At 57.4% G+C, this 54,480-nt stretch carries 51 protein-coding genes, 1 tRNA gene and 1 pseudogene; 20 read left to right on the forward strand and 33 right to left on the reverse strand.

Features of this window, described 5'->3' with window-relative positions; all coding sequences use genetic code 11:
• Window positions 1-143: 143 nt before the first annotated feature.
• Window positions 144-848 (forward strand): 2,3-bisphosphoglycerate-dependent phosphoglycerate mutase, encoded by a 705-nt coding sequence (locus AC0QKW_RS08355; protein WP_473150599.1) that lies wholly within the window; start codon window positions 144-146, stop codon window positions 846-848.
• 81 nt (window positions 849-929) lie between these two features.
• Here the strand turns inward: AC0QKW_RS08355 and AC0QKW_RS08360 are convergent, their stop codons facing one another.
• Window positions 930-1,250 carry a hypothetical protein gene (locus AC0QKW_RS08360; RefSeq protein WP_473150600.1) on the reverse strand — a complete coding sequence of 107 codons (321 nt, stop codon included), beginning with the start codon at window positions 1,248-1,250 and terminating at the stop codon, window positions 930-932.
• A 502-nt stretch (window positions 1,251-1,752) separates the two neighbouring features.
• On the opposite strand from AC0QKW_RS08360, the gene AC0QKW_RS08365 reads away from it, so the two are divergent.
• Complete coding sequence (locus AC0QKW_RS08365; RefSeq protein ID WP_473150601.1) at window positions 1,753-3,324, forward strand: RNA-directed DNA polymerase; 1,572 nt, start codon at window positions 1,753-1,755, stop codon at window positions 3,322-3,324.
• 203 nt (window positions 3,325-3,527) lie between these two features.
• Here AC0QKW_RS08365 and AC0QKW_RS08370 read toward each other — a convergent pair whose 3' ends face one another.
• Window positions 3,528-3,872, reverse strand: a complete 345-nt coding sequence (locus AC0QKW_RS08370; RefSeq protein ID WP_473150602.1) for a DUF5615 family PIN-like protein — start codon at window positions 3,870-3,872, stop codon at window positions 3,528-3,530.
• A gap of 2 nt (window positions 3,873-3,874) precedes the next feature.
• Complete coding sequence (locus AC0QKW_RS08375; protein ID WP_473150603.1) at window positions 3,875-4,201, reverse strand: DUF433 domain-containing protein; 327 nt, start codon at window positions 4,199-4,201, stop codon at window positions 3,875-3,877.
• Window positions 4,202-4,422: 221 nt separating this feature from the next.
• On the opposite strand from AC0QKW_RS08375, the gene AC0QKW_RS08380 reads away from it, so the two are divergent.
• From AC0QKW_RS08380 to AC0QKW_RS08400, 5 genes are all read left to right on the forward strand, one after another.
• Window positions 4,423-5,604: an aldo/keto reductase gene (locus AC0QKW_RS08380; RefSeq protein WP_473150604.1), complete on the forward strand. Its 1,182-nt coding sequence runs from the start codon at window positions 4,423-4,425 to the stop codon at window positions 5,602-5,604.
• Window positions 5,605-5,858: 254 nt separating this feature from the next.
• Window positions 5,859-6,569, forward strand: a complete 711-nt coding sequence (gene rpe, locus AC0QKW_RS08385) for a ribulose-phosphate 3-epimerase (protein ID WP_473150605.1) — start codon at window positions 5,859-5,861, stop codon at window positions 6,567-6,569.
• A 294-nt stretch (window positions 6,570-6,863) separates the two neighbouring features.
• Window positions 6,864-7,328 carry a thioredoxin-dependent thiol peroxidase gene (bcp, locus tag AC0QKW_RS08390; protein ID WP_473150606.1) on the forward strand — a complete coding sequence of 155 codons (465 nt, stop codon included), beginning with the start codon at window positions 6,864-6,866 and terminating at the stop codon, window positions 7,326-7,328.
• Window positions 7,328-7,783 carry an NUDIX domain-containing protein gene (locus AC0QKW_RS08395; protein WP_473150607.1) on the forward strand — a complete coding sequence of 152 codons (456 nt, stop codon included), beginning with the start codon at window positions 7,328-7,330 and terminating at the stop codon, window positions 7,781-7,783. The genes bcp and AC0QKW_RS08395 overlap by 1 nt, the downstream gene beginning before the upstream one ends.
• A gap of 73 nt (window positions 7,784-7,856) precedes the next feature.
• Window positions 7,857-8,744 (forward strand): alpha/beta fold hydrolase, encoded by an 888-nt coding sequence (locus AC0QKW_RS08400; protein ID WP_473150608.1) that lies wholly within the window; start codon window positions 7,857-7,859, stop codon window positions 8,742-8,744.
• Here AC0QKW_RS08400 and AC0QKW_RS08405 read toward each other — a convergent pair.
• From AC0QKW_RS08405 to AC0QKW_RS08415, 3 genes are all read right to left on the reverse strand, one after another.
• Complete coding sequence (locus AC0QKW_RS08405; protein WP_473150609.1) at window positions 8,688-9,479, reverse strand: alpha/beta fold hydrolase; 792 nt, start codon at window positions 9,477-9,479, stop codon at window positions 8,688-8,690. The two genes, AC0QKW_RS08400 and AC0QKW_RS08405, sit on opposite strands and share 57 nt — an antisense overlap.
• Before the next feature lie 36 nt (window positions 9,480-9,515).
• The gene (locus AC0QKW_RS08410) at window positions 9,516-9,896 is read right to left on the reverse strand and encodes a hypothetical protein (RefSeq protein ID WP_473150610.1); all 381 of its coding nucleotides are present in this window, start codon (window positions 9,894-9,896) and stop codon (window positions 9,516-9,518) included.
• Between the two features lie 181 nt (window positions 9,897-10,077).
• Window positions 10,078-10,416 (reverse strand): hypothetical protein, encoded by a 339-nt coding sequence (locus AC0QKW_RS08415; protein ID WP_473150611.1) that lies wholly within the window; start codon window positions 10,414-10,416, stop codon window positions 10,078-10,080.
• Between the two features lie 392 nt (window positions 10,417-10,808).
• Here AC0QKW_RS08415 and AC0QKW_RS08420 point away from each other — a divergent pair, with 392 nt between their 5' ends.
• The 4 genes from AC0QKW_RS08420 (at window position 10,809) to AC0QKW_RS08435 (ending at window position 15,004) form a co-directional block, all read left to right on the forward strand.
• Entirely contained in the window at window positions 10,809-11,804 is a 996-nt protein-coding gene (locus AC0QKW_RS08420; protein ID WP_473150612.1) for a COX15/CtaA family protein, read from the forward strand.
• Window positions 11,805-11,899: 95 nt separating this feature from the next.
• Window positions 11,900-12,880, forward strand: coding sequence for a heme o synthase (locus AC0QKW_RS08425; RefSeq protein WP_473150613.1), 981 nt, complete (start codon window positions 11,900-11,902; stop codon window positions 12,878-12,880).
• Window positions 12,881-12,937: 57 nt separating this feature from the next.
• Entirely contained in the window at window positions 12,938-13,363 is a 426-nt protein-coding gene (locus tag AC0QKW_RS08430; RefSeq protein ID WP_473150614.1) for a (2Fe-2S) ferredoxin domain-containing protein, read from the forward strand.
• A gap of 240 nt (window positions 13,364-13,603) precedes the next feature.
• Complete coding sequence (locus AC0QKW_RS08435) at window positions 13,604-15,004, forward strand: aldehyde dehydrogenase family protein (protein ID WP_473150615.1); 1,401 nt, start codon at window positions 13,604-13,606, stop codon at window positions 15,002-15,004.
• A gap of 249 nt (window positions 15,005-15,253) precedes the next feature.
• Here the strand turns inward: AC0QKW_RS08435 and AC0QKW_RS08440 are convergent, their stop codons facing one another.
• Window positions 15,254-16,249, reverse strand: coding sequence for an alpha/beta fold hydrolase (locus tag AC0QKW_RS08440; protein WP_473150616.1), 996 nt, complete (start codon window positions 16,247-16,249; stop codon window positions 15,254-15,256).
• Between the two features lie 280 nt (window positions 16,250-16,529).
• The gene (locus AC0QKW_RS08445) at window positions 16,530-17,468 is read right to left on the reverse strand and encodes a fatty acid desaturase family protein (RefSeq protein WP_473150617.1); all 939 of its coding nucleotides are present in this window, start codon (window positions 17,466-17,468) and stop codon (window positions 16,530-16,532) included.
• Between the two features lie 234 nt (window positions 17,469-17,702).
• Between AC0QKW_RS08445 and AC0QKW_RS08450 the strand changes: the two genes are divergently transcribed.
• Window positions 17,703-18,413 (forward strand): GntR family transcriptional regulator, encoded by a 711-nt coding sequence (locus AC0QKW_RS08450; protein WP_473150618.1) that lies wholly within the window; start codon window positions 17,703-17,705, stop codon window positions 18,411-18,413.
• Window positions 18,414-18,569: 156 nt separating this feature from the next.
• On the opposite strand, the gene AC0QKW_RS08455 is transcribed toward AC0QKW_RS08450, so the two are convergent.
• Window positions 18,570-19,493: a lysylphosphatidylglycerol synthase domain-containing protein gene (locus tag AC0QKW_RS08455; protein ID WP_473150651.1), complete on the reverse strand. Its 924-nt coding sequence runs from the start codon at window positions 19,491-19,493 to the stop codon at window positions 18,570-18,572.
• A 57-nt stretch (window positions 19,494-19,550) separates the two neighbouring features.
• Window positions 19,551-21,203, reverse strand: a pseudogene (locus tag AC0QKW_RS08460) (bifunctional lysylphosphatidylglycerol flippase/synthetase MprF); the annotation flags it as partial.
• A 311-nt stretch (window positions 21,204-21,514) separates the two neighbouring features.
• Between AC0QKW_RS08460 and AC0QKW_RS08465 the strand changes: the two are divergent.
• A complete protein-coding gene (locus AC0QKW_RS08465) occupies window positions 21,515-22,861 on the forward strand; it encodes a S41 family peptidase (RefSeq protein WP_473150619.1) in 1,347 nt (448 codons plus the stop codon).
• 124 nt (window positions 22,862-22,985) lie between these two features.
• Here the strand turns inward: AC0QKW_RS08465 and AC0QKW_RS08470 are convergent, their stop codons facing one another.
• The 6 genes from AC0QKW_RS08470 to AC0QKW_RS08495 all read right to left on the reverse strand — a co-directional run bounded on the left by AC0QKW_RS08470 (window position 22,986) and on the right by AC0QKW_RS08495 (window position 31,790).
• Window positions 22,986-24,122, reverse strand: a complete 1,137-nt coding sequence (locus AC0QKW_RS08470; RefSeq protein WP_473150620.1) for an ABC transporter permease — start codon at window positions 24,120-24,122, stop codon at window positions 22,986-22,988.
• A gap of 10 nt (window positions 24,123-24,132) precedes the next feature.
• Window positions 24,133-25,266, reverse strand: a complete 1,134-nt coding sequence (locus AC0QKW_RS08475; RefSeq protein ID WP_473150621.1) for an ABC transporter permease — start codon at window positions 25,264-25,266, stop codon at window positions 24,133-24,135.
• Window positions 25,263-27,317, reverse strand: coding sequence for an ATP-binding cassette domain-containing protein (locus tag AC0QKW_RS08480; RefSeq protein WP_473150622.1), 2,055 nt, complete (start codon window positions 27,315-27,317; stop codon window positions 25,263-25,265). Before AC0QKW_RS08480 ends, AC0QKW_RS08475 begins: the two co-directional genes overlap by 4 nt.
• Before the next feature lie 10 nt (window positions 27,318-27,327).
• Complete coding sequence (locus AC0QKW_RS08485) at window positions 27,328-28,545, reverse strand: HlyD family secretion protein (RefSeq protein ID WP_473150623.1); 1,218 nt, start codon at window positions 28,543-28,545, stop codon at window positions 27,328-27,330.
• A gap of 272 nt (window positions 28,546-28,817) precedes the next feature.
• A complete protein-coding gene (gene mgtA, locus AC0QKW_RS08490; protein ID WP_473150624.1) occupies window positions 28,818-31,394 on the reverse strand; it encodes a magnesium-translocating P-type ATPase in 2,577 nt (858 codons plus the stop codon).
• A gap of 27 nt (window positions 31,395-31,421) precedes the next feature.
• Window positions 31,422-31,790, reverse strand: a complete 369-nt coding sequence (locus AC0QKW_RS08495) for a cation transporting ATPase C-terminal domain-containing protein (protein ID WP_473150625.1) — start codon at window positions 31,788-31,790, stop codon at window positions 31,422-31,424.
• Window positions 31,791-32,002: 212 nt separating this feature from the next.
• Between AC0QKW_RS08495 and AC0QKW_RS08500 the strand changes: the two genes are divergently transcribed.
• Together AC0QKW_RS08500 and AC0QKW_RS08505 are read left to right on the forward strand one after the other, a co-directional pair.
• Window positions 32,003-32,266: a hypothetical protein gene (locus tag AC0QKW_RS08500; RefSeq protein WP_473150626.1), complete on the forward strand. Its 264-nt coding sequence runs from the start codon at window positions 32,003-32,005 to the stop codon at window positions 32,264-32,266.
• Window positions 32,267-32,491: 225 nt separating this feature from the next.
• On the forward strand, window positions 32,492-33,538 hold the full coding sequence (locus AC0QKW_RS08505) for an AI-2E family transporter (protein WP_473150627.1): 1,047 nt from the start codon (window positions 32,492-32,494) through the stop codon (window positions 33,536-33,538).
• Here AC0QKW_RS08505 and AC0QKW_RS08510 read toward each other — a convergent pair.
• Complete coding sequence (locus tag AC0QKW_RS08510; RefSeq protein ID WP_473150628.1) at window positions 33,531-34,088, reverse strand: tetratricopeptide repeat protein; 558 nt, start codon at window positions 34,086-34,088, stop codon at window positions 33,531-33,533. The genes AC0QKW_RS08505 and AC0QKW_RS08510 overlap by 8 nt on opposite strands.
• A gap of 191 nt (window positions 34,089-34,279) precedes the next feature.
• Here AC0QKW_RS08510 and AC0QKW_RS08515 point away from each other — a divergent pair, with 191 nt between their 5' ends.
• The 3 genes from AC0QKW_RS08515 to AC0QKW_RS08525 all read left to right on the forward strand — a co-directional run bounded on the left by AC0QKW_RS08515 (window position 34,280) and on the right by AC0QKW_RS08525 (window position 36,898).
• On the forward strand, window positions 34,280-34,651 hold the full coding sequence (locus tag AC0QKW_RS08515; RefSeq protein WP_473150629.1) for a DUF5335 family protein: 372 nt from the start codon (window positions 34,280-34,282) through the stop codon (window positions 34,649-34,651).
• Window positions 34,652-34,749: 98 nt separating this feature from the next.
• Entirely contained in the window at window positions 34,750-35,301 is a 552-nt protein-coding gene (gene lepB, locus AC0QKW_RS08520) for a signal peptidase I (RefSeq protein WP_473150630.1), read from the forward strand.
• 139 nt (window positions 35,302-35,440) lie between these two features.
• Complete coding sequence (locus AC0QKW_RS08525; RefSeq protein ID WP_473150631.1) at window positions 35,441-36,898, forward strand: SGNH/GDSL hydrolase family protein; 1,458 nt, start codon at window positions 35,441-35,443, stop codon at window positions 36,896-36,898.
• A gap of 170 nt (window positions 36,899-37,068) precedes the next feature.
• Here AC0QKW_RS08525 and AC0QKW_RS08530 read toward each other — a convergent pair whose 3' ends face one another.
• The 11 genes from AC0QKW_RS08530 to AC0QKW_RS08580 all read right to left on the reverse strand — a co-directional run bounded on the left by AC0QKW_RS08530 (window position 37,069) and on the right by AC0QKW_RS08580 (window position 50,122).
• Window positions 37,069-37,908, reverse strand: coding sequence for a DUF6671 family protein (locus tag AC0QKW_RS08530; protein WP_473150632.1), 840 nt, complete (start codon window positions 37,906-37,908; stop codon window positions 37,069-37,071).
• Window positions 37,909-38,098: 190 nt separating this feature from the next.
• Window positions 38,099-38,962, reverse strand: a complete 864-nt coding sequence (locus AC0QKW_RS08535) for a nitrate ABC transporter ATP-binding protein (protein WP_473150633.1) — start codon at window positions 38,960-38,962, stop codon at window positions 38,099-38,101.
• 162 nt (window positions 38,963-39,124) lie between these two features.
• A complete protein-coding gene (locus AC0QKW_RS08540) occupies window positions 39,125-41,131 on the reverse strand; it encodes an ABC transporter ATP-binding/substrate-binding protein (RefSeq protein ID WP_473150634.1) in 2,007 nt (668 codons plus the stop codon).
• 200 nt (window positions 41,132-41,331) lie between these two features.
• A complete protein-coding gene (ntrB, locus tag AC0QKW_RS08545) occupies window positions 41,332-42,192 on the reverse strand; it encodes a nitrate ABC transporter permease (RefSeq protein WP_473150652.1) in 861 nt (286 codons plus the stop codon).
• A 434-nt stretch (window positions 42,193-42,626) separates the two neighbouring features.
• Window positions 42,627-43,991 (reverse strand): CmpA/NrtA family ABC transporter substrate-binding protein, encoded by a 1,365-nt coding sequence (locus AC0QKW_RS08550; RefSeq protein WP_473150635.1) that lies wholly within the window; start codon window positions 43,989-43,991, stop codon window positions 42,627-42,629.
• A 425-nt stretch (window positions 43,992-44,416) separates the two neighbouring features.
• Window positions 44,417-44,677 carry a CP12 domain-containing protein gene (locus tag AC0QKW_RS08555; RefSeq protein WP_473150636.1) on the reverse strand — a complete coding sequence of 87 codons (261 nt, stop codon included), beginning with the start codon at window positions 44,675-44,677 and terminating at the stop codon, window positions 44,417-44,419.
• A gap of 263 nt (window positions 44,678-44,940) precedes the next feature.
• Window positions 44,941-45,168: a hypothetical protein gene (locus AC0QKW_RS08560; protein WP_473150637.1), complete on the reverse strand. Its 228-nt coding sequence runs from the start codon at window positions 45,166-45,168 to the stop codon at window positions 44,941-44,943.
• A gap of 34 nt (window positions 45,169-45,202) precedes the next feature.
• Complete coding sequence (locus AC0QKW_RS08565; RefSeq protein ID WP_473150638.1) at window positions 45,203-46,951, reverse strand: diflavin flavoprotein; 1,749 nt, start codon at window positions 46,949-46,951, stop codon at window positions 45,203-45,205.
• A gap of 62 nt (window positions 46,952-47,013) precedes the next feature.
• Window positions 47,014-47,538 carry a phosphate-starvation-inducible PsiE family protein gene (locus tag AC0QKW_RS08570; RefSeq protein ID WP_473150639.1) on the reverse strand — a complete coding sequence of 175 codons (525 nt, stop codon included), beginning with the start codon at window positions 47,536-47,538 and terminating at the stop codon, window positions 47,014-47,016.
• A gap of 139 nt (window positions 47,539-47,677) precedes the next feature.
• Window positions 47,678-49,411, reverse strand: coding sequence for a diflavin flavoprotein (locus tag AC0QKW_RS08575; protein ID WP_473150640.1), 1,734 nt, complete (start codon window positions 49,409-49,411; stop codon window positions 47,678-47,680).
• Window positions 49,412-49,982: 571 nt separating this feature from the next.
• Window positions 49,983-50,122 (reverse strand) — tRNA-OTHER (locus AC0QKW_RS08580).
• A 345-nt stretch (window positions 50,123-50,467) separates the two neighbouring features.
• Here AC0QKW_RS08580 and AC0QKW_RS08585 point away from each other — a divergent pair.
• Together AC0QKW_RS08585 and AC0QKW_RS08590 are read left to right on the forward strand one after the other, a co-directional pair.
• The gene (locus AC0QKW_RS08585) at window positions 50,468-51,010 is read left to right on the forward strand and encodes a hypothetical protein (protein WP_473150641.1); all 543 of its coding nucleotides are present in this window, start codon (window positions 50,468-50,470) and stop codon (window positions 51,008-51,010) included.
• 15 nt (window positions 51,011-51,025) lie between these two features.
• Window positions 51,026-51,571: a hypothetical protein gene (locus AC0QKW_RS08590; protein WP_473150642.1), complete on the forward strand. Its 546-nt coding sequence runs from the start codon at window positions 51,026-51,028 to the stop codon at window positions 51,569-51,571.
• A gap of 51 nt (window positions 51,572-51,622) precedes the next feature.
• Here AC0QKW_RS08590 and AC0QKW_RS08595 read toward each other — a convergent pair whose 3' ends face one another.
• The 5 genes from AC0QKW_RS08595 to AC0QKW_RS08615 form a co-directional block, all read right to left on the reverse strand.
• Window positions 51,623-52,207 (reverse strand): hypothetical protein, encoded by a 585-nt coding sequence (locus tag AC0QKW_RS08595; protein WP_473150643.1) that lies wholly within the window; start codon window positions 52,205-52,207, stop codon window positions 51,623-51,625.
• A gap of 99 nt (window positions 52,208-52,306) precedes the next feature.
• A complete protein-coding gene (locus tag AC0QKW_RS08600; RefSeq protein ID WP_473150644.1) occupies window positions 52,307-52,618 on the reverse strand; it encodes a helix-turn-helix domain-containing protein in 312 nt (103 codons plus the stop codon).
• Window positions 52,615-52,977, reverse strand: a complete 363-nt coding sequence (locus AC0QKW_RS08605) for a hypothetical protein (protein WP_473150645.1) — start codon at window positions 52,975-52,977, stop codon at window positions 52,615-52,617. The genes AC0QKW_RS08600 and AC0QKW_RS08605 overlap by 4 nt, the downstream gene beginning before the upstream one ends.
• Window positions 52,978-53,388: 411 nt before the next feature.
• Window positions 53,389-53,715, reverse strand: coding sequence for a CU044_2847 family protein (locus tag AC0QKW_RS08610; RefSeq protein ID WP_473150646.1), 327 nt, complete (start codon window positions 53,713-53,715; stop codon window positions 53,389-53,391).
• A 32-nt stretch (window positions 53,716-53,747) separates the two neighbouring features.
• Window positions 53,748-54,356: a toll/interleukin-1 receptor domain-containing protein gene (locus tag AC0QKW_RS08615; protein ID WP_473150647.1), complete on the reverse strand. Its 609-nt coding sequence runs from the start codon at window positions 54,354-54,356 to the stop codon at window positions 53,748-53,750.
• Window positions 54,357-54,480 lie beyond the last annotated feature (124 nt).

Below are 54,480 nucleotides of genomic sequence, written 5' to 3' on the forward strand. Positions count from 1 at the left end.
AGCAACAAGAATATTACTAAAGTATGGCAAAAAATCTGATGCTTGATGTTCCCAGACGGTGCCCCAGCTATCGGGTAAGGTGGCAGTGAGAGGCTATAACCTCCCCGCTGACGATCTACCTTCCCAGACCCCGCCGCTACCCTATGGCTAAACTCATTTTGATCCGCCACGGGCAGAGCCTGTGGAATGCAGTCAACAAGTTCACCGGCTGGGTCGATATCCCCATGAGCGAGCGGGGGCGGGCCGAGGCGACGATCGCATCGTGCAAACTGCGCGATGGTGGCTACACGGTCGATATCTGCTTTACCAGCATGCTGATTCGGGCGATTGAGACGGCGATTGTCTGTCTGACGGAGTGCGATGAGGTGAGGGGCGATCGCATTCCCTACATCTGGCACGACCCGGCAGAGCCTGACTGGCACGGCTGGGATCACCACATTGGCGAACCCGATAAAGAACTCAAGATCATTCGCTCCCCGGCCCTAGATGAGCGCTACTACGGCGACCTGCAAGGGTTGAATAAAGCTGAAATGGCGCAAAAATTTGGAGAACAACAGGTGCACCTCTGGCGGCGATCGTACAGCGTGCGGCCACCGGGGGGCGAAAGCCTGGAGGATACGGTGAAGCGGACAGTGCCGTTTTTTGACGCGGCAATTTTGCCGGAGCTAAAGGCGGGTAAGAATGTGATGGTGGCCGCCCACGGCAACTCCCTGCGATCGATTTTAATGGTGCTCGATCGCCTCAGCGAAGCGGAAGTAGCCAGCCTAGAACTCGCCACGGGCGTACCGATTGTCTATGACGTGGATGCCGAAGGCGTGGTCAGCAACAAAGTAGTTTTGATGCAATAGCGGGAAAATCCCAGGGTGCTAGCAGGGGCTAGGGCCAAGACAAAAAATCTTGCCCCAGCACCCTGAGATCTGAGTGACCCGTTACTCTAACAGGACGGTTTTGGTCATGATCACCATCCACTGGGTGGCGGCGATTCCCATAGGGATCGCTTCGCGAATCGCACCTTCAGCGCTGGGCGGTACGGGGATGGGGTCGCTCCAGTCGTTGGGGTCGGCGTAGCCGATCGCATGGAGGGTTTTGATGGTGCGATCTATCCCGGCGAGGCTGCCGTAGAGCAGGTGGCGCACTTTTTCGGGGGTGAGGGACTGGGTGCCGGGGTTGTTTGCCCCAGATCTGGGGGGCAGCGGCAGGGCGTCGGCCCCTGGGTTGTCGTTGGGGTCGGGTTCCAAATATTCAAACATCGGTTCTGTTTTCCTTTTGTGGTTGAGGAAGACAGAACGCGAAAACCCTAGCCACCCGCAGTTTGCGCCGTAGATTTGCGGGGTTAGCTGTCTGTTGGTGCTTCCGACACCTTCAGGCAGCGCTGAGATTTTCGAGTTCTGCATGGCCACCGTTCTGCTAAACGGCTTAATGGATGACAATGGTGCGATCGTCCCGCGTCAACCGTGGGTTAGAAATCTCCATCTAAAGCTGAAAAGACTCACTGCGTTATTTGTGTGTTATTTTCAACTAACTCTTGCATTTCAAGAAAGCTTTAGCTCATCAAATACTTAAAGCTATGAATTTAGGAATTCAAAGGACAGAATGATAAATGCAAATCTTGCAGCAGAATTCATAGAGTGTTAGGAGCTTTTCTGCACAAGTCTTTTAGCCGTTATGTTTTAGGCCATGGTTCCGAGAATCGCTGCATCTTAGATGCCACATGTGTCGTGGAAAAATATTTTTTTGGATTAACAATTCATAATGAAATTGCCTAGTATTCTTGATCGAGGTTATTTCCCCCTAGAGCTTCCCCAGGCATTCCACTCTGCCCTTTTTGGGAAAGCTGCCATCAAGTATTCAAGCCAGCTACCCAAAGAGTTTGTTCAGTCACCTAGAAAGATGAGAAATGCTCAGTTAGCCAAGCACAACTTGGCTCGAGTAGGTCGATTTCGAAGGATTTTGGGGATTCCGAATCCAGTGATTTATTACAATCAAGCCAAGGAAATTGTCAACGGCTGGCCTGAGATTCAAGAATTCCTTAACAAAAGCTCGTTTTCTGCCACACATCCTATCATGAATTCCACAGGGCCAAGGGCAGTTAGTTCAAAAGTAAACTTAGTGGCATTGCCGAGACTTCGTGCTCTTCATCGCTCTAATGGACGTTATCTTTTAACTGCTGACATACAAAAATGCTACCCTTCAATCTATACGCATTCAATTCCCTGGGCATTGCATGAAAAAGAAATTGCAAAAGTTAAGAGGGGAGATGATCATCTTGGCAACAGACTAGACCGCTGGACACAGCGCAGTCAAGATGGGCAAACTCGAGGTATTCCGATTGGCCCTGACACATCAAAAATACTAGCAGAAATTTTACTTACAAAAATTGACATTGAACTCGAGAAGAGAGTTGGCTACTTGAACGGGTTTCGAATGACTGATGACTACGAATTAGTTTTTAAATATCGTTCAGAAGCTGAAGACACCCTCGGAATCTTGCAAGGCATTCTTTCGGAATATGAGCTTGAGCTAAATGAAGACAAGACAAGAATTCTTGAACTTCCCCAGCCTATGGAAGATACATGGACTGAAAAACTTAAGAATTTTGAATTCAGAGATGGTGCAGTAAAACAAACAAGAGATTTGCTAATGTACTTTAGCATAGCTTTTGAACTTTCTCAAAAGCACAGCAAAGATTCTGTCTTAAGATATGCCATCTCTCGCATAAGTAGTGAAACTATAAATTCTTCAGCATGGCTGACTTATCAGGATCTCCTTATTCAATCAGTAGTAGCTGAGCCTGGCACCTTGAGGTATGTTTTGTCTGAATTGAAGAGATACCAAAGCCAGGGCTATTTAGTAATTAAGGATAAGCTTCAAGAAACACTTGATGACTTGATCTCACGTCACCAACCATTGTGTCACGGGAGTGAAATAGCTTGGGCAGTTTGGACTGCCATAAGCCTTGACATATCATTATTAAAGTCATCAGTAGATAAATTACCTGGAATTGAAGATCCTATCATTCCATTATTGTCTCTTCATGCTAATTCGAAAGGGCTAATGCCTAGTGGACTCAACCTTGACAAATGGGCCTCTATGATGACTGCTGAAGAACTTTGGGGAGGGAATTGGTTGTTATGCTACGAAGCGAGTGTCAAAGGTTGGCTTCCTTCTGTTGGCGAGATTGATCACGTCAAGATTGATCCATGTTTTTCGTTTCTCAAAGAGAGAGAAGTAAGTTTTTATGATGAGAAAGCATCAAGTACGAAAAAAGCACAATGGAGAACTAATTCATCATATTCTCAGATTGTTGGGTATGGATTGATTTGAAGTGATCGTCTTTTCTAAGCGCGTAAGGTGAGTTATCGATACCATTGTTTTGGCCATTCTCATCCCCCTCTTTGACCGCAACGCACCATCTCACTCATTAAACGTTGCTTACAATTGTAGGTGGTGCTTCACGCTGTGTAATGTTTTTCTTCGTCATCCCCACCGGCTTACGCGGCAGCGTTAGTTCAAAAATTTGGCCACTCTCATCCAGTCAAGGGTCGATTGATCTGAATCAGCTTTCTTGATAGTGATTTCTCAGATACGATCGCATCATGAATACTCTGAGCCAACTGCTGTCGATTCAGGTTTTCTGTGCAAACAATAATGCCCCCATGGTTCGGGTCTCTTTGGTGTAAACGAATAAAATCGCCCCGGTTGACAGTAAGCACAGCTCGCTTTTGACTAGCCGCAAACTCCAGCACTTGATCATCTGGAATGCGTTGATTAGCTTGGCCTGCCGCCTGCACCGTTAAGACATCATGCCCCAAGTCAACCAGTAGCGATGTCACGATGAAAGGAAACCCTTCATCGGCATAGAGACGCGCCACCTCTAGGCCGCCTCTTGACGGGCAATAGCAGCTTCAATTTCATCGCGGTGGGTATCGGCATACAGCCATGCATTGACCAAATCTGCCGCCGTCAGAGTTGGATAATCTTCTAACAAATACGCCTCGGTCGCTCCCTGTTGCCGCAGACTCACCAAAAGCCAAACCGGAATCCGGGTCTGCCGAATGCAGGCATCTCCCCCCATAACCCCAGGTGTTTTCTCAATCCCTGCCCACACATCACCCAAGCTAGCCGCCAAAAACTGAATAGCCTGGGCTTTTTCCGTTTGCGATAAAGCCAATAGTTGGGGTTGGAGATCTTTTAGCATCACACTTCATTGTAGGCTCAGGGTCAGCAGATCGATATAGTCGGTGATGGCTAGAGATTGAGTCATTAGCTCTCGCTTGACTAGCTGATTTTATTCTATGAGCAGAATGGTAGCAGTGACTGGGTGGCCCATCCCCGAGACCTGCGCTCATGGCTCCATGCCAACCTTTACAACCGGCAATCCCTTGCTTACCTTGATGGATAGCCCTTTTGTGAACTCCCCCTATGCAGTACCGTCGCTTTGGTCGTACCGAGCTGCAAATGCCCGTCTTCTCCTGCGGTGGCATGCGGTACCAGCACTCCTGGAAAGACGTGCCCCTAGAAGATGTTGCTCAGAACAATCAGGAAAACCTGGAGGCCACCATCCGCCGCGCCTTGGAGGTGGGCATCAACCACATCGAGACCGCACGGGGCTACGGCACCTCTGAGATACAGCTGGGGCAGATTTTGCCGGGGTTAGATCGAGATAGCCTGATCGTGCAAACCAAAGTCTCCCCCACCGCTGACCCCGCCGAGTTTCGCCAAAACCTCACCCAGTCTCTCGCCAACCTCAAACTCGACCAGGTTGATCTGCTGGGTCTGCACGGCATCAACACCGCCGAGATTTTAGACTGGACGCTGCGGCCCGGCGGCTGCATGGAGGTCGCGAGAGAATTTCAGCGCCAGGGGCGGGTGCGGTTCATTGGCTTCTCGACCCATGCGCCCACAGCGGTGATCCAGCAGGCGATCGCATCTGACCAGTTCGACTACGTCAACCTGCACTGGTACTACGTCAATCAGGATAATTGGCCTGCGATCGCCACCGCCCAGCGCCACGACCTGGGGGTCTTTATCATCAGCCCGTCAGACAAAGGGGGCCATTTATACAATCCGCCCGAGCAGTTGGTCAAACTGTGCGATCCACTCAGCCCCATGGTGTTCAACGACCTGTTTTGTCTCAGCCATCCCCAGGTGCACACCCTCAGCATTGGCGCGGCGCGACCCACCGACTTTGACGAACACCTAAACACGTTGCCGCTGCTAGACAACGCTGACGTCCACCTGAAGCCCGTGCTCGATCGCCTACAGCACCACGCCCAAGCCGTTCTAGGCGAAGACTGGCTCCGCACCTGGGCGATCGGCCTACCCAGCCCCGATGAAACCCCCGGCAACATCAACATTCCCGCCATTCTGCGGCTGCGTAACCTGCTGCTGGCTTTCGATATGGAAGACTATGCCAAAGCCCGCTACAACATGCTGGGCAACGCAGGCCACTGGTTCCCCGGCGAAAAAGCCCAGCACTTAGACCAGGTAGATCTATCAGACTGTCTGCGCCGCAGCCCCCACGCCGAAAAAATTCCCCACCTGCTGGCCGAGACCCACGCCGCACTGGCCGGTCAAGCCATGGCGCGCCTGTCGAATGCCTAAGGGAGACTCGGAGACAATCCCCTCCTCGGAGGGGCAGGGGTGGGTCAGGCTAGGCCAGCAGACGGCTGAGCCGATCGTAGAAATGGGTATTGGATAGTGGGTACTGCCTACCCTACAGCCATTCCACCCGCATCCAAGCGATCCCAGGGCTTCATCATATATTGATGGGGAATTTCTACAATTCCTGAACTTTGATGAGAAGTGATTTTAAGACTTTGTTACGATAGACACAAACGCACCGGAGAACCCTCCCCATGCCTCACACTTCTTCTAACAAAGAGTCCGTCGTGATTTCTCCGTCCATTTTGTCGGCAGACTTTAGCCGCTTGGGCGAAGAGATCAAGGCTGTTGACGCTGCTGGGGCCGACTGGATCCATGTGGACGTGATGGATGGTCGCTTTGTGCCCAACATTACCATTGGCCCGCTGATCGTCGATGCCATTCGCCCCGTCACCCAAAAGCCTCTCGATGTGCACCTGATGATCGTCGAGCCTGAGAAGTATGTGGCCGACTTTGCCAAGGCTGGGGCCGATATTATCACTGTGCACTGCGAGCACAACGCCTCTCCTCACCTGCACCGCACCCTGGGGCAGATCAAAGAGTTGGGCAAAGAAGCGGGCGTAGTGCTTAACCCCTCTACCCCGCTGAGCCTGATCGAAAACGTGCTCGACCTCTGCGACCTGGTGCTGATCATGAGCGTCAACCCCGGCTTTGGTGGTCAGAGCTTTATTCCCACTATGGTGGATAAGATTCGTGCCCTGCGCACTATGTGCAATGAGCGCGGCCTCGACCCCTGGATTGAAGTAGACGGTGGCCTCAAGGTCAACAATACCTGGCAGGTGCTCGAAGCCGGGGCCAACGCCATTGTGGCCGGTTCGGCGGTGTTTAACGCCCCCGACTACGCCGAGGCGATTGAAGGCATTCGCAATAGCAAGCGCCCTGTGCCTGAGCTGGCTGCGGTCTAGGTTCTAGGCTTCGGGTTAGCTCTCCTAGGAAATTTCTGGAAAAGAAGATACCCCCCAGGTAGGGGCTCAGGGCCTGCGCCCTTGGGAGAAAGCAAAATTCTTCGGTATTTTCGTTGTCAGAATTGCCCCTAGCCAATCTGCCTAGCCAATTTGTAAAACACCGATCGGGGTGGGTTGAGCATCTGAGCTAGCCCACCTCGATTGGTTGTGGGGGTGGGCCGACACCCCTCCTGCCTACGGGCTACAACTACTACAATGGGCGATGGCACGTAGTTTTCCATGTAGATAAACGCTATGACCCTCTCTGTTGGTGACCCAGCCCCCGACTTTAGCCTGCCCGATGCCAATGGCAAGGTGTATAGCCTGACCGACCTCAAGGGCCAGCGGGTGGTGCTGTACTTTTACCCCCGAGACAATACGCCAGGCTGCACTAAGGAGGCCTGCGGCTTTCGCGATCGCTACGCCGATTACCAGGGCAAAGATGCCGTAGTACTGGGGGTGAGCACCGACGACGCCAAGTCTCACACCAAGTTTATTGATAAGTTCAGTTTGCCCTTTCCGCTGCTCGTCGACGAGGGGGGCGAGGTGGCCAGCCAATTTGGCGTATATGGCCTGAAAAAGTTTATGGGCAAAGAATATATGGGTATCACCCGCAGCACCTTTGTCATTGGCCCCGACGGCACCTTGGAGAAAATCTACCTCAAGGTCAAGGCCGAAACCCATGCCGCTGAGGTGCTGGCCGATCTGGATAGTCTGTAATGCCCTATTTTGCCCATGCTTTAAAGACCCTGGCGGGACTGCTGCTGCGGCGGCCAATTTTGGGCGTCTGCGTGATTCCCCTCACGGCTGAGGGGGCAGTTGTGCTGATTCGCCGTCGCGACAATGGCCTCTGGAGCCTGCCGGGGGGCATTGTTGACTGGGGCGAAGATGTTCTCACCGCCGCCGCCCGCGAACTCAAGGAGGAAGCGGGAGTTGAGATCGTGGGGTGCGATCGCCTGGTGGGGGTCTACTCGAAGCTGGGCCGCGACCCGCGCTTCCATTCGGTCTGCGTCACCGTGGCGGTCAGGGTGACGGGCCAGCCCTATGCCGCTGACCCTCGCGAGATTTTGGAGGCCCAGATCTTTGCCCCCGACGCCCTGCCCTGGGATAGTCTCTGTCACGATCACCGCCAGCACCTGCAAGATTTCTTTAAGGGCGAAACGGTTTTGGCCTAAGCTTTGGGGTAGGTTATGCGGCCTGGGCAATGGTGTCTGGGCAGCTCTCTAGCTATCTACCCACCGACTCGCTATGCCGATACCCGCCCCTACTCCCCTCCGCACCGGTCGCATGAAGCTGCCCCAGGGAACTGTGTTTTGGCACGAGGGCGGCAGACCCCAGGGGGAGGCGGTGATCTTTCTCCACGGCTCTTGGCAGGACAGCACCCAGTGGCTGCCCCTGATGCCGCACCTGACTGCCCACTACCACTGCCTTGCCCCCGATCTGCTGGGCTTTGGCGAGTCGTCTCACCCTAGCGCCCAATCGATTGCGCTCCAGGTAGATTGTCTGCACAGCCTGCTGAGCGCCCTCCGCATCTATCGCTGTCGGCTGGTGGGCCACGCCCTGGGGGCCTGGGTGGCGGGTCAGTATGCTCTTACCTACCCTGACCAAGTGCTGAGTTTGGCGGTGCTGGCCCCCGAAGGGGCGGTTGTTCCGGGCCTTCGGGGACGCTGGCGACGCGATCGCTGGCTGGTGGCCCCTTGGTCACCGCTGCCGCTAGTGCTGCCCTGGCTGGGCAAAAGCCCCTGGGCCAAGGCGCTGCGCGATCGCCGCCGCTGTCTGCGCCAGTCAACCGCCGCCTGCAAGCTGCTGTTTCAGCGCCGGGCCGCTGCCATCAAAGGTGAACAGCTGGGGGCAAACCTGGGCCAACTCGCCGCCTCTACCCTAGTGCTGGGGGCTGCCGACGCCGACCCCCTCAGCCACCGCCTTACCCAGGCCTGGCTGCACCATCTGCATGACCCTCAATCTGCCGAGCTACCCTCAGCAGATGGCCCCCTCGGCGTAGATGTTGTACGGTTTGCCGCTGCTCTACAGCAGGCGCTGGCAGAGTCTTGTCAGGGTCGCACCCACAGCCAGCCATCTCTAGGGGGCAACTTTGTCCACAGTCAGAGTGTGACGCCCTTGGGCCAGCGGGCTTAGAACTGGCGGGGCCACTGACAAGACTTGCAGCAGCAGTTGGGAGATGGCTGGAGCCCGGTTGAGCACCATTAAGTGACCGCCATCGGGCAGCACGAGGTCAGCGCGGTGATGCCCCACCGGAAAAATGCGATCGCGCCCCCCGTGAATTTGCACCAGGTTGTCGGGCACCACCTGGTTGCGCCAGCCCACCACCCGGTTCATGGCCCACTTGAGAAAGCAGGGGTCGGTGTCGACCAGCACCTGCCTAAACAGCGATCGATCGTCTGGCTGGTCGAGGTCAAACAGCCAGTTGAGCACACCGTAGACCGCCCACAGCAGCTGCTTCAGCGGCACCACCAGCTGTAAAGGCAGCCAGCGAAACACTCTAAAATAGAAGGGGATTTGGTCCGCTGTGACGGCGCTGGAGATCACAATGACCTGGGTCGGGTCGCAGAGTTTTGCCATCTCTACCGCCATCATTCCACCAAAGGAAAGACCGACCAAAATTGGCTTTTCGGTGGTCACCTGGGCCAGCAGTCGCCGGGCATAGGCCTCCATGGACTCTCTGCGCCGAGGGCGCTCCCAGCTGATGTGTACGGGCCGATACCCCTCTAGCTGCAAGCGCTGAAACACTCGCCAGTCAGCCCCCAAGCCGCTGACAAAGTAGACCTCGCGCTCGGCGGTGGGTGCAGGCTGGCTGGTCGCGATCGCCCCTGGGTCACCCTGTACCCCATCTCCTGATTTTATCTGGGCCATAGGTGCAACATCGGTTTTGCTGCCGTTACAGCGATTCTAGGACTGCTGCTTTAAGACTTCGATCTCACTGCGAATGGCCGCTAGCTCTTTGGTCAGTGCCTCAAGATCGCTCTGCACCGAGCTGTCGGCCACAGGGCTGGCTACCGTGGTAATGGTGGGGCCGCCGCCCTCGCTGGCGCCGCCAAAGGGGTTGGGCACCTGACTGAGGAGCGAGTCGACAAACTGCCGGGCTTCGCGCTCGGTGGTTTCACCCCTGACCTCTAGCTCTTCGGTGAGGCGATTGACGTCGGTGCCCAGTTCAGAAAACTTCTGGCTAGAGCTTTGGGGATCTTGCAGGGCTTCAATCAGAGAAGCCGTGGCCCCAAGGGTAACGCGAAACCCTTTTTGCAAATTCTGAGAGAGATTGTCAGGGTACATAGCTTTGCTGCCGTAGAAAGTCCAAACACCGATCGCTAGGACACCTCAGGCCTGGCCATGGTGCTGCCGCCCAGAAAACCCTGCGGGCCGTGCTAGCGGTGCTTTGCGCTCATATTCTATCGCGATCGCCCAGGGGAAGGTAGCATCTCACACTACGTTCTGCCCCTGGCCGGGGCTAGGGCTAGGCCAAATAGGCGGCAACATCTTCATAGATTTGCGACAGCTCTGCTTCGGTAGTGACTCGAATGCGATCGTCTCGCAGGGTCACCAGCACCTTGGCAGCAAACGGGCTGGGCCAGATATTGGGGTTACAGAACACCTCCAAAAACACCTCCCCCGTATGGCGATACTCCAGGGAGGGCTGGGGGGCGCGGCGACCGGGTTCACCCCCCTGGGCGGTGGCGGCTTTGAGGGTGGCCATCAGATCGTCGAGGGAGGCCTTGAGGGTGAGGGCCGCCTCGCTAGAAAAGCTGAATCGAATTGAGCCCTGGGGCAGATTGAGGGTGAGGGGGGTAGTCATAGGGGAGCAGGGAGAGGGCGGTCTCTACTATCGCCCCTGGCCTGCCCCTCCGAGCAATGGTCGGGAGGAACTTTTCAAAACTCTGTCAAAAGTAACGATAGGTTACGTTGTATGTCTGGTTACGGCACAGACTGGGATTTTATATAAGCTCCACTCCCCAAGGCCAAATCCCAAAGAAAACCCTAAAGCTTTGCCAGATCAAGGGTTGCCATCCCTAAAGTAGTAAGCAACCACTAGGATTGTCAGGCCTGAGGTTTCTGTTTAGCCTGTAACTGCGCCCTGAGTATCTACTCTCACAGGTTGTCGCTGAGTTCAGGGCGCAGCTGCCGGGAAACTTCCCCCGGTGCCGCCGGGCAATCCTTCAGACCCCAATGCTCACCGCTGGAGATGGCATGGCCGCAAATTTTCCCTCCCTTTTGTCCCAGGCTACGGTGCGTGAGTCGCTGTGGCCGTCGTCGGTAGACGATCCGACCCCGGTCGATCGCATTCGCCGCCTAGTCTGGAAAATTGCCTTTGCTACCCTGGCGCTGATGGCGGTGGGCAGCGCTACTCGGGTGATGAATGCTGGCCTCGCCTGCCCTGACTGGCCTCTGTGCTATGGCCAACTGGTGCCCCAGCAGCAGATGAATCTCCAGGTCTTTTTGGAATGGTTTCACCGGTTCGATGCCATGCTGATTGGCTTTAGCACTCTGTGGCTGGTGGGCCTGAGCCTGTGGTACCGGCGGCAGTTGCCCGGCTGGGTGCCTTGGGCAGCGTTCGGTGCCCTGATGCTGATCGGGTTGCAGGGAGCCCTAGGCGGGCTGACGGTGACCCAGCTGCTGCGCTTTGACATTGTCACTGCCCATCTGGGGGCGGCGCTGTTGTTCTTTAGTGCCATGCTGGCGATCGCCTGCTGCCTACTGCCCTATCGCAGCACGGGCACGGTGGGGCGGCTGCCCTGGCTCGGTCTGGGGGCGGTGGCCACGGTCTATATTCAGTGCCTGCTGGGGGGGCTGGTAGGGTCGCGATGGGCCGCCCATCAGTGCCTGGGCCTGGGCGAGCTCTGCCAGGTGATGAATAGCCACCTGCTGGGCATTGTGCCCGCCACCACCGCCGTGCTGGTGCTGACTTGGACGGTGTGGCGCACCCCGGCCCTCACCTACCCCCTGCGGCGGCTGGGCGGTTTGGCCAGCGTGCTATTGGCGTTTCAGCTGGTGATGGGAATTGCGACCTTTCGCCTGCGGCTACAGGTAGAGCCGCTGACGGTAGCCCACCACAGCATTGGAGCGGCCCTAGTGGGCACGCTGGTGTGCTTTACGGTGCTGGCCCTGCGCGATCGCCTCAGTGCCTCAGACACCATCGTTGCCGCCGACCTAGCCGATCCCTGGCTCCCTGGTGTTAAAGCCTAGACGGCCGTTGCTAGACGGCCTGGCTTTGCCCTCGTTACGGTTTAGTCTAATCCGCTGATACTCACACTTTTTCAGCCCCCGTTAGGATTTTTTGCATGAATCAGACCACCACCTGGAATTCTTCTACCCGGCATCACGACTCCTTTAAGGCCGTTGTGCAGAGCTACGTACAGCTAACCAAACCCCGCATCATTCCCCTACTCCTGGTGGAGACGGCGGCGGCAATGTGTATGGCGGGCCAGGGGCAGGTTGACCCAATTTTGCTGATGGTGACGCTGCTGACGGGCACTCTGGCGGCGGCCTCGGCCCAGACCATCAACTGTGTCTACGATCGCGACATCGACTATGACATGGAGCGCACCCGCCACCGCCCTCTGCCCTCGGGGCGCATTCAGGTGCGCGATGCCCTGGTGTTTGCAGCGGTGCTGGCGGTGCTGGCGTTTACCCTCCAGGCGCTGGTGGCCAATGTGCTCAGCGCGGTTCTGTCGATGGTGGGCCTGGCCATCTATGTGGGGGTCTATACCCACTGGCTCAAGCGATCGTCGCCCCAAAATATTGTCATCGGTGGCGCGGCGGGGGCGATTCCACCTTTGGTGGGCTGGGCGGCAGTGACGGGAGATCTACCCCTGGCGGCCTGGCTGTTTTTTGCGATTGTGTTTATCTGGACACCGCCCCACTTTTGGGGGCTGGCCATGCTGATTCAAGACGACTACGCCAAGGTCAATGTGCCGATGATGCCGGTGGTGGTGGGCGACGAGGCCACGGCCCGCCAGATTTGGTACTACACCCTGGTATTGGTGCCCCTGACCCTGATGATGACCTACCCGCTGGGGGTGACCGGGGCAGTCTATGCCGCGATCGCCCTGGGGCTGGGCCTGTTGTTTTTGCAGAGAGCCTGGGCGTTGCTGCAAGAGCCGGGCGATCGCGATTTGGCCAAGGGGCTGTTTAAGTTCTCGATTCTCTATATGATGCTGCTGTCGGCGGGTATGGTGGTCGATAGCTGGTCGGTGACGCGATCGCTGGTAGCCTTAGTCTCTAATCAACTGGATCCCCTAGTGAGCATGCTGCCGTTTTAGACGCGATACCGACTGACACCCTGCCCCCCAATCCCGCTGGTGCGATGACCGTCCCCCATGATGAGTAGCTCCACTGACAGCCAGAACGATGCCTGCACCTCCCTATCCGCCTGCGTCAATGCCCTGGCGCTCAACAGCATCGATCGCCACATCTTTATCTGTGCCGACCAGACCAAGCCCAAATGCTGTGACAAAGCCGACAGCATCGTCGCCTGGGACTACCTTAAAAACCGCCTGAAGGAACTGGGCCTCGATCGGCCCACGGCCGATCGCCCTACTTCGGTCTTTCGCACCAAGGCCAACTGTCTGCGGGTCTGCCACCGGGGGCCGATTTTGCTGGTTTACCCTGACGGGGTCTGGTACCACAGCGCTACTCCAGCGGCGATCGAGCGCATCATTCAAGACCATCTGATCGGCGGACAGATAGTCGAAGAGCTGGCGTTTTTGCAGCACCCCTTGCCTGGGCTTGCCAATGCTCAGTAGGCCGTAGGCCGTAAACAAGCCGGAGCCTGCCAGAAGGTATGGTGTTCAACCGTGGCATTAAACATAATGACCCGTTTGTATGTGCATGCCACAAGGGCAACTTTTTTTGAGTTTTCCCCGCTGTACCAAGCGCTGGTGGCAATTGCGAATGACTAGATCAATGACTAGCTCAGAGTGAGGGGCATTGCCCACCCTTGCTCTCAAGCCAAAACCGTCAATTAACGACCTGCTCAACGTGCCATGGCCGACCTACTTTCGATCATCAACCCTGCCACCGAAGCCTCGATTCAAGCAATGCCGACGGATGACAAAGCCGCCGTTGCCGAAAAATATCACCGGGCGCGGCAGGCTCAGTCAGCGTGGGCGGCGTTGCCCCTGGCCGATCGCATCTCGCCCATGCGCCGGTTTCGAGACTTGTTGGTCGAGCGAGTTGATACTCTAGCGGCCTTGCTGACCTCGGAAACCGGCAAGCCGATTACCCAGGCCCGCAATGAGATTTTGGCGGTGCCGGGGCGGATTGATTTTTTTGTCGAGCATGGGGCCAATGTGCTGGCTCCCGAGCGGGTTTATGCGGAGCCAGCGGACGCTCTGCCGGGGATGGGGGCACTGGAAGAGCTGATCACCCAGGAGCCGCTGGGGGTAATTGCCAATATTTCGGCCTGGAACTATCCCTATTTTGTGGGGAGCAATGTGTTCATTCCGGCGCTGCTGATGGGCAATGCGGTGCTGTACAAGCCGTCGGAGTTTGCCACGCTGACCGGAGGGGCGATCGCCGCTCTGCTCCACGAGTCTGGCATTCCTGAAGACATTTTCATCCCTGTTGTTGGCTCAGGGCTGACGGGAGTGGCCCTGCTGGAGCAACCGATCGACGGCCTGTTCTTTACCGGCTCCTACGCCACGGGGCAGAAGATCGCGATCGCTACCGCCCCCAAACTGATCCGCACCCAGCTAGAGCTAGGGGGCAAAGACCCGGCCTACGTTGGCCCCGATGCGAAGGTGGCGGCAGCAGCGGCGGCGCTGGCCGATGGCGCATTCTACAACAACGGCCAGAGCTGCTGCGCGGTGGAGCGCATCTACGTTCATACCGAGGTCTACGACGAGTTTCTCGAAGTGTTTTTGGCCACGGTGCAGGGGTTTAAGCTGGGCGACCCCACCGATCCAGACACCTACCTTGGCCCGGTGAGCCGCAAGCCGCAGCTCAGCGTCCTGGCCGATCAAGTTGCCGACGCCCTGGCCAAGGGGGCCACTCTGCGATGTGGCGGCGCAGCTCTCGATCGCCCCGGCTGGTACTTTGCCCCCACGGTGCTCACCGAGGTCAACCACACCATGACCGTGATGCGAGACGAGACCTTTGGCCCGGTGATCGGCATTCAGCGGGTGGCCAACGACGCAGAAGCGGTAGCGCTAATGCAGGATACGCCCTACGGGCTGACGGCGGCGGTGTATGGGACGGATCGGCAGCGGGCGGTGGAGATTTTGCGCCAGCTCAAAACCGGCAGCGCCTACTGGAACTGCTGTGATCGCGTCAGCCCCCGCCTACCCTGGAGCGGGCGCGGCCACTCGGGTCTGGGAACCACCCTGTCTCTGGCTGGACTCTCTACGTTTCTGGAGCCTCGCGCTTGGCATTTGAAAATTAGCTAGACGTGAGTTTGACAGAAAATATTTCTTGGACAAACCGATTGCTCGTCCCCTCCTAGGAGGGGTAGGGGTGGGTGCTTACCGAATGAAAAGCCATTTTCTCCGTATTCAGAATTCAGAAGCTGGCTTTCTGTCGCCACTTTGACCCACCCCGCCCTCCGGGCACCCCTCCAAGGAGGGGATGAGGCTGGCTGTTCTGCTGAATGAGATTTCATCGAACTGACGTCAGCTAAGGAAAAGTCCGAAGCTTCATTAGTCCAAGAGGTCTCTGATCGCCTCTCGAATAAATGCCTCATCTTCTGGGTTTTGGTAGGGGTTGCCCGCCCGGTGGCCCCAAATAGAGGGGATTGGGCGGTACTCGGCATTGGGCAGCAGAGCCGCCTCAGCCTCGCAGTCCTCGGGGGTGAAGTATAGGTCGGTGGTGGCGGGCATCACTAGGGTTTTGGCCGCGATCGCCCCCATTGCCTTCCCGTAGTCGCCCCCATAGACCGGATTGTCCCCCACGTCGCAGCGCAGCCAGGTGTCGATCATCGCCAGCAGATTGTGGGGGTCGCGCTTTCGGTAGCCAGCTTCCCAGCCCCGCAGCAGATAGTCTTCTAACGATTCATAGCCCCAGGCCAGGTAGGGTCTGGCCCGGTAATAGGCCTGGGAGGCCGCCCAGCTGGCGTAGATTTGGGTAAAGGTGTGAAAGCCGCGATCGGGCACTGCTGTAAACCGCTCGCCATCCCAGGCGGGGTCGCTGGTGAGGGCGGCCCGCAGACTGTAGAGAAAGATTTTGTTGTGGTCGGTGGTTTTGGCGGTGCCGCAGAGAGCGGCCAGGCGCTGAACGCGATCGGGGTAGAGCGCCCCCCAGTGGTAGCCCTGCTGCGCCCCCATCGACCAGCCATAGACCAGAGCCAGTTGGTCAATGCCTAGGCTTTGGAGCAGCGCAAACTGGGCTCGCACATTGTCGTAGTGGGTGAAGTAGACCCCCGGCTGGGCCACTGCCGGACAGTTGCTGGGGGAGGTAGACAGCCCGTTGCCAAACATGTTGACCATCACCACGCACCAGCGGGTAGGGTCAAGAATGCGATCGGGGTGTACTAGCCAGTCCACATCCGGGTGCTGCGCCCCGTAGGAGGTAGGGTAGAGAATAACGTTGTCTCGCTCTCGATTTAGCTCTCCATAGACCTGGTAAACCACCGCCGCTTCGGGCAGCACCAGGCCACACTGCAAAGGGAAGTCCTGGAGAACAAACTGCTGAACCATGGGTGATCGTCCTGTGTGTCTGCCTGCTTAGCCAACGCCCATCACGGGTTAAAACACTCTATGGAAATTACCTTCATTTTCCACAGTTCTCTGCCCTCTCCCCCAGGGAGGGGTTCTGAAGCTTATACGAAATCCTCCTTGGCTACCCCCGATTCAGCCGGGCAAACGGTTGTTTGCCCCTACGGTTTGGCCTTTTGAGAATCGGGGTTATGTGCCTCGGCTTTGGTATTACTCCCCTTCTCCCTATGAAGAAGCGGTTGCGAGATGAGGGCCGATCTAATCACCCGTTAAACGTCGCGGCTATGCCCTGGTGCACCTGGCTATAGCCCGCCTCTACCCGCTCAAAGTAGGGCCTTAGCTGCCGGTGAGCCGCAGGCAACGCCTGAAACGGAATTGACGGATATAGGTGATGCTCGGCGTGGTAGGGCATGTTCCACATGAGCCAGCGCAGGGGCCACAGGGTGAGGGTGGTGCGAGTGTTGGCCAGGGGGTTGTCGCTGTTGGGGCAGCCGGTGTGCTCGGCCAGCAGCACAAACCGCAGTACGGGCTGACCAACGGCCAGGGGCAGTACCCAGTGGGTGAACAAAAACCAGGGATGGCCTAGGATCGAGGAGATGGCGATCGCCCCCCCGTACACCGCCAGCTGCACCCGCACCGAGCGAACTACCTCGGCATGGGCCGTCTCCGGCACATAGTAGCAGCCCTCCAGGTTGCCCAGGGCCATGCGGCTATAGGCGCGTACTTTGCCGATCCACCAGGGAATGCCGCTGAGCTGTACCAGGTACTCCCCCCAGGTCTCTGGTTTAGGATCTTCTAGCTCAGGGTCTTTGCCCGGAATCTGGGTGTAGCGATGGTGCCACTTGTGGTAACGCCGGTAAAAGGTGCTGTTGTAGAACGACAGCAGCCCCGCCAGCCAGGCTGCCCCATCGTTGAGCTGGGGGTTGGCAAAGGCGGTGCGGTGGCAGCACTCGTGCATGGCACAAAACATCAGCGCCAGACTGGCTCCGCAGACCACCAGCGAGGGCAGCGCTAGCCACAGGGGGGCGATCGCCCATAGGTAGCCGCTCACAGCGATCACCCCGCAGTGAGCGAGAAACTGAACCCCCCCAGCCCAGTCTGACCGCTGGTTAAGGCTGGTCAGCTCTGGGGCAGATAAAATCTGGCGGGGGTTAGACGTCGATAGCAGCGGGTCGGTAGCAGCGGTAGTATTGGTCAGCATGGTTAACGCTCTGGCAACAAATGGTTTGATAACAACAGATAATAAATAAGACAGAAAACTCAGCCCTAGAATCAACGCTTCCCCACACAATTGCCGAGGAACCGACCTCAAACTGGGGCAGAGACAATGACAATCACTCAACTTGTTATAACAAGTGAGCTTAGCATATTTATTTTAGGGTGGCCAAGTAGCTGCTGAAGATATCTGTCGTTGCCCACTGCCTGCTCTTTTGGTATGTCTACTCCCTTACACATCAGCATTTCAGAAAAGCTACGCCACCAGATCGAAGCGGGGGAGTACCAGTCTGGCGACAAGTTACCCAGCGAGCATCAGCTGATGGAAACCTTCAGCGTCAGCCGGATTACGGTGCGGCAGGCGGTGGCCAATTTGGTCGGTCAGGGGCTGGCGATCGCCTACCGAGGCAAGGGGGTCTTTGTCACCCCCCAGAAAAAAGTTGCCTATTCCCTCTCTAGCCCGCTGGTGTTTTTAGAGCAAGACATGGCTCGCCAAGGCATCGCTTTTAGCTTTGAAAACCTGGCCTTTGAGCCGGTTAAGGCCGCCGCCGAAGTAGCCCTTGCCCTAGGCACTGCACCACAGTCCTGGGTGTATTTGCAAAAAAAGCTTTTCCGCATGGATGGAGCTGCCGGTGCGGTAGATATCTCCTACCTGATCGCTGAACTGGGCCAGCGTTTTGCCCCCGTTCTGGGCCAGCAGATGACCTTTCCCACCCTAGCCCAAAACAACATCCCCATTGATCAGATCGACGCGGTGATTGAATGTACCCACGCCGACTACGCTATGAGCAGCTATCTAGAGGTACCCCTGGGGCATCCTCTCATGGTTTATCGCTACACAGCCTACTCGACCAATAGCCAGCCGGTGCTGTACGGCGAAACCATATCTCGGGCCGACCGTTTTTGCTATTCCCTCAGCACCAGGGCATGAGCGGCAGGCATCAGCCTCCGAATTCCATATTCTCGATCTACTGGGCAAATGCCGTTTGCCCCTACGATTTTGCCCCTACGATTTTGTCGATTGGGAAGCGGGGTTGTGTCTTCTCAGTTTGGTTGCCCCATCACGAGCGGCTAGGCGATCGCAACCCTAGCTGGGCTTGCTCATGGCCACCCGGCGACGCCGCAGCTCGTAGAGCGCCAGCAGCCCCACCCCCGTCAGCAGGGGCAAAAAGTAGTAGACCAGCCGGTACACCACCAGCGCCCCCAGCAGTTGATCCGAGGGTATGGGCGGCGAGATCAGCAAGATCAGCACCGTTTCAAATACCCCTAGACCTCCCGGCACATTGCTGATCACCCCGGCGATTTGGGCCAGCAGGTAGCTGCCAAAAAAGATGAAGTAGTTTAAGTCGGGATGGGCGGGCAGCAGCACATAGAGTACCGCCGCCGCCAGCGCCCAGTCGCAGGAAGTAATGACGATCTGGCTCAGGGCCAGTTTGGGAGGCAGGTGGGGTAGCACCCAGCCTTTGATTTTGACCGAACGGCGGCTAAAGCTGCTGAGCAATAGATAGGCCCCCATGACTGCCAGAAACACAATGCCCAGGGGGTGCGCGGTTTGAAAGGGCAGGTGCAGCAGACTGGGCACCGCGAGCGGCTCTAGGGTAAACACCAGGCCGCCCACCATAAACAGACCCAGCCAAAAGCTGAGGTTGCAAAAGGCGATCATCTGGGCAATTTTGCCGAGGCTCAGCCCCCAGGCGGTGTAAAAGCGATAGCGAATGGCGCTGCCGCTGAGCAGGGCGAGGCCCACGCTGTTGCTGATGCCGTAGCTGATCACCGCCACCAGAGCCGTTTTGGCGTAGGGCAAGGGCTGCCGCACAAACCGGGCCGCCAGGGTGTCGTAGCCGGTGAGAAAGATGTAATTGATTGCGGTCAGGGCGATCGCACCCCCCAGAGCCCAGGCTGGAATCGCGGTAATACTGGTCAGAATGTCGCCGGGCTGGTGCTGGCGCAGCTCTCTGGCGATCGCCCAAATCGACAGGGCAAACAGGCCCAGGCTAAGCAAAATGGGCACCGCGTGAGAGAGGCGCTTGAGGCCATAGGTGAGGGCAGTGCTCAAAAACTGAGCCCCAAAGTAGTCTTGCAGGCGATCGCCCGCATCGGCCCGCACCAGAGCCATCACCACCTCGGGCAGTTCCCCCAGATGGGGATACACAAAGTAGCGGGGTTCCCAGCGGGGGTGAAATTTGTCTTTGTAGGCCCGCAGACCCTGGAAGTTGTAGATCGTGTTGAGGTGCTCGTAGAGGTAGTGCATGCCCTTTTCAATGGGGGTAGCCTGGGGCAGGTCGCCCACCCCAGAGAGGGCCACCAGCCCCAGGTTAAAGCTGTCGTAGCCCTGGGCCTGGCAGTGCTGCATCAGCGACACAAACAAAAAATCCATCGCGCCGTGCGATCCGTCGTGGCGGTGACGCATCAGGTCGATCGTGGCCTCATTGCGCTGGTACTCGGGCACCAGGTTGGCAAAGGCCATGGGGATGCCCTGGGGATCTTCCACCACGGCGATGTCACAGGTTTGCAAATAGTCGAGATCAAACCAGCCCAGGGAAAACTTCTTTTCGGCCCCCTCCATCGCCCCGAGCCAGTCATCGCTAATTGCCTGTAGCTCCGCCAGCAGGTCATCGCCCAGGGGCGGCGCATAGTACTGCACCCGATAGCCCTGCTTGGTGAACTTATTGGTCGCCGTGCGCAGGTTGCGGCCCGCCTTGCCCTCCAGGGTAAACTGAGCCAGATCGACCACGGCTTCTTCGCCAATTTTGAGCGTGCGAAACCCCAGGGACTGGTAAAGCGCCAGGTGATCGGGCAGGGTTTGGTAAAAGGCGGGGTGCCAGTCGTTGCTGGCGCAAAATTCTCGAAAGCCAGCAATAGCTGCCGGTTGGTCGGCCTCTGGCCCGATGGGGTCACCCAGGGCGATCGCCCCCCGGCCCTTGGCTACGTAGGCAATCACTGTCTGTCCCGCCGGGCTGAAGTAGTAAGATTTATCGTCGAGCAGGGCAAACCGCGCCAGGGAAGACCTCCCGTGCTGCTCGACAATGGCCTTGGCCCGCTGCCGTTCAGCTTCGCTGGCCGCCCCCCGAAAGATCACCGGGCGAAACAGCATCCAGGCGGCGTAGAGCAGCGTCACCCCGCCCACAATATAAATAGAGTCGGCAAAATAACGCCCAAACTGGGTCGTGGACACTAGCCCGCCATTGTCGGCGGTAAAAAACATGGCCAGGGTTTGGCCCACGGCCTCGGACAGGCTGAAGGGGGTGGCATAGTGGCGATCGAGCAGCCAAAAGCCCAGAGTGCCGTAGGCCAGCGTAAACAACAGCGCCCCTGCCAGCACCCGCAGCCCTTGCAATACCGAGGGGCGATCGGACTGAGCGGTAAAGAGCGGGCGCAGCCACAGCAGCTGCCCCAGCAGCACCAGCGACAGCAACCCTTCGGCAATGTCTAGCCCTTTGACCAGGTGGCTCAGGATAGAAACCACCAGTAGCCCCACCGCTAGCCCCCAGGCCACCCGCTTGCGCCGTAGCAGATTGGCTGCCAGCAGCAGCAAAAAGAACCCACTCAGGGCGGCAAAGATATGGGCACCAACGCGCATCTCAACCGGAAACAGCTCCTGCAACCACGCCACCCGATGGGGCAGCCCGGGCGTCACCGCTGACCACAGATTCACCAGACCCACCAGGGCCGTCAGCGCGGTGGCCGACCACAGGCTAAGTTGCGATCGCTTGCTCAACATACCCGAGGCCTAGCTCATGGGAGGTCACTTTCAGTCTAGGGGACGGTTTAAGCCCAATGGCAACGGATTGCCTTGATCGTCGGTTACTACTTTGTTTCTAGGGGTGGGCTAACGACAGCTGATCGATACCGGAGGCACGGCCTGAGCTGATCCACTGCGGGTTTGTCAAACCTCTGTCACAGATCTGCCATAGCAATTGGTTACACTCAGGCCTATCTACAGACGATTGAGTCTGACCCGGCGGCAGCAGATCCTCTGCCCTAGCATCCTGGTGATGCCCGCACACGTCGGTTTCAGCTTCCTACAAATCTGTGGCCAGTACCTACACCTACTGCCGTGCTATGCCTAAATTTCGCCACTGGTTTGCCTTAGCTCCTAAGATCGCCGCCTGGTCGCCTGCCGAAAAAGCCCTGACCCTCACCTCAACCCTGACGCTAATCGGGTTGCCAGTACTCACCACAACGGCCTGGGCCGCCTGGCAAGATAGCCCCAAGAGCGTTTTAGACGAGGCCTGGCAAATCGTTCACCGCTCCTACGTTGACCCCAACTTCAACCAGGTGGACTGGGTGCAGGAGCGGCAGTCGCTGCTAGGGCAGGAATATACCTCGCCCGATGCCGCCTATACCGCGCTGGAAGCCATGCTGGCCAAGCTCGACGACCCCTACACCCGGTTTATGACGCCGGAGGAGTTTCAGGCGTTTTCGAGCCAGACCAGTGGGCAGCTAGTGGGGGTGGGTATGCGCCTTGCCCTTGACCCCGAGACCGAGGCGCTGGTGGTGGTACAGCCGATTGAAGGGTCTCCGGCGATGGCGGCTAACGTGCAGCCTGGGGATCACATTTTGCAGATCAATGGGGCCTCAACCCAGGGCATGACCGTGGAAGCCGCCGCCAGCCAGATTCGGGGCGAGGCGGGTACGACGGTAGAGTTGCTGATGCAGCGCAACGATACGGCCCCCTTTGCCATTACCCTCACCCGCGCCCGCATTGACCTGCCGGTGGTGACCTCGGCCCTGCGAGAAACCGAGGGGCAGCGGATTGGCTACCTGCGCCTGAACGAATTTAACGCCCAGTCTGCCGACCAGATGGAGCGGGCGATTAAAAGCCTTGAACAGCAACAGGTCGAGGGCTATGTGCTCGACCTGCGCAACAATCCGGGGGGGATCTTGGATCAGGCGATCGCGATCGCCCGTATGTGGCTAGATGAGGGGGCGATCGTGCGCACCGTAGACCGGGCTGGCCATGCCGAAGAGGTCAGCGCCAACCACACGGCCATTACCGACAAACCCCTGGTGGTGTTGGTCAACGGCAACTCGGCCAGCGCCAGCGAGGTGCTCACTGGGGCGCTGCAAGACGATCGCCGGGCCACGGTGGTAGGCACCCAAACCTTTGGCAAAGCCCTGGTGCAGTCGGTCAACCGACTGGCAGATGGCTCGGGGTTGAATGTCACCATCGCCCACTACTACACCCCTTCGGGAGCCGACATTAACCACAAAGGTATTGCTCCCGACGTGGTGGCCGAGTCGCCCGAAGCGGCCCAGCAAGACCTGTGGATGCATCCCGATCGCATCGGCACTGAACAAGATAGCCAATATGTAACGGCGATCGACCAGCTGCGGGGGGCGATTGCGGCCAGGTCTTCGACCCAGGCGCGCCGCTAAGCTGAAAACCTGTTTGAATATCCCTAATCGATCGGCTCCCACCTGGCCATGGCCCCAGCTTTAGAACCCCTCTCCCTGGGGAGAGGCGCAGGGGTGAGGGCGGCGGGCCATGGTAAAACGTGAGTTAGCTCAGCTGACTGCGGAATTTGCTGACGCTAATGCTCATCAGTACGACGGCAAAGACTACCAGGGCCAGGGCATGTACCCACAGCACCTCTAGGCCCACCCCCTTCAGCAAAATGCCCCGCACAATGGCGATGTAGTGGCGCAGCGGATTGAGCAGCGACAGCATTTGAAAGAACGGCGGCATGGTTTCGATCGGGGCGATCGCACCAGAGGTCTGCACCAGGGGCAGGTTAATGAAAAAAGAGGTCAGCACCACCTGTTGCTGGGATTCGGAAATGGTGGCCAGCATAATGCCCAGGCTGATGCTGACAAACAGATACATGCCCGATAGGCCAATAAATAATAGAAAACTGCCCCGAAACGGCAGGCCAAAAATCAGCCGCCCCAGGGTGAGGGCAAACAGCATATCGCCCATCAGCAGGAAGAATATCGGCACCACCTTGGCCATCAAAATCTCCCAGGCGCTGGCGGGGGTCATCAGCAGTTGTTCCAGGGTGCCGGTGTCTTTTTCGCGCACCACCGCCACCGCCGAAATCATGGTGCCGATGATGGTCAGCACTAGCCCCATCACCCCCGGCACAAAAAACCAGCTGCTGATCAGCCCAGGGTTGTAGAGAAAGATCACCTCGGCGGCCACGGCGGGTGTGGTCTGCACCTCGGCCAGTTGTCGGTTGTAGCGGTTGACAATTTGGGCGATGTAGCCGCTGGCGATGCCCGCCGTGTTGGCATCGACCCCATCGATAAAAATTTGGATATCGGCGGGCTTGCCGTCCTTGAGGTTGCGGTTGAAGTCGGGGGGAATCACCAGGCCGACTGTGAGCTGACCTGCTTCCACCTGTTGGGCCAGCTGCTGCTCGCTGGCGGGGTAGCTGTCGATGACAAACACGCGATTTTCCGTCAGCGCCGCAATCAGTTCGCGGCTGGCAGAGACCTGGGCATAATCGACCACCCCCAACTTCAGGTACTGCACATTGGGGTTGAGGGCAAAGCCGTAGAGCAACAGCTGCAAAATGGGCGGCACAATCAGCAGCACCAGCAGCTGGCGATCGCGCAAAATCTGGTCAATTTCCTTGTGGGTCAGCGCCCAAAAGCGGCTGTCCCAGAGGCGTTTAAAGAATGCCAAAATCGCTTTCATGGGGACACGCCTACTCACGGAGCTGCATCGGGGTCAGGCTGCGGCGGGCCAGGTGAAACAGCACCAGGCCAATGACCAGCATCACCAGGGTGTCTAGCCAGACGCTGGGCCAGCCGATGCCCCGCACAAAGGCATCACGGGTGATGACGATGAAGTAGCGGGCGGGCACCAGGTTAGAAATCAGCGACAGGGGAAAGGGAATGTTGCTGAGGGGATAGATGAAGCCCGACAGCAGCAGGGCCGTGGTAAAACCCACCAGGGAAACCCCCTGCACCGCCCCGTTTTGGTTGCGGGTGCGAATGCCCAGCAGCAGCCCAAACAGCACCGCATCGGCCAGAAAAATCGTGGTGCCCACCAGCAGGGGGGTGGGGTCACCCGCCAGCCCCACGCGGAAGATCAGGCCGCCCAGCCCCATTACTGCGATCGCCTCACCAAAGGCAATGGTGACGTAGGCCAGGGCCTTGCCCAAAATCAGCTCGGTGGCGGTGAGGCTGGAGGCGTAGACCTGCAAAATGGTGCCCTGTTCCTTTTCGCGCACCATGGCGATCGCCGCCAGCAGCGACGGAAAAATCCACAGCACCACCGCGTACACGCCGGGCACGATGTAGAGCGACTCCTTGCGCCCCGGATTAAACCACAGCCGGACGTGGGCCTTGACCGGTGGGGTGGCCGCTGCCGGGCGGCTGTCGGCCTGAACGCCATAATTGGCTAAATCATTGGTTAAAAAGAACCGGGTGGTGGCCTGAATGCTGTTTTGAATCACCCGAGCATTGTTCACGTCGGAGCCATCTACCAAGACCTGCACTGCGGCCTGCTGGTTGGATCTAATCTGGCGGCTAAAGTCGGGGGGAATAATCACCACCGCCTTGGCTACCCCCGCGTCGATCGCCGCCGCTGGCGCGGTACTGGCCCAGGCGGCGGGCTCAAACTGCTGGGTGGCAAATAGCCGATCGGTGTAGGTGCGACTCAGGCTGCTGCGGTCAAAGTCTTGCACGTAGAGGGGAATGTTTTTGGCCTCTAGGCGAATGGCAAAGCCAAAAATAAGCAGGGTCAGCAGGGGGAGAACAAACGCCAGCCCCACCGTCAGGCGATCGCGGCGAAATTGCACTAGTTCCTTGACCCACTGTGCCCAGATTCGCTTCATAGTGGCCTTTGCTCCGCGCGTTGTACGGTGCCAATGAAGGCATCTTCGAGGGAGTAGGGAATCTGCCTCACCGACAGCACCGCAATGCCCGCCGCCTGGAGCAGCGCTTGCAGGCGAGGGATGTCGGTGGCGGGGTCATCGACCACCACATGCAGTCGATCGGCAAAGATCGAAACGCGCCAGGGCTCCAGGGTTTGCTTCAGCCGGTCAGAGGCCGCCTGGTTGCGATCGGGCACCAGCTCGATCAGCCTGCCGGGCTGGGCCGCTTTGATCTGGGTGGGAGAGCCCTCTAGCACGGTTTCGCCAGCGACCATAAAGCTGAGCCGATTGCATTGCTCGGCTTCTTCTAAATAGTGGGTGGTGACCAAAATTGCCGTGCCCTGGCGGGCAAACTCGTTGATCAGCCGCCAAAACTGCCGTCGCGCCAGGGGGTCTACGCCAGAGGTCGGCTCGTCTAAAAAGAGAATCTCGGGCTCGTGCATCACCGACGCCCCAAAGGCCACCCGCTGCTTCCAGCCGCCGGGGAGCTGCCCGGTGAGCAGGCTCTCCTGCCCCTCTAGGCCGCAGATGGCCAGCACCCAGGCAATCTTTTCCTGGCGCAGCCGCTGGGGAATGCCATACACCCCGCCATAAAAGTCTAGATTTTGCCGAATGCTGAGGTCGTCGTAGAGGGTAAATTTTTGGCTCATATAGCCCAGCCGTCGCCGCAGGCTTTGGCTGCGCAGGTCGCCGGTCTCACCGCCCAGGGCAATATCGCCAGAGCTAGCTTCTAGCAGGCCGCAGAGCATTTTGATTGTGGTGGTTTTGCCGGCCCCGTTGGCCCCCAGCAGGCCAAAGATTTCGCCGTAGCGCACCGCCACATTCACATTTTTGACCGCCTGAAAGTTGCCAAAGACCCGGTTGAGCTGGTTGGCATAGATGGCGGGGGAGGCCGACCCCACCCGCTGGGAGACAGGGCGCGATCGCGGAAAGGGAATCAGGGCTGGCTCTGACCCCTGCTGGCGCAGCCGGGTGACAAACACATTTTCTAGGGTAGGTGGGGATGAATCAATCCTGTCCAGGGTCAGATCGTGCTGCTGGAACAGCCCGCGCACCGCCGCCGGCCCTGCCTGCTCGTCCTTGACCAACACATCTAGGCGATCGCCAAAGGTCTGCACATCCACAATTTCAGATGTGGGATGTGGGATTTCAGATTCGATCGTTTCCCCTGTTCCGCGCCCCCAACTACCCACTCCCCCATCCCCCCACTCCTTACCCGCCCCGCCTCGCCCCGCCATCAACACCCGCTCAGCCGTTTCCAAAGCAGCGGTACGCACCTCCAGCCGATGCAGCCCCAGGCTGGCCTTTAGTTCCGCTGGGGTGCCAATCTGCTGAATTTGTCCCCCATACATGAGGGCCACCCGATTGCAGCGTTCTGCCTCATCCAGGTAGGGGGTGGCCACAACGATGGTGACGCCCTCACTGGCCAGGGCGGCCAGTACATCCCAAAACTCGCGCCGCGAGATCGGGTCAACCCCGGTAGTGGGCTCGTCTAGCAGCAGCACCTCGGGTTTGTAGATCAGTGAGCAGCACAGGGCCAGCTTTTGTTTCATGCCGCCGGAGAGCTGACCCGCCAGGCGATCGCCAAAATTCTCCAGATTCATCAGCCGCAGGTATTTGGCCCGCCGTTCGGCAAACAGGCGATCGGGCAGATTTCGCAGCCCCGCAATGTAGCGCAGATTTTGATCGATGCTCAGGTCTAGGTAGAGCGAAAATTGCTGGGTCAGATAGCCAATTTGCGCTCGGGCTGTTCGCGGCTTCTGCCCTAGCACCCGCACCGTGCCCAGGCTGGCTTCTAGAATGCCCCCCAGAATGTGAAAAGTGGTGGTTTTGCCAGCGCCATCGGGGCCAATCAGCCCAAACACCTCCCCAGCCGCCACCGAAAAATCAATGCCCTGTACCGCCGCCACTCGACTGTAGCGTTTGTGCAACCCCTGTACCTGAATGATGGCGGGGGCAGTCGGGCTCGACAGCGGGGGCTGAGGAGTGCTGTCTAAGGGGGAAATCACCATGGGATGCGGTTTATTCCAGCTCAATTTCGGCATCGGCGGGCATGCCGGGCTTGGCAAAGCCGTTGGGATTGTGGATGGCAATTTTGATGCCAAACACCTGCTGAACGCGATCGGCCTTGAAATAAACATTTTCTGGGGTGAAGGAAGCCACCGGATCGATTACAGCAACGCTGCCCTCCAGCGGCTGATTGGGATTGGAGTCGAGCAAGACCTTGACGGGCTGGCCGACCCGAACCTTGCCAATGTCGCCCTCTGGCACGTAGGCCCGCAGGTACACCGAGTTGAGATCGACCAGGGTCAACACCGTTTGCCCGTTGGTGATAACAGCGCCCGGTTCTTTGGTGCGGGCCGTCACCACCCCATCGATGGGGCTGATAATGGTGAGGTAGGCCATTTGCGCCTCAATTTGCTGCTGGGCCGCCTGGGCATTTTTAACGTTGGCCTGGGCGGTTTGCAGCTGGGCCTGGGCCGCCTGCTGCTGCCCCAGCAGGGCGTCTAATTGAGCCGTTTGAATCGCGGGGTTGTACTGGTACGACTGCGCCAATGTCAGCGCTCCCCTGGCCGATTCGACCTGTTTTTTGTTGGCGTCAACGGTGGCCTGGGCCGCTTCAAAGGCGGTCTGGGTCTGGTCAAACTGCTGCTGGGAGATGGCCCCCCGACTGACCAATTGGGCATTGCGATCGCGCTCTACCTTGGCCAACTTAAGCTGCGCTAATCCTTGCTGAAGTTGGGCCTCAGCCGTGGCCAGATTCGATTGGGCTTGGTAAACCTGACCCTGCTCCACCTGCTGCGATTGCTGCACATTCAGCCGCGCCCCCTGGAGCTGATTGCCAATCACATTCACCTGCCACAGGGCCGTCTGCACCTGGCTCTGGGCCGCTGTGACCTGCGCCTTGGCCCCCTGGAGCTGGGCCTGCACGTCAGCGTCGTCAATGCGCACCAGCAGTTCTCCCTGGCTGACCGCCGCCCCCTCCCGAACGGCAATAAAGTCAATCCGCCCGCCGGTCTTGGCCCCCACGTCGGTTTCATAGCCTTCTAGGCGACCGCTGACCTGTAGCCCCTGCTCGACGGGGCGCGTTAACCCATACCAGGTCGCCGCCCCTGCACCGGCAATCGCCACTAGCCCCAGCAAAATTAGCAGCCGGGGGGGCGACTTGGGCCTAGCCTTAGAGCCCACCTCTGGAGAACTCGGCGGTTGGGTTGCCGCTCCAGGCATCAGTTGGGTCATAGCCATGAATCGCTAAAGATATAGCTTAATTTTAGCGAGCTATAGTTAATTTAACGCGGTTGAAATACATCGTGAGAATTCCCCAATTTGTCTATTAATTATTAAAGAGATTGAAGCATATATTAAGTAGAGATATTAAGAAAATCCCTGGAAAAGGAGATATCCTAACCTAGGGATATATGTCCTGTGCGATCGCTCATTTGAGCTGAGTTCGTTGAAAATACAGCCCTGATGGGAAACCCTGTTCTAGGGTTGCTAAGGCTGATTCTGAGTTAAAACTTTACACGACGGTAGAACCCTCGTTTCACGGTTTCGGCACTAAGAATATAGAGGCCCACAATGGCGGCCATCAATGCCAGAAACTCAATCGGCAGCGCCTGAAATCCGAGCCAATCTGCCAGTGGCGTATAGGGCAGAAACAGGGTGATCAGAGCGATCGCGATTGTCATAAACAACAGCGCCCGGCTGGGCTTGCTCTGAAGCATCGATTGCTGCGTGCGAATTACCAGCACAATCATCGAAGCCGAGATCACTGACTCCATAAACCACCCCGTTCTAAACTGAGCCTGATCAGCGTGCAGCACCAGTAGCAATGTCCCAAAAGTAAGGTAGTCAAATACCGAACTCAGCAACCCAAACACCAGCATGAAATTGCGAATGAAGTGCATATTCCAGCGGTGGGACTGACTGACCTGGGTGCGATCGACGCGATCGGTAGCAATCGTCAATTCTGGAAAATCAGTGAGCAGGTTAGTCAACAAAATCTGGCTGGGCAGCAGCGGCAAAAAGGGCAGCACTAGCGAAATGCCCGCCATGCTAAACATATTGCCAAAATTGGCGCTGGTGGCCATAAAAACATACTTCAGGGTGTTGGCAAAGGTCACCCGACCTTCCTTCACCCCCTCAACCAAGACATTCAAATTCTTTTGCATCAGCACAATGTCAGCGGCTTCCTTGGCCACATCCACCGCACTCTCTACCGAGATGCCCACATCGGCGGCGTGGAGCGCCGAGGCATCGTTAATGCCGTCGCCCAGATAGCCCACCACATTGCCCGCCTTTTTGAGGGCGATAATGATGCGCTCTTTTTGGTTGGGTTCTACTTCAGCAAACACATTGGTGTGTTGAACTTGATGCAGCAGGGCTTCATCGCTAAGTTTCTCTAGTTCCGGCCCGGTCAACGCCTTGGGTTCAGGCAGGCCAACCTGCTGGATGATGCTCATCGCCACCGCCCGGCTGTCGCCGGTAATCATCTTGGGCGTGATCCCCAAATCTTCTAGGGCTTTGAGGGTGTCAGCAATGCCCACCTTGGGTGGGTCAAAGAGGGCCAGGTAGCCCAAAAAGGTCATAGCCACTTCATCGTCTTTATGGAAATTATCGCGATCAAACTGGCGATAGGCTACGCCTAGGGTTCTAAAACCCCGATCGCCCAAATTCGATGCCTGTTGCAGCAGTTTTTGACGCTGATCAGCAATATCAATGGTTTTGCCCTCAGCTATTTCAACAGTGGAGCAAATCTCTAAAATATTTTTTAGCGCGCCCTTGGTGATAATCAAAGACGCATCTCCTACTTTAAAAAGAATACTTAACCGCTTACGATTAAAGTCGTAGGGTACTTCGCCGAGCTTTTCATAGGCAGAAATGTCAAAGGCTTTGTGGTCGCGAATGGCCGCATCAATCGGATTCACGTAGCCTGACTCAGCGGCTGCATTTAAGTAAGCGTAAAAGAGCACGCGATCGGCCTGGGGCAAGGCACCATCCTCGCTGATATTCCCTGCGGCATCTACTGCCCCATGAATTTTGACTTCGCCTTCGGTCAGGGTGCCGGTTTTGTCGGTGCAGAAAACATTCATGCTGCCAAAGTTTTCAATGGCGGGTAGGTGCTTCACAATCACCTGTTTGGTCGCCATTTTCTTCGCTCCCCGTGCCAGATTGACGCTGACGATCGCCGGCAGCAGCTGTGGCGTCAACCCCACCGCCAACGCCAGGGAAAATAGCAAGGACTGTAGCACCGGGCGATCGAGGTAGACATTGACGACAAAAATCAGTACCACCAAGATCAGCGTCACTTCCATCAAAAAGTAGCCAAACTTGCCGAGTCCCCGTTCAAATTCGGTTTCAGTGGGTCTGAGCTTCAACCGCTCCGACACCTTGCCAAACTCAGTTGCCTTGCCGGTGTGCACCACGACGGCCTTGGCCGTGCCGCTAATCACATTGGTGCCCATGTAGAGGGTATTGGTGCGCTGGCTTAGCCCGGTGCCCTCGGGCAGTACGCCGCTGAACTTGTCCACCGGGTAGGTTTCTCCGGTCAGGGCGGCTTCCGCCACCGACAGATCGTTTGACTCTAAAATCAGGCAGTCGCCAGGAATCGTTTTGCCCGCAGAAAACACCACAATATCCCCCGGCACCACCGCCTGATTAGGGATTTCTTGAGCCTGACCATCCCGCAGGATGGTGGCTTTTACCTGCACCAGCGCCAAGAGTTTCTCAACCGCGTTGGATGCCCCTTGCTCTTGCCAAAACCCCAGCAGCCCGCTGATCAAGACAATCGTTAGAATGATGACTGCATCGATCGCATCTTGCAAAAAGATCGACAGCACCGCCGCAAAAATCAGAATCAAGATAATCGGACTCTTGAACTGATTAATCAACAACAGCCAGGGGCTAGACTTGCGCGTTTGCTTGAGGCTGTTGGCCCCGTATTTGATCAGCTGCTGCTTGGCTTCTAGGCTGCTTAACCCGGTGGGACTAGAGCCTGTCTGCCGAAGCACCTGATCGGCAGGTAGGCTCCAAAACCTGTCCAGTTGCGGGGCCTTGGGGTGATTTCCAGGGTGAGTCAGGTGAGTCATGGGTGCCTAACCTACAAGCAATGGCTTTTACCTGATGTGTTGCTTGCCCTGGCGGGGCCAGAGCTTGAGCACCTCAAACCAGAGGGTGCTGAGCACCCCCGCCCCGACGCAGATCGCCAGGTCAAGGGGGTGCAGCGTCGAAAAGCGAAACAGGTTTTGCAGCAGCGGCCCGTAGAGAATCAGCGCCAAAAACACCACGCCGCCCCCCAACACCCAGTAGATCGCGCCCCAGCCCACCAACAGCAAAAAAATCGGCGCGCGCGCGATCTCTAGCACCAGGGTCAAAAAGGTGCGGTGGTCAGAGGCAGGCCGCTCGTTATAACCCTCTCGGCTCAGCCGCTCCGCCACATCTGACGACGATAACCCCACCCAGGTTTGAGGATCTGCTGACAGCATGAGTCGTATCTCCCAGCATCAATCGAGATACTTCAACAGTGCCGTAGTCGCTGGTCAAAGCATGTTTTCGTTGGAATTATTTGCACAGAAAGGCGGGATGATCCCTCAACGGTTGACCTACCGCTCTGGTCAACTGCGTGTTGACGAATCTTTCAACGGTTTAACAGAAAAACGGTGGTGGGTATGGGCTACAGATTTGAGGATGAGGCCTGATGCGAGTAGGGCTCCGGGGGTGGCTGTTTCTCTCTCTCCTGGTGGCCATGCTGGTGGGGGTAGGCAGCTTTATTGTGATTAGCCGCGCCGCCTCCCATCACCTGTTTTTGGGTCATCTAGATCAAATGGCTGCGATCGCCAGCGTGGGGCGGGTGGTTTACGAGATCCGTGAAGAGCTGCTCGATCTACACGGCGGCCCCATCGAGGTTGAGAGCACCGTGGGTCAGGGCAGCACCTTTCGCTTCTCTCTACCCCAGGCTTAAAATCAGAGCAGATTGACACAGCCTAGCCACAGCTTAGCCATGGGCAATCCATAGAGTGAGGGTGAACAACTCACTGAGGTGTCTGCTATGGTTGCGCTATCAGTTCCAGCAGGAGCACTGGTTCTGGCCCTGTTACTCTTGGTCAGCATGGGAATTTTGGCCTGGCTATTTCCTGACGGATCTTCAAATACCCATAACAAGAAATTTTAGGGTTTGCCTAGCGCCATGATGCAACCATTTAACCAACTGCCTCAATGGCTGGTGTGGGAAATTGCCATTCCCCTGACTATTTTGAATGGCTGGTTACTCTATAGAGTTTTTCTAACCTTTCAGACCCCGTTTACCATCTTGATCATGGCTACGCTGCTAGCGTTTGTACTCAACTATCCGGTTGAGCAGCTTGAAAAACAAGGGCTGAGCAGAGAGGTGAGCATTGCGCTAATTGGGCTGAGCGCGATCGCCCTAGTGGGCGTTTTAGGCCTCATGTTGGTTCCAGTTTTGCTCTTGCAGTTGGGCGATTTAGCCAATCGGTTGCCCGCCTGGCTAGCGTCAGGCAGCCAACAGTTCCAGACCTTAGACACCTGGCTGATCGCTAAGCGAATTCCCCTAGATGTCACAGCGCTAGTAGAGCAACTGGCGAAACTCTTGCCCGATGAACTGGTACAGCTGCCCGATCAAACCTTAGTCATTGTGCGGGGCATTGCCGATCGCCTGATAGAAGTCATTGTCACTGCGGTCTTTACGCTGTATCTCTTGCTCCATGGCGATGCTTTTTGGCAAGGGCTGCTGGGTTGGCTGCCCAAAGATGTGTCTGACTCAATACAGCTCGCGTTTCAAGAGCAGTTTCGTAACTTTTTTGTGGGCCAGGCCACCATCGCCCTGATTATGGCCCTGGCGTTGACGAGCCTATTTTTTCTGTTCAAAGTTCCCTACTGGTTGGTCTTTGGTATGGGTATTGGGTTGTTAACGCTGATTCCCTTTGGTGACACAGTTGGAATTGTAGTCGCCGCCATTGTGGTGAGCTTTAAGAGCATTGCGCTGGGGGGTGAGGTGCTAGCGATCGCATTCCTCGCCGATCAGATCATCGACCAGGCCCTAGCCCCTAAAATTCTTGGTAATCTAGTTGGCCTCAACCCCATTTGGATTTTAATTTCTCTCCTTTTAGGAGTTCAGCTGGGAGGCTTGCTCGGCCTGATTTTAGCCGTACCCTTAGCCGGATCGTTGAACCGTATTTTGGCCAATAGCCCATCCGTCATGAACAACGTTAACTAGCCTGGTGATGAGGGGCAAGGTCATGGTAAAGCCTCCGGATTGAGTCGGCGGTAGACGATAGGACTGGTTGTGAGACCCGCTGATAGCTGCGGTAAGCGGCCTGAAACTGCCCTAAATAGTGCAGGGCTACGCCGCGAAATAGCCAGGCTTGGCGGTGGTTGGGCGATCGCCAAAGGGCCTGGTTGCAACAGGTGAGTGCCGCCTCTGGTTTGTTGAGCAAGATGAGCAGTACCGCCTTTTGCACCCAAAGCCGAATATCGTCAAACCCAGCCAATTCCTGGGCCTGCTCTAGACTTTGCAGGGCGTCATTGTAGTGACCTAGACAAGCTAGAGCATCGGCGCGGCTGTACCAGCTCTCGATGTCGTGGGGGTGAACGTTTAGTGCTTGCTCAAACTGCGCCAGCGCCTCTAGATAGCGGCCCATCTCCAGGTAGAGTTTGCCCTGTTCACAGCGGCGCAGGGCCTCGGCTTCATAGTCAAGGACGGAGATTGGGCGGGCCGGGCGGTGGCCAGTGGGGAGAATTTGGCGGTCTCGAACGCAGGTTGTCATAGTGTCTGTCCTTTCTGAGTGAGAGCAGCGATTGATTTGGTGGTTAACGTTAATTACCCAGTGTGGCAATGGTGTGTCAGGGGTATTTCAGCGGTGTTGCAGAGCCTAAAAAGGGCTGAGTTTGTCACACTGTTGCCATGGTATTGACACAGATCGCCCTTAGGCTAAGACCCATTCTCAGGAGATGACCGATGCACCTGGAACTGTCTTATGAGCGCTATCAAATCGAGATTCCCCAGGCGGTTTGGCCAGAGTTTTTTGATCAATGCACCGACGACAATCGGGGCCGTCTGATTACTCTAAAATTGGTAGATGCTCAAATGGGCGATTTTGAGATGCTGCGCCACCAGCCGCTATGGGCCATCACCTACGACCGGCTCGACTATGGCAACGCCTTAGTTATTACCATCGATCGCCCCTTGGGAGCGGGTGCAGTCACCTATGCCCACCGCATCCTGTTTCCCCAGGCCGTTAGCATCATTACCGACGAAGATGGGATAATTCTTTCTTGCACGGTTACCGATGATGACCACGCGCAGACGGTGATCAGCTTTCAGTCTTAGTGGGGTAGTGACGGGTAGAGGAATTAAAATTCAAAACTCAAAATCTAGAACTTCATCCCCACGTCCCACCCATCCACCCCTCACCCATTCCCCCTCCCATGACCGACTCCAATCCCCATCCCTCTAACGCCCGCAAATCTAAGGGCGTGCTGCGCGAAACCATTGAAACTCTCGGCCTGAGTGTGCTGTTGGCCTTTGGCATTCGCACCTTTGTGGCCGAGGCCCGCTATATTCCCTCGGGCTCGATGTTGCCTACCCTAGAGATCAACGATCGCCTGATTATCGAAAAGCTCAGCTACGACTTTGGCACTCCCCAGCGGGGCAATATTGTGGTGTTTTATCCGCCCGATCAGCTCGGCACAAAAGATGCCTATATTAAGCGGTTGATGGGTCTGCCAGGGGATGTGATAGAAGTCAAAACCGGCCAGCTCTATATTAACGGCGAACCCCAGACAGAACCCTACATTGCGGCCAGGCCCGACTATCAGTACGGGCCGGTGACGGTGCCCCCCGATGCTTACCTGGTTTTGGGCGATAACCGCAACGAAAGCTTTGACTCTCATTACTGGGGCTTTGTGCCACAAGATCACCTAATTGGTCGGGCCGTGTTTCGGTTTTGGCCCCCTGATCGGCTGGGCGGGCTAGACTGAGACCCTTGATGCCTCATCGCAACCCTGTCTGGGTGAATGCCGTAGCCCCTGCTGCCCTGGGCGCTGGCAATTTAGCCCCAAAACATCAGGTGCTGGCACTACGCTGGAAAAAATAGAGCGTTTAAGGATACTTAATCCTATGGCTAAACTCGTTGCCATTGGCGACAGCCTCACCCAGGGCTTTCAAAGCGGAGCGATTTCGCGCACCGATCTGGCCTTTCCCACCCTGATTGCCAAAACCCTGGGCCTGAGGGTGCCCACGGAGTTTCCCATCCCCTCCTTTGCGGGCAGCGGGCTGCCGCTCAATATTGAAGGATTGCTGCGCTCGATGGAGCGATCGCTCGGTAGCGAGATTGACCCCTGGGAGTGGGTGGTGCGGTTTCCGACCTTGCTGAACCAGTATGTCGATGGCGTCGAAGACATCTATGAGCGGGGGGCTGGGTCTCGGCCCGCCTCCTTTGGCGGCAGCTACCACAATTTAGCCGTGTGGGGCTTTAAGGTAGTAGACAGTTTTACGATCAACTGGGCCTACTGCGACAAAACCATCAACCGAGAAGAAGGCTGGATCGAAAACGACTTTTTTGGCCTGCCCTCGGCCCCCATGTACCGCACCGCTAAGCAGGTGCTAAATCCCAACTTTAGTAGCGCCAAGGCCACCTGGACTCAGGTCGATAACCTCAAGGCCATTGTGCAAAAAGAAGGCCAGCTCGATGCCCTGATTCTCTGGCTGGGGGCCAACGACTGTCTGGGTACGGTGCTCGATCTAGAGCTGAAGGATATGACCGATGCCGATGTGCAACGGCTAGAGCAAGACGGGCAGCTCAACGACCCGGTGGCCCGCCGCCGCTGGAACCTGACCAACCTGCACCTGTTTAAGCGCGACTTTGCGGCCCTGGTGGAGGCGATCGCCCCGGTGATTTTGCCCACCACCAAGGTCTTTGTGGGCACCGTGCCCCACGTCACCATTCCACCCATTACCCGAGGGCTGGGGGACTTCGATGGCACCTACTTTGAGTACTACGGCTCGTTTTATGCCGCCCAAACTATCGGCAACCCACCCCAGCGCCGCCATCTGACCAAGGCCCAGGTAATCGCCATTGACCAGCGCATTGACGCCTTTAATGGAGCAATTCGCGAGATTGTGGGCCGCCAGGGCAGCCAGTGGGCGATCGTCGATGTCGGGGCGATTTTAGACACCCTCGCGGTCAAGCGCAACAACAGCACCGATACCCCAGGGCTGCCCTTAATTGAGTACTACCGTCGCAAAGGCCTCCCCGACCATCCGCTGCTAAAACTGACCCCGGTGCCCAGCACGCTGCGGTTTGATACGCGCAATGCGACCCGGTTGCACGGGGGCTTGTTTAGCCTCGACAATGTTCACCCCACAACCATTGGCTATGGCATCATCGCCGAAGAATTTTTGACGGCGATGCAGGCTGCCGGGGTAGCCGGAGCCGACCCCCTGAAGCTCAACTGGCCCGCTATCATCGCTCACGATACCCTGGTTCAGGCCCCGCCCCAGCTGTGGGATGACATTCTCAAAGCGGCTGAAAATAATGCCGGGCTCTGGGATACGCTGCTGAGTTTTATGACCTAGATCTTTCTGAATGTCACCCTCTGTGCGATTCGAACAGGTCGTCCCGCCCCTTCACAACCAGTGCTAGTACGGCAAAAAGCCCTGGGCTGCCAGTTGACCAACTTTGATTAATGAAGCCCTGCGTCAGCACATGAGATGGTGAAGCAGAATCATAGTGCTGTTAGCTAGCCCTAGGGGTTGCAGTAGGGACAGTAGCTGGGGTCTGCCACGGGCGGTGAGTCAGGACAGCGGTCGTCTCGCTGGTGCTGGCATCGCTGGCACTGGTATCGCACTGAAAGGGTCATGAGCGTAGGGGTGCCGCACTGGCCACAGGGTAGGCCTGGCCAGCGTTTTACCTCACTAAAGCCGGGGCAGCCGCAGGCGGGGCAAGCTTGGGCAATGGTGTTGAGCAGCGCTTGGGTAGCCTGGGCAATGACCTGCATGCGGGTGGGGTTGTAGAGGGCGCGCATGTCGGTTTCGAGGCGGGCTATGCCGCGGTTCGACTGCTGAATGGCCTTGGTCACTGACGTTTCTAGCTCTTCGTAGGTGGTAATGCCCTTGGCGATCGCGGTGTCGTCGGCCCGTACAATCAGCCCGTGGCTGGGGAAGCCGACGGCGGTGGCAAAGGCTTCGGCCTCTGGCCAACTGCGAATATCCTGCTGGCGATAGTTGGTATCGGTAGAGAGGTATTCACCGACAATTTCGAGCTGGTGCTGCTGGTCGAGCAGCAGCACGATTTCGCGATCGCAGGCCACAAACGGAATCTGCGGGTGCGGCCCAAAGCTGCCCTCGCTAGCGATCGCCAGGGTTTCCCCAGTGCCTTCTAGGGCGGCCTCAGCCTTGAGTCGGGCGGTGGTGAGCTGGTCGGCGGGGCGCTTGACCTCGCCGGTAAAGGTGCCAAAGCCGTCGGTGTCAAAGGCCGGAGGCACGGTGATGGTGACGCCCAGGGTTTTGAGTAGGGGGGCGATCGCCTGCTCTTTGCGGTGCATAGTGGCGAGGATGGCGACACGGTGGGCAAACAGATCGGTCATGGCATGTTGAACGACGGAAACGTTGAAAAGGCTGTTGGGCGTAACGCGTCTTTCTAGGGTGACGGGCTACCTCTCAGCCTACGCCAAAGAAACGCCCACAGCAGCGTCAACTACCGTGGGCAGGAGGTCAGGAGATGTCTTATCTACGGATTGTGATGCACCCCGAATACTGAATCGGGACGAGGGTTCTCTACTCGTCGTGGGCAAAGCGGTTATAGAGAAAGTCGAGGGCGTGGTTGCGCAGCTGGTAGTACTGCGGGTCTTCCATGATCTGGTCGCGATCTCTAGGCCGCTCGAAGGGGATGGTCATCACCTCGCCGATGGTGGCGGCGGGGCCGTTGGTCATCATCACCAGGCGATCGGCCAAAAACAGCGCCTCGTCGATGTCGTGGGTGATCATCAGCACGGTGCAGCGGTGCTCGTTCCAGATCTTCAGCAGTTCTTCCTGAAGCTCTTCTTTGGTGATCGCATCCAGCGCCCCAAAGGGCTCGTCGAGCACTAGCACCTCGGGGCGAATGGCCAGGGCGCGGGCGATAGAGACTCGCTGGCGCATGCCGCCGGAGATCTGGTCGGGGCGCTTGTCGGCGGCCTCAGTCAGCCCCACCATGGCCAGGTGGTCGCGCACGATCGCCCGTTTCTGGGCCTCGGGCTTCTCGGGCCACACGGTTTTTACGGCCAGGTAGACGTTCTCAAATACCGTGCGCCAGGGCAACAGGGCGTAGTTTTGGAACACCACCATGCGATCGGGGCCGGGCTTGAGGATGGGTTGGCCGTTGAGGGTGACGGAGCCCCCCGTAGCCTGCTGAAAGCCTGAGACCAGGCTGAGCAGGGTCGATTTGCCGCAGCCAGAATGGCCGATGAAGCAGACAAATTCGCCCTGCTGGATGGTCAGGTTGACGTTTTCGAGGACGGGGAAGGTGCCCTTACCGGTGGGGTAGCTCTTGGAGACGCGATCGAAGACGAGAAATCCTTCGCTGGGTGAGGTTTGGGGGCGATCGACCAGGGCGAGATTGGCGGGGCGGCGAGATTTGAGGTTGAGAGGGGCGGGTTGCATGGGATAACTCCTAGTTGAGTGAAAAGGGAAGAAGCTTGGTAACGCTTCCCCTCTTGGGAGGGGTGCCCGTTCGCGAAGCGTTTCGTAGAAAAGGGCGGGATGGGTTGCAAAGACTGGGCTGACCCACCCCTACCCCTCCCAGGAGGGGATTTGGCCTATCGGCTACGCTGCCAGGGCTGCGACCCGTTCATCCAGCACCACCTCGGCGATGGTGATGTCGCGCTTGATGGCGAGGCTATTCAGGTAGCCGATCGGGTCTTCGGCGTCGAAGTCGGTGCCGTCGAATAGGTGAATGCTGCCACGAGTGTACTTAGTGTCGAGCAGGCCCAGTTCGCGGGCGGCGGTGCTGTAGACATTGACCCGCACAATGCGTTCGAGAATTTCGAGCCAGTTGCGAGGAAAGGGCACGTCGCCCCAGCGGGCCAGCTGGGTCATGTGCCAGAGGTGTTCGGTGCGGCTGGGCCGGTTGGCCCCGTCGCCAAAGAACAGGTGGTGGGCGTACTCGCGCCTGGGTTGGTCGAGGGTGCAGACCTTGGTGGTGGGGTTGCCCAGATGGATGTATTCGATCGGGGTGCCCAGGTAGGGGCGTTGGGAGAGAATCTGACGAATCTCTAGCTCGTTTTCGGGGTCGGCGCAGTAGCGGCAGGCGTCGAGCAGGGCCTTGGTGAGGGCGATGTGGGTGTTGGGGTAGGCGCTGGCCCAGTCTTCGCGCACGCCCAGCACCTTGCCGGGGTGGCCGTCGTAGATTTCGCGATCGGTGGCGATGGTAAAGCCCACCTCGTCCATGGCGGCGCGCAGGTTCCAGGGTTCGCCAACGCAGAAGCCGTCGATCGCATTGTTTTTCAGATCCACCACCATCTGAGCGGGGGGGATGGTTTGCAGGGCCAGGTCGCGATCGGGGTCGATGCCGCCAGCCGCCAGCCAGTAGCGCAGCAGCAGGTTGTGCATCGACGAGGGGTGCACCATGCCCATGCGGTGTTGGGTGTCAGGGGTGCGGTGCAGCATGTCGCGAAAGCTCTCTAGGCTGTTAACGCCCTGCTCGTAAAAACGGCGCGATAGGGTGATGGCGTTGCCGTTGCGGGTCATGGTCAGGGCGCTGACCACGGGCAGGGGCCGATTGTTGTGGCCGCCGAGGGAAAACCACAGAGGCATGCCCGAGGGCATTTGGGCGGCATCCAGATACCCGCCCGCGATGCCGTCAACAATGCCGCGCCAGCTGGTTTCGCGCACCAAATTCACTTCATCCAGGCCGTGCTTGGCAAAGAAGCCTTTTTCCTTGGCGATCGCCACCGGGGCGCAGGCGGTCAAGGGCACAAAGCCGATGTCCAAATTCACCTTTTCCAGGCCGTGACGGGCGACGGCGGTGGTTTTTCTGGCCCGCAGCTTCTTAATCCGCTTTTGCTGGTTGAGGAAGTAGATGATCTCGCTGCGCAGGCTGTAGTAGCTGGGGTGCTCCACCACCTCCATGCGCTGGCGGGGGCGGGGAATATCGACGTCGAGAATGTTGCCGATTTCGGCACCGGGGCCGTTGGTGAGCATGACGATGCGATCGCTCAGCAGCACCGCCTCATCCACATCGTGGGTCACCATCACGGCGGTGACGTTGTTTTCATCGCAGATGCGCATGAGCTGAGTTTGCAGATTGCCCCGGGTCAGCGCGTCCAGCGCCCCAAAGGGTTCATCGAGCAGCAGCAGCTTGGGGCGAATGGCCAGGGCGCGGGCAATCGCCACCCGCTGCTTCATGCCGCCAGAAAGCTGGTCTGGCCACTTGTCGGCGGCAGCCTGCAACCCGACCAGGTTGATGTGCTCTTCGACAATGGCGCGGCGATCGCCCTTGGGCAAATCTCCACAGACGCTGTTCACCGCCAGGGCGATGTTGTCGCGCACGCTGCGCCAGGGTAGCAGCGAATAGTTTTGGAACACCACCATCCGGTCTGGCCCCGGCTCGGTAATCTTTTTGCCCTCCAGGGTAAGCACTCCCGAGCTGGGCAGCGAAAGGCCAGCAATCATGTTTAAAAGCGTAGACTTGCCACAACCCGAGTGGCCAATAAACGAGACAAACTCGCCTGTTTTAATCGTTAGATCAATTCCTTTTAAAGCAATATACTCACCGCCATCAGCCAGGGAAAATACCTTATCTACCTGATCCACCGCCACCAATAAGCTCATGGTTTCCTCCTTGCGATCGTTGTGATAAATGTCGTAAATCCCCTCCTGGGAGGGGTAGGGGTGGGTTATTCGTAGGGTGGGCACCGCCCACCACCCAAATTGGCTAAATCAAATCCCCTCCTGGGAGGGGGAGGGGTGGGTCTACCGAGTCTCTGGAACCCACCCCGCCCTCCGGGCACCCCTCCCAGGAGGGGAAGCGGCTACTTGCGGGTGGGGGCGATCTTCATTTGCAAGAGGGCGATCAGGCGATCCAATAAAAGCCCCACAAAGCCGATGTAGAACACCGCCAAAATGATCTCGCTGATGTAGTTCTGCTGGTAGGCATCCCAGATAAAGAAGCCAATCCCCACAATCCCCGACATCACAATTTCTGCCGCAATAATCGCTAGCCAAGCCAGCCCGATCGCAATCCGTAACCCGGTAAAAATGTAAGGCAGCGCTGACGGAAACAAAATGTTGAAGTAATAGTCTTTGCGCGACAGTTGCAGCACTTTGGCTACATTGTTGTAGTCTTCAGGAATTTGCTTGACGCCCTCAATGGTGTTGATCAAAATTGGCCAAACAGCGGTGATGAAAATTACGAAGATGGCGGCGGGCTGGTTTTGTTGCAGGGCCACCAGGGCGATCGGCACCCAGGCCAGCGGCGCAACCATCCGCAAAAACTGAAAGATTGGGTAAGTGGCCTTATTTAGCCAGGGGCTAGTGCCTACCAAAACCCCGACCGAAATACCCACTACAGCGGCGGCGGTATAGCCCTGAGCCACCCGACCCAAACTGGCCCAGGTTTGCCAAAACAGGCCTTTATCTAACCCCCCCAGGTCGTAAAACGGGTAGAGCAACAGCTCGCGGGTGCGGGTGTCGGTCCACAGGCTGAGGGGGCCTGGCAGTCGAGTCAACCCAGACCATGACACCAGTTGCCAGATCGTTAAAAACACCGCAATACCAATGATTGGGGGAATCAAGTCGCCCGCGCGCTTTTGCCAAAACTGTTGAACCGACGAAAGAACCGGGTTAGGACGCGCCTGTATCCGAGAAGGTGCCTGAGTAACCATAGTTGCGATACCTCGTTGGATTTTGAAATTTTTAGATGGAAGCGGAGCGAACAATTCAGCAAAAATTAGTCAGTACAATCCCCTCCTGGGAGGGGTAGGGATGGGTTAGCCCACTCTCTCAACCCACCCGGCCCTGCGGGCGGGGATAAGGCGCTGCTGCTGAGGGGGATGAGGAAACCTGCCTCGGCCTTTCTTTGGGGAGACTGGCCGAGGCAGGCTGGTTCAGACACCCAGACAGAGGTGAATAGGGCTGCTGTTGGCGATGGAGGCCCCATTTTTCTGCCTTTGGTCATCTCTCTCTGAACCAGTGCTAGAGGAAGAAAAGGGTTGGATTAACTGTGCTCAAAAAGGTAAGAAAGTTTTGAATTTTGAGTTTTTGATGCAATAAAAACTCAAAACTAAACGCTGAGCCTTCAAAACTTTTTAGCCTTCACCCTTGCTTCCTAGACCCGCTTAATCTGAAGGCTGCTGAGGTATGCCTCGGGGTTCGCAGGGTCAAACTTGATGCCGTCAAAGAATGTCTCGATGCCGCGCGACGTATCGGCGGGAATATCGGCGGTAAAGCCCGCTTCAGTGGCGGCTTCGCGCCAGAGGTCTTCGCGGTTGACGGCATCGACAATGCGGCGGGCCACATCAAAATCGGTGAGCTGGTCTTTGTGGAAGCCCCAGCGCATGCTCTCGGTGAGAAACCAGAGGTCGTGGCTCTTATAGGGGTAAGAGACGCTACCCTTGGGGTCTTTCCAGTAGAGGGGGCCAGCGTTGAAGTCGTCCACGTTGGCTTTGTTGTCGCCCATAGTGTACTTGCCGTCGTAGGGGGCTTTGAGGATTTCTGGCGGAATGTTGAAGTAGTTGCGGCCAGAGGTGATGGTCACCAACTCGGCCCGGTTAGCCGGGTCATCGCACCACTGCTGGGCTTCCATTAGCCCCTTCAGCAGGGCCTTGGTGGCCTTGGGGTTGGCATCGACCCAGTCAGCTCGCAGGGCTAGGTATTCTTCGGGGTGGTAGGCCCACATCTGGTGGGTGAGGCCCGCCATAAAGCCAATGTCGTCGGCCACAATGCGGTAAGGCCAGGGGTCGCCGGTGCTAAAGGCATCCATGGTGCCGTTGCGCATACCCTGCACGGTCTCGGCGGGGGGCACCGCCAGCAGGTCGATGTCGGTGTCGGGGTCGATGCCGCCTGCGGCAAACCAGTAGCGAATCCAAAAGTCTTGGTTGACGTTGGGGAAGGTGTGGGCCGCCTTGAACTTGCGGCCCTGGCTGCTGGGAAACCCTTTGATGTAGTCAGCGGCTCCCGATAGGTCTACCCCTAAGCCTTTGCCAGCGTGGATGCCGGAGATGGCGATACCGTTGCCCTGGGTGTTGAGCTGAGCCAGTACGTACATGGGCACCTTCTGGCCGTTGGTGATGATGCCTTCGCTGATCAGGTGGGGCATGGGCATTTGCCACTGGCCGCCGTCGATGCCGCCGCCCGCAGAGCCAATGGTGACGTTGTCGCGGGCCGAGGCCCAGTTGGCCTGCTTGGAGACTTCGACCCCGGTCATGCCGTACTTGGCAAAGAAGCCCTTTTCCTGGGCAATAATGATTGCCGCTGACTCGACGATGGGAATGTAGCCCAGTTTTACGGTAGGGGTTTCGGGGCTGTCGCCTGCGGCTACGGGGCCGGGGGCAGCGGTCGATGCTGTTGTTGCCGTGGGGGCGGTGGCGGAAGGAGGGTTGCCGGCACAGCTTTTTAGAAATACCGCCCCTGCTGCCGATACCCCAGCAGTGGCCAGAAACTTACGACGGGTAACACGATCGAGATTGGACATAGAAACTCCTTTCAACGCCTCCGACTAGGGGCGCTGTGCACGACATGAACAGTGGTTAAAAGACTCGGGAGCGATCGCCTAGGGCCAGACGACTCACCCCTTGGGGTAGCAAATTCGGGCGTTCCCGTAGCGGGGCTACCGATCGCCTAAGATTTATAAAAGTAAATCCTAGGCTTTTGCTCCATGCCACTGAGTCTATACTCTTTTCTCTGGCCGTAGATCCCTAAAAACCACAAAATTCGACTGCAATTCTCAATGCAAAGAATAAGCTGGGCTTATTTGATAGAGATTCTGGAATAGTTTCAATTAATGTGACCGGCTGTGGAGGGCGATCGCACCCCCAGTCCTGCAAACACAAAAAAGGCGGAAACCGCAGTTTCCGCCCAGGCCTTGAGTGAGAGGGTTAACGCGCTCGATCGCTGCTCTTAACTTTCGTAGATGCGGCACTCAGGGGCGTTGGGGTTGGCCATGCAGTACTGGCTAAAGGCTGTCGGCTGGTGGTCTAGCTGGCGGCGGTGGGCGGTCGAGAGTTCTTCGACGGTTTCCCAGGCGATCGCAACGTCTTTATGGGTGGTGCCGTATAGATCAGTCAGGCGACGGGCATGCTCAAGAGCTACCTGCAACCGAGCTGTCAGGGTGGGCTGGGAGATGAGGTTGGGGGTAGAGAGGGTGGTGGTGAAACTCATGGTGGATGATTTCCTGAGGTTTAGTGAACTGTCTTTAGCCTATTGATAATTTCAGTAAATATCAATAGGCCATATATATAGCTTTTTGTTATCTATCATCAGGTTTTCTTACCATTCATGGCTCGGCAGTGGAGGGTGGGAAAAACTGATGCAGCGGTGACTAAATACTCCGATGGCTTGACTGCGCCACGGAGCCTTTGGCCTTTGCCCAGGTGAGATATCTACCGCGATGGGGTCGCTAATCTGGGGCAGCCCGTGCGAGATCAATCGATTTGCAGCGGGGCCACAATGTCGGGATTAGGGTCTGGAGGGGCCGCTGTGGCAGGGCTGCGGGGCAGGTTATAGCCGATGATTCCCAGGGTAAGACCGAGGGCAAGGCCAGCCATAAACATCCAGCCGTGGGAGGGTTCGAGGGTGTAGAGCAGGCGGCGATCGCGGCTATAGACATGGACCGCCCAGCCTTCCTGGGTTGTGTGGTGGAGTTTATTCATAGAGAGGGGCAAGGTTAGGAGAATTAGCGGTTAGTCAGACGCAATGGGCCGCTGGGCGGTGCTGAACGGCAGGCATGCCGCTGTTGTCAAACAGCTCACCCCGCTGCACCGTGGCGTAGATCAGCACCTGGTCGCCCACGGGAGACCGTTCGACCACGGTGCATTCTACGTAGGCAAGGGCATCGGTGAGAATGGCGCCGCCGTTGGGGGCGGCCTCAAAGGGCAGGTGGTCAAAGGCGGCGGTAGAGTAGCCCTGGGCCGAGAAATGGCGGCGCACCGCCCGCCCCTCCTTGAGAATATTCAGCACGAAGCCGCTGCCGGGGCGGAACTGAGTGGTTTCAGGGGCCGCCCCAGGCAGGGTCAGCATCAGGCCGGGGGGGCTAAAGCTGGCCTGGGCCACGCCAGCGGTGAGTAGCCCTGTGTGACGGCCCTGGTTTTGGACAGTGACAACGCAGAGAGAACCGACAATATGCCCCATGGCCTGGGCCGTGCGGTCGGTTTGAGCGTGGGCGAGGGCTGGTCGAGCCCCCTGCTGCTTTTGGCGTTTAGTCAGGGTTTGGGCAAATTGGGCGGCAGCAGCGGCACAGGCGGCCAAGGCATCGGCATCGGGGCTAAAGCGCACTCGCAGCGGCTCAAATCCAAAGGAGTAGTTGGCATCTTTTAACTTTTGCTCGAGCAGATCGATCGCTTCGCCGCTCCAGCCGTAGGAGCCAAACACCCCTACCAGCTTGGTTTTGGGAACATTTGCCAAAATTGAGCCCAGGGCGGTTTGAATTTGCACCGGGGCATGGCCCCCCAGGGTGGGAGAGCCAATAATAAAGCCGTCGCATTGGCTCAGGGTATCGGTTAAGGCCTGGGGATCGATCCGCTCACAGTTAATTGCTTCTACGGCTATTTGGGCGGCGTTGAGAGCTTGGGCGATCGCATCGGCCATCCGCGCCGTATTGCCGTAGGCCGACGCATAGAGCAGCGCCACCCGCAGGGGGCGCTGGGCCTGCTGCTGGCACCACTGGCGATAGTCTTGCTGGAACCGGCTGAGGCTGTAGCGCACCAGGGGGCCGTGGCCAGGGGCCAGGGCTTTAAGGGGCAAAGGCTCAATCAGATCCAGGGCCGTTTCTACCTGTTTGGCCTGGGGGCTGTGCAGGCAGTCGAAGTAGTAGCGGCGATCGCCCTCCAGCTGCCGCCACTGCTCATCCCACAGGGCATCGTCACAGCGGTGAGCCCCAAACAACTTATCGCTATAGAGAATCTGGCTGGCGGGGTCGTAGGTGCACAGCCCGTCGGGCCAGCGGGGCGTGGGCACGCCGACAAAATCCAGCACATGGCCCTGGCCCAGATCCAGGGTGTCGCCAGAGCGCACCGGGTAAAGCCGGTGGGCGCGATCGCCCAGCGCGAGCTTGAGGGTGTTGGCCCCTGCCCTCGAACAGACCATCTGGGCCTGGGGGGCCAGATCCAGAAGCCGGGTCAGGGTCGCCAGTCGGTTGGCGTTGACGTGGCTGGTGACAATGTAATCGATCTGCGCCAGCGTCACCTGGTGCTGGAGTTCCGTCAAAAAGAGGTCGGTAAAGGATTCGCCCGGGGGGTCGATCAGAGCGATTTTATCGGCCTGAATCAGGTAGGCGTTGGCGGTGGTGCCCCGCTGGCGGCTATATTCCACCTCAAACTTGAGCCGCTCCCAGGTGCGCGATCGCAGCACCAGCGACTGGGGGCCAATGGTTGCAACCTGCACATCGCGAGGCCGAAAGGTGATAGGAAGAGAGGTTGAGGGGGTAGTTAAAGTCATGGGAAAAGCCTAGGTAGAGGTTGTTGGGGCAACGGCGGATTTGGCCGGGACAGCGAGGCCGATCAGTCAAGCGGTGGCTTAACCGTCCCCAGCTCGGCAATATCGTGGGCAAAGCGCAGGCGGTGACGGCGCGACACCTCCTGTTCTGGGTCAATACCGTCGAAAGTAGGTGGAATCCAGGCCCGCACCACCAGCAACCCCCCCAGCACGACTAAGAATGAGCAGCTGGCCAGCACCTGGGTCCAGGGGGTATCGAGCACGCCGCGCACAATGATTTCTCGCAGCACCGACACGATCGACACCTCGACCGCCACCCCAATCGAAACCCGATGCTCCTGCAAATAGATGATCAGCAGCCGAAACAGCTCCACCAAGATCAGCAAAAAGAGAATGTCGGCGGTCACCTCAGGGAAATTGAGCGGCGGCAGTAGCGAGAGAAACATCTCCCGCAGCTGCATCACCATGAAGCTGAACAGCCCAATGCAGAGCGAAATCACAATCAGGTCTTGAACCAGCTCTAGCAGACGCACCACATAGTTGCCGTTTAGCCACGTGACCCAGCGGGAGGAAGAGGGGGGAGTTTGCATAGGAATTGCCTCGTAGATGGTGGGATGGTGAGGTCATACCAAATCCGAATCACAAAACCCCGATTCGAAACCGGGACCTGCTAGGGACATTGCAGTGCGATGCCCCGAGGAATCGGGGGGATATAGACAGGATTTCGTATCAGTAGTGGTTGCTGGCTTTGCGGTGGTGTACCGCCGTCAACCCGTCGGGCTTAGCGACCCGTCCAGCTTCGCTGGTGCAGTAAATAATCCAGTGATCGCCGGCCTCTAGCCGATGGGTGACGGTGCATTCCAGATAGGCTAGAGACTCAGCCAAAATGAGGGCACCGTTCTGGGCTACGTAGGTCGCAACCCCGTCAAAGCGATCGCTGCCGGGGGGAAACCGCTTGAGAAAATGCTTCATCAGGCGCTGTTCGTTACCGTCTTCAAGCACATTGAGCACAACGCGATCGCCGTGGTGCAGCAACGACTCAATGGCCCGATCTTTTGCCACCGCAATGGCCAGGCCGAGGGGCTGAAAGCTCGCCTGAATCACCCAGGATGCCAGCATGGCGCTGCTGACATCGCCCTTTTGGGCAGTGACAATATAGAGCCCGGTGCTGAGGCGACCCAGGGCCTGATCGAGCCCAGCATCAAGGGGTTGACTCGGCTTTAGAGAGCCATCGCGGTTTACCCACTGGCCCAGATCGGTGCCCGCTTCTTCGCAGGCTTTATCGGTGGCCTCAGTGGGGGCAGCTTTGATCAAAATTGGCTCAAAGGCGACGTTTAGCCCCAGTTCTTGAAATCGGTTGCGCAGGGGAAAGATGGGTTCATCTTGGCCGCCGCCGGTTTCAAATAGGCCAATGGCTTGCTTTGGGTTGGCGGTGGCCAAAATGGTACTGAGCATGGGGTTGAGGGTGGTGCTATCTGCCTGGGGCGGCATCCCTACGATCAGCCCAGCGGCGGTGATCACCGTTTCTCGCACTGTATGACTATCGGTGTCGAGCAAATCTACCAGCTCTACGGCGGTGCCGGTTTTGAGCAGGCCCTGGCCCAAACTCTGGACAATGCGATCGCTAAAGCCATAGTCTCCGGCATAGAAGATCGCCACAAAGGGCTCGGCCTGGGCCTGGGCGCTGCTCCAGGTGCGATAGCGCTCCCGCCAGTCGTCTAAGTGATGGCGGAGTAGGGGGCCGTGCCCGGTGGCAATCTGGCTGATCGCCAAGGGCTCAATGCGTTTGAGCGCGGCCAGCACCGATCGGGCATTCGGCCCCATGAGACAGTCGTAGTAGAGCTGAAAATCTGGCTCCAGCAAAGCCGGAGTTTCATCGTAGAGGGTGTCGTCGCAGTAGTGCATCCCAAACACATCGCAGGTATACAGCACTTGGGTCCCCGCATCGTAGGTAAGCATGGTATCGGGCCAGTGCAGGTTGGGGGCCGAGACAAAGTGCAGGTCGTGGCCCTGGCCCAAGTCGAGGCGATCGCCGCTTTTTACCATCTGAGCGTCAAAGGGGCGGTGCAGCTGGTTCTGCAAAAATTGAATCGCCACCTTGGAGGCCACCACGGTCATGTGGGGGGCCAGGGCCAGCAAATCCCCAATCAGCCCGCTGTGGTCGGGTTCGGTATGGTTGACGATCAAGTAATCAATCTGATCGAGCGCCACCAAAGCCTGGAGTTCAGCTAAATACAGATCGCTGAATTTGCCGTGGGTAGTGTCGATCAGCGCGGTCTTCTCCCCTCGAATGAGAAAGGAGTTGTAGGTAGTGCCGTTTTGCAGCTCAAATTCGATGTCGAAGCGATCGCGATCCCAATCCAGACAGCGCAAGACCGTTGCATCAGGAGCAATGGTCGCGGTTTGCAGGGTGAGCCGTCCGACAGGAGAGGAGGGTTGACGTAAATCCGTGACTGCAACCATGGAGTTTCTCTATCCTCGGCGAGATCTAAATGAACTTAAGTCAATACTCCGCCGATCAAGATGATTTGTAAAATGTCAATTCCCAAACCCTCTCATTAGAAAATCATATCTAATCTCTGGTGACTGATACTAAATCCTGCTCAGTTCGCAAGCTAAAGCCGAGTGAACGACTCGATGGTCGGCAACCAGATCTGGAGGTTGCCGTGCAAGTCGGCGGGTCTCAAGATCGGCGACGGGTGGTTTAGGCCCAAGCCGGGTATCCCTTTCCGGCCATTGGCCCCCAAATCATCGTGAGCCTCAAAATGCGCCTCTCGGACGGGCTTGCAGCGCGTCTTGGATGTCCAGCAGATCATCCCTAATTGGGTAAGGCTGCCCTGGAAATTAAAGCAATGGACGACCCCAGCGATCGCCGCAGGGCTCTGCTCTCGCCCCCTATTGACCCAGAAAATCCCTTGCCTGAGAGGGGCTCAAAGCATCTCCTCTGAGCGCACCAGCGCCCGATTTATCGAAATGCCCTGAATCACCTTGTTGATGGGCGATACAACCCTTGAGCTGTATAGGTTTGAGAGCATGGAGAATAGGAGATTCGTTTTGCTCTGCAACGCTAGCACGAACGCTCAGCGTTCCCGAAGGGGAAACTCCTGACCTCTGCGGTGCGATTGGCCGGGCCAGGCTGCGCCAACGCAGCGCTCTACCAGCTGAGCTAATTCCAGATAACGATGGAGAATAGGAGATTCGAACTCCTGACCTCTGCGGTGCGATGGTAGATATCTGGAGTCTAAAGCCTATTCTGCTAAAAGGTTTTAGGCTTTGCAAAAAAGCCTTCGATCCATTTTCGATCCAAAATTGCTCAATGCTGGCTAGAAACTCACCGCTGGCAGACAGACCTTGAGGACAATTCTCTTGCTTGATTGGATCCATGGCTTGCATTTGATGCGGTCTTTTCAGCTTGGTTCCCCCACTAAAATGAGCCATGGGTAAAGGTTATCTCGCTTCCCAAATGATGGAATTAGGAGCAGGCCTTGGTAACCTTTAGGGCATTCCGAGGTGATGCCTATGCCCCGTTCCCTTCGATTAACCAAACCGCCAAACGACATTGTCACAGTGACAATCGGCTTGCTAACCCAGGAACAGGTCGGACAAATCGATGGCATCTGGGCAGGCATTCTGCGGGAGACACAGCAGCCAGACGCCAGTTGGGACTGGGCCTATAAGTTACGGCTGGCCGTCAATGACGATCGCTATGAGGCCTACGGCATCGAGTTTGAGGCGCTTCTTCAAGGCGTCATCTTGCTCGAAACGCAATGGCACCGTTCCTGGTTGCCGCAACGGTTTCCTCTGGTCTATGTCGAATACTTAGCCTCTGCGCCGTGGAACCGCCGCTTACTCGAAGATCCTCCTTACCTGATTGGGGTCGGACGGGCACTCGTACTCTTTGCCCGTCAGCGCAGTGTGGAGTTAGGTTACGGTGGGCGCGTCGGTCTCCATGCGCTACCGGGCGCTGAAGCTTTTTATCGGCGTTACAATATGCCGGACTATGGCCCCGACCCGGACAAAGACGGGTTGGTATACTTCGAGTACGGCGCTTTAATGCTCTAACTCAGAGAATCGTTTATGAATGATGCAATCCTAGCTGAGCAACTGAGAAAAACGGGCAACTTAATGGACTTGCTCAATGACGAGGCTTGGGTTCGGGAAGCAGATGCTGATCACGCCAGTGAGGAAGGGACGGTTGAGGCTGGTCTGGGTCTACAGCCGTATGTGGAGTTGCTCAAGGATGCTTCGCCGGAAGCTCTAAAGCGGCAGCGGTGGTATGTGCGCGTTCTATCCATCTTGTTACCGGAGTTGAAGGGGTGGTTGGAGTCGTGGCAGCTTGGGCGGAGTCTAGAGGCTGTCTACATGGAGGCGCAAAAATGCTTATATGGTCACCTGAGGCATCTCACCCCCGAACAAACGGCCTGGATTGAGATGCTGTTGGCAGAGGGAGAGCAGGCGTTACCCAAAGAACAGAAGGTGATTCAGGCTGAAGCGATCGCTATGCTTGCTCAGATGTTCACGACAGAAGACTGGCAGGCGATCGCGAATGTGGCCTCTCAAACAATGGCGAAAGACATTCTACAAATGGGGCAAGAAGCGGCGATTCCCACTCTCACTATCTAAGCCTAAGCCATTCATATAGGGTTGAGAACGGCATAGTGCTTTTCTATTCCCTCAGGCAAACACCTCCCCGTGCCCTTCGGGAGTGAAGCAGGGGATGGATGGAGCTGGATCAAATATGACAGTGTACTGAGCTGAGGGACTCAGCCGCCGCAGGGCTTTCAAATGGGCATCAGCATCATTGCGCCGCCGAAACCGGGCTACGGTGCGCCGCTGCATGTAGGGGAGGAGTTGAACAACGCACCAGGGGTGGAGCAGCTGGTTGTAGGCCGTAGGCGCTTCCACCTCGTAGGCCGCAGATGAAGAGTACTGCTGGCTCTCCAAAGGGTAAATCTCTTGCTCGCTGACAGCACCCCTTAGGCAAGACTGCGCCCTCTCTTCGGCACTGGCAGCGCTGGGCTTCAGTGCCTGCTCAATCTTGCCCAACAGTTCAGAGGCCTCTCGATCTGGAGGATGCAGCGTCCAGGCGTTGATCGGCGCGGGCTGGAAGGTCAGCCGGTAGGTTTTGCTGTTTCTACAGTGAACTAGCCAAACGGCCTGCCGAGGCAGCTTTTGCAGGCGATACGAGCCCTGCCCTGGCATTGCCAGCGCCGCCCGGATACGTTTGATATCGGCCATAATTCGGTGCCCTTGGCTCATGTGACTGTCCTCCCCGATGAAGCAATGTGGTGCAGTTGATGCCACCCTAGCCAGGGGAGATTCGCCAAAACAGAGCACGGTGATATTGACAATTTTGGGTTAGGTGTGATCGTCTCTGGACTCAGTGGAGCACAGGGCCTGCCGCAGGTCTGCCGGAATCTGGTCAAAGTTGTCGAGCAAAAAATCCATCAGGGCTAGATGGCGTAGGTCTACAGGGGTGGGGCGACGATAGCTACGACCCTTACGGAACCAGCCCCGCACCGTCGAAACCGACCGGGAGCAAATCGCAGCCATGTCTTCTTGGCTCACTTGCCACTTGGCGTAAAACCGCTGGGGCGTCATGCCCAGCTGGCAGTAGGTGTATCGGTCAAGCAGATGCTGCTCGTGGGGAGAAAGGGGGCGAGGATTCATCGGATAGGCTCCTCATCAAGGGCTTCGAGGTCGCCTTCCCAGGCAATATCGGCCCTGACCCAGGTGGCACTGGGGGAAGCAAGATCGAGCCAGATCAGGTAGCACCACTGCCAGCGACGGCTGTGGGGAGCGTAGCTGTAGAACTGGCCAATAACCAGGCCCCAATCGGTTGCGTTGCCGTGGGGGACCCAGCGGAGGCGATCGCCGTAGTGAAAGCGGGGCGCTTTGACTTGGGGGAAGGCGACGGGCAGATCAGTGGTTGGCGAGAGGTGTAAGTGGCCAGGGTTGAAGGCGTACCCAAGGGCTCGATGAATGACCTGAAGCTGGCGCGATCGCTGGCGTGGGAAAGGTTGAGCCATAGGGAGGGCACCTCCTGGGTGCTGGCGAAGGTCAGCCTGGCCGCTCAACAAGGCTGAGGTAGCTTGAACTAGCGGATATGCTTATCCATATTAGCTTAATCTACTCTAATCTAGAGTAGATTACCCTTAATTGCAACGCTTCACCTAGGCTTGCTCTAGAGCTAGATAGAGCGGTTATGACTACCCAGAAGCGCCAGACCAGCATTTACCTGCCAGACCCGATGAGGGATGCCATTCAGGCGATCGCAGACAGAGAGCAGAGATCGTTTACGTTCGTGGTTGAAATGCTCTTGAGGGAGGCTTTAGAAGCGAGAGAAGCCACCGGAAAGAAGGGTTAGGCGAACGCAGTCAGGAGGTTTGGCGATGCCTGCCATCATGATCAAACTTGCAGCAGCCCGGTCTCTGGCGGGTTTAGGACTCAATCTTGTCCGATCGCTCCCATTCCAGGGTGATTTCCAAGTTGGCTTTGCCGGAGCCTTTGACGATTACAGCTGTCAGTTGCCCAGACTCAATGGCCAGCTCCATGCCAAATTTTACGGTCGCTTTTTTTGGTCTGGCTTTATGAATGGGGGTGGCAATCATTTGCACGACTCCCTCGATTGCATCGGCGACGGGCTGAAACTGCTTGGGGTCAAAGCTGACGTCTTCTCGCCCGGTCTGGGTGACTTCAAATTTGACGATTGCGCCGTTGGGTAGCTGTACTGGCACGGTGTCACTGCGAGAGTCTGAGAAGCTCATTCAGGGATCTCCTTAGGGATGGGGTCGGCTGGTTAGCCTGTGGTTGAGGCATTGCGTCTCAATTCAAGTGCAATTTCGCGGATGCCAGCGGCAATCTCCTGAAAAGCTTCGTCTTGATTTGGCCAGGTGGTGATTGGCTGGTGATTTTTGGGCAGTACATCGAGCTGGCCGAAGGGAGCACCCTGCCAGTCTACGGGGCGTATCAATATGGGGATGACGCGGGCCTCGCCGGATTGGTGCCGCTCTATGGCTCGCTGAATTTCGAGGTGGTAACAGGTGTCGTCGGCGATCGCGTCGGGACTGATCAGCAGCAGAATGATGTCGGCGGTGTTGAGCTGTTGTTGGATGGTTTGGGTGCGATCGTCGCCAGGGAGAATTTGGTGGCTGCTCCAGCTAGTGATAACGCCCTGGCGTTCGAGCAGGGTGAGGTGGTTGACTAGTTGGGTTTGCAGGGTTTCATCAGCGGGGGCGGAGGAAACGTATAGGGAGACAATTGGGCCTTGGGAAATGGTGCCATGGGCAATTGCATAGTTGTAGTATTTGAAAAAGCTTTGGATCTTTGAGATTGCTGAATAGTACTCTTTCCCTTGACTATTTTTCCAAAGAGTGATAAGGCGTGGCAAAATGCTTTCAGCCTTCATTGAAGCCAGCGCATTTGCTATATGCTCGCTGACTGCCTGACACAAGTGGGTGAAAGGCTTGAAACGTCGTGACGCGAGGGGAAAAGGTGAGGTGACATGAGACGCTGAAATTTGCGTCATCTCA

Source organism: Pseudanabaena sp. PCC 9330, assembly GCF_055795045.1.

Bases quoted from the DNA above. Each gene is read 5' to 3' on its own strand.
- AC0QKW_RS08480 (WP_473150622.1), bottom strand. From the start codon at position 27,317: ATGGTGATTTCCCCCTTAGACAGCACTCCTCAGCCCCCGCTGTCGAGC.
- AC0QKW_RS08535 (WP_473150633.1), bottom strand. From the start codon at position 38,962: ATGCAACCCGCCCCTCTCAACCTCAAATCTCGCCGCCCCGCCAATCTC.
- AC0QKW_RS08400 (WP_473150608.1), top strand. From the start codon at position 7,857: ATGCCGATACCCGCCCCTACTCCCCTCCGCACCGGTCGCATGAAGCTG.
- AC0QKW_RS08600 (WP_473150644.1), bottom strand. From the start codon at position 52,618: ATGAATCCTCGCCCCCTTTCTCCCCACGAGCAGCATCTGCTTGACCGA.
- AC0QKW_RS08380 (WP_473150604.1), top strand. From the start codon at position 4,423: ATGCAGTACCGTCGCTTTGGTCGTACCGAGCTGCAAATGCCCGTCTTC.
- AC0QKW_RS08565 (WP_473150638.1), bottom strand. From the start codon at position 46,951: ATGACTTTAACTACCCCCTCAACCTCTCTTCCTATCACCTTTCGGCCT.
- AC0QKW_RS08615 (WP_473150647.1), bottom strand. From the start codon at position 54,356: ATGAAGGCTGAAAGCATTTTGCCACGCCTTATCACTCTTTGGAAAAAT.
- AC0QKW_RS08355 (WP_473150599.1), top strand. From the start codon at position 144: ATGGCTAAACTCATTTTGATCCGCCACGGGCAGAGCCTGTGGAATGCA.
- AC0QKW_RS08440 (WP_473150616.1), bottom strand. From the start codon at position 16,249: ATGGTTCAGCAGTTTGTTCTCCAGGACTTCCCTTTGCAGTGTGGCCTG.
- AC0QKW_RS08510 (WP_473150628.1), bottom strand. From the start codon at position 34,088: ATGACAACCTGCGTTCGAGACCGCCAAATTCTCCCCACTGGCCACCGC.
- AC0QKW_RS08360 (WP_473150600.1), bottom strand. From the start codon at position 1,250: ATGTTTGAATATTTGGAACCCGACCCCAACGACAACCCAGGGGCCGAC.
- AC0QKW_RS08540 (WP_473150634.1), bottom strand. From the start codon at position 41,131: ATGAGCTTATTGGTGGCGGTGGATCAGGTAGATAAGGTATTTTCCCTG.
- AC0QKW_RS08560 (WP_473150637.1), bottom strand. From the start codon at position 45,168: ATGAATAAACTCCACCACACAACCCAGGAAGGCTGGGCGGTCCATGTC.
- AC0QKW_RS08505 (WP_473150627.1), top strand. From the start codon at position 32,492: ATGATGCAACCATTTAACCAACTGCCTCAATGGCTGGTGTGGGAAATT.
- AC0QKW_RS08365 (WP_473150601.1), top strand. From the start codon at position 1,753: ATGAAATTGCCTAGTATTCTTGATCGAGGTTATTTCCCCCTAGAGCTT.
- AC0QKW_RS08555 (WP_473150636.1), bottom strand. From the start codon at position 44,677: ATGAGTTTCACCACCACCCTCTCTACCCCCAACCTCATCTCCCAGCCC.
- AC0QKW_RS08435 (WP_473150615.1), top strand. From the start codon at position 13,604: ATGGCCGACCTACTTTCGATCATCAACCCTGCCACCGAAGCCTCGATT.
- AC0QKW_RS08575 (WP_473150640.1), bottom strand. From the start codon at position 49,411: ATGGTTGCAGTCACGGATTTACGTCAACCCTCCTCTCCTGTCGGACGG.
- AC0QKW_RS08530 (WP_473150632.1), bottom strand. From the start codon at position 37,908: ATGACCGATCTGTTTGCCCACCGTGTCGCCATCCTCGCCACTATGCAC.
- AC0QKW_RS08525 (WP_473150631.1), top strand. From the start codon at position 35,441: ATGGCTAAACTCGTTGCCATTGGCGACAGCCTCACCCAGGGCTTTCAA.
- AC0QKW_RS08410 (WP_473150610.1), bottom strand. From the start codon at position 9,896: ATGTACCCTGACAATCTCTCTCAGAATTTGCAAAAAGGGTTTCGCGTT.
- bcp (WP_473150606.1), top strand. From the start codon at position 6,864: ATGACCCTCTCTGTTGGTGACCCAGCCCCCGACTTTAGCCTGCCCGAT.
- AC0QKW_RS08425 (WP_473150613.1), top strand. From the start codon at position 11,900: ATGAATCAGACCACCACCTGGAATTCTTCTACCCGGCATCACGACTCC.
- AC0QKW_RS08495 (WP_473150625.1), bottom strand. From the start codon at position 31,790: ATGCTGTCAGCAGATCCTCAAACCTGGGTGGGGTTATCGTCGTCAGAT.
- AC0QKW_RS08420 (WP_473150612.1), top strand. From the start codon at position 10,809: ATGGCCGCAAATTTTCCCTCCCTTTTGTCCCAGGCTACGGTGCGTGAG.
- AC0QKW_RS08450 (WP_473150618.1), top strand. From the start codon at position 17,703: ATGTCTACTCCCTTACACATCAGCATTTCAGAAAAGCTACGCCACCAG.
- AC0QKW_RS08570 (WP_473150639.1), bottom strand. From the start codon at position 47,538: ATGCAAACTCCCCCCTCTTCCTCCCGCTGGGTCACGTGGCTAAACGGC.
- AC0QKW_RS08415 (WP_473150611.1), bottom strand. From the start codon at position 10,416: ATGACTACCCCCCTCACCCTCAATCTGCCCCAGGGCTCAATTCGATTC.
- lepB (WP_473150630.1), top strand. From the start codon at position 34,750: ATGACCGACTCCAATCCCCATCCCTCTAACGCCCGCAAATCTAAGGGC.
- AC0QKW_RS08595 (WP_473150643.1), bottom strand. From the start codon at position 52,207: ATGAGCCAAGGGCACCGAATTATGGCCGATATCAAACGTATCCGGGCG.
- AC0QKW_RS08445 (WP_473150617.1), bottom strand. From the start codon at position 17,468: ATGCTGACCAATACTACCGCTGCTACCGACCCGCTGCTATCGACGTCT.
- AC0QKW_RS08550 (WP_473150635.1), bottom strand. From the start codon at position 43,991: ATGTCCAATCTCGATCGTGTTACCCGTCGTAAGTTTCTGGCCACTGCT.
- AC0QKW_RS08430 (WP_473150614.1), top strand. From the start codon at position 12,938: ATGATGAGTAGCTCCACTGACAGCCAGAACGATGCCTGCACCTCCCTA.
- AC0QKW_RS08500 (WP_473150626.1), top strand. From the start codon at position 32,003: ATGCGAGTAGGGCTCCGGGGGTGGCTGTTTCTCTCTCTCCTGGTGGCC.
- AC0QKW_RS08395 (WP_473150607.1), top strand. From the start codon at position 7,328: ATGCCCTATTTTGCCCATGCTTTAAAGACCCTGGCGGGACTGCTGCTG.
- AC0QKW_RS08470 (WP_473150620.1), bottom strand. From the start codon at position 24,122: ATGAAAGCGATTTTGGCATTCTTTAAACGCCTCTGGGACAGCCGCTTT.
- AC0QKW_RS08605 (WP_473150645.1), bottom strand. From the start codon at position 52,977: ATGGCTCAACCTTTCCCACGCCAGCGATCGCGCCAGCTTCAGGTCATT.
- AC0QKW_RS08515 (WP_473150629.1), top strand. From the start codon at position 34,280: ATGCACCTGGAACTGTCTTATGAGCGCTATCAAATCGAGATTCCCCAG.
- AC0QKW_RS08585 (WP_473150641.1), top strand. From the start codon at position 50,468: ATGCCCCGTTCCCTTCGATTAACCAAACCGCCAAACGACATTGTCACA.
- rpe (WP_473150605.1), top strand. From the start codon at position 5,859: ATGCCTCACACTTCTTCTAACAAAGAGTCCGTCGTGATTTCTCCGTCC.
- AC0QKW_RS08475 (WP_473150621.1), bottom strand. From the start codon at position 25,266: ATGAAGCGAATCTGGGCACAGTGGGTCAAGGAACTAGTGCAATTTCGC.
- AC0QKW_RS08485 (WP_473150623.1), bottom strand. From the start codon at position 28,545: ATGACCCAACTGATGCCTGGAGCGGCAACCCAACCGCCGAGTTCTCCA.
- mgtA (WP_473150624.1), bottom strand. From the start codon at position 31,394: ATGACTCACCTGACTCACCCTGGAAATCACCCCAAGGCCCCGCAACTG.
- AC0QKW_RS08405 (WP_473150609.1), bottom strand. From the start codon at position 9,479: ATGGCCCAGATAAAATCAGGAGATGGGGTACAGGGTGACCCAGGGGCG.
- AC0QKW_RS08610 (WP_473150646.1), bottom strand. From the start codon at position 53,715: ATGAGCTTCTCAGACTCTCGCAGTGACACCGTGCCAGTACAGCTACCC.
- AC0QKW_RS08590 (WP_473150642.1), top strand. From the start codon at position 51,026: ATGAATGATGCAATCCTAGCTGAGCAACTGAGAAAAACGGGCAACTTA.